This window comes from Vibrio cincinnatiensis DSM 19608 (assembly GCF_900167345.1).
In the GTDB taxonomy this organism is placed as follows: domain Bacteria; phylum Pseudomonadota; class Gammaproteobacteria; order Enterobacterales; family Vibrionaceae; genus Vibrio; species Vibrio cincinnatiensis.
The window spans coordinates 1-57671 of sequence record NZ_FUXB01000007.1; the positions used below are offsets into that span (position 1 = coordinate 1).

The window sequence follows — 57671 nt, forward strand, 5'->3', positions numbered from 1 at the left end:
CGATGGTAGTGTGGGGTTTCCCCATGTGAGAGTAGGACATCGCCAGGTTTATTTACCAAGCCCTTGCAGTTTATGCAGGGGCTTTTTACTTATATTCCTCAAGAAAATTAAGAAAATCTAGATTTTGATTACCCTATCTGTCTGTACCTTCCAAAAATATCCCATGCGTTGTACATAATTAAAATTTTATATGGATACATAAAAGGGCTACCTTTGGGTAGCCCTTATGATTCTTCATTTTAAAAAGCGGGGTATACTTGCTTCATAAGTGGCGATTTTACTTTCATGCTGCAGTGTTAAGCCAATATTATCTAGACCGTTTAGCAAGCAATGGCGACGAAATTCATCTATTTCAAATTGATAGGTTTTGCCGTTTGCATTAACGTTCAATGATTCAAGATCAACGGTAATTTGTGCTCCTTCATGTGTTTGTACAAACAGAAAAAGTTCATCAACTTCTTGGTCTGTTAAACGAACGGGAACCATCTGGTTGTTGATTGAGTTACCATAGAAGATGTCGGCAAAGCTTGGTGCGATCATGACCTTAATTCCATAGTCAGCGAGAGCCCATGGCGCATGTTCGCGTGAAGAGCCGCACCCAAAGTTTTCACGAGCAAGCAAAATACTTGCTCCTTGGTAACGAGGTTTATTCATCACAAAATCTGGGTTAGGTTGCTGACCTTCATCATCTAAAAATCGCCAATCATGGAAAAGGTGTTTACCAAATCCTATGCGATTTACTTTTTGTAAAAACTGTTTTGGTATGATGGCATCTGTATCGACATTCGCAGCATCAAGAGGTACGACTAAGCCTGTATGAGTTTGGAAACCTGACATATTTCTTTCCTCTTAAATTAGTTGAATTGACGAATATCGACAAAATGCCCAGCTATGGCGGCAGCAGCGGCCATGGCTGGACTCACCAAGTGAGTTCGACCCGCTCGACCTTGTCTTCCTTCAAAGTTTCGGTTTGATGTGGATGCGCAGCGTTCACCTGGGCCTAATCGGTCATTATTCATCGCTAAGCACATTGAGCAACCGGGTAAGCGCCATTCAAAACCGGCATCAATGAAAATTTGATCTAATCCTTCGGCTTCTGCTTGGGCTTTTACTTGTTCAGAACCCGGTACGATCAGAGCTTGCACGTGGGGCGCTACTTTTCTGCCTTTGGCTACTGCTGCAGCTGCGCGGATATCCTCGATTCGGGAGTTAGTACAAGAGCCAACAAAGACTTTGTCCACTTGATAATCAGACAAGGATTTTCCTGCTTCTAGGCCCATATAGGCCAGTGCCTTTTCTGCAGATGCTTTCTCAACGGGATCGCTAAAGCTATCAGGTGAAGGGATTTTTTCATCAACCGCAATAACTTGCCCAGGGTTAGTGCCCCAAGTTACTTGAGGCTTGATCTCTGTAGCATCAAGAGTGACAACTGCATCATATTCAGCGTTTGGATCGGTGACGAGAGTTTTCCAATAGGCCACAGCGGCTTCAAAATCATCGCCTTGAGGAGCAAATTTGCGTCCTTTAATATAATTAAAGGTGGTTTCATCTGGTGCGATCAGGCCGGCTTTCGCACCAAGTTCAATTGCCATATTACAGACGGTCATTCGACCTTCCATGGAGAGATCTTTGATCGCTTCACCACAAAATTCAACAACATAGCCTGTACCACCTGCTGCAGTCGTTTTACCTATGATGGCCAACACGATATCTTTAGCGGTAATACCAGGGGAAACTTTGCCTTTGACTTCAATTTTCATGGTTTTAGCGCGAGCTTGCTTCAGTGTTTGGGTTGCTAGCACATGTTCAACTTCTGAAGTACCAATACCAAACGCAAGTGAGCCAAATGCTCCGTGTGTTGCGGTATGAGAGTCACCACAAACAATCGTCATTCCTGGTAGAGTAATACCGAGCTCTGGTCCCATGACATGAACAATACCTTGATATTTATGGTTTAAATCATAAAGGGTGACTCCAAATTCTGCACAGTTTTTGGCGAGTGTTTCCATTTGGATTCGTGCCATTTCACCAGAGGCATTGATATCTTTGGTAGTGGTTGATACGTTGTGATCCATTGTGGCGAACGTTTTCTCCACTTGGCGAACTTTCCGTCCTTTTTCTCGTAAACCATCAAAGGCTTGAGGAGAGGTGACTTCATGGACTAGGTGACGATCAATATACAGAATCGGGTTTTCACCTGCTGCGGCAACGACCACATGAGCGTCATAAATTTTTTCGTATAAGGTTTTTGCTTTTGACATTGCTTCTTCCTTGAGCTCAATGAGCCAATTGGAGCCGATCATTGTCGGCTCTAAAAACTATGAGTTTAGAATATATTGTGCGATAACATCGCCCATTTCAGAGGTTGATAGTGCAGGCTTTCCACTAGTGAGATCGCCTGTCAATTGCCCAGCTTCAAGCGCTTGGCTAACGGCTTTTTCAATTGATTGTGCGGCTTGTTCTTCACCTAAACTATAACGTAGCATAAGCGCTGCCGAGAGAATTTGTGCGACAGGATTTGCGATGTTTTTTCCTGCTATGTCGGGGGCACTGCCACCTGCTGGTTCATATAATCCAAATTTGCTTTCGTTGATGCTAGCAGAAGGTAACATGCCCATTGAACCGGTGATCATCGCACACTCATCGGAGAGAATATCACCGAAGATATTGGAGCAAAGCATGACATCAAATTGAGCAGGATCTTTGATTAATTGCATCGTTGCATTATCGATATACATATGTGATAGCTCGATATCTGGATATTCGTTGCTTATTTCTGTTACGACTTCGCGCCATAAAATCGAACTTTGCAATACGTTAGCTTTATCGATAGAGCAGACTTTTTGGCGACGTAAGCGAGCCGATTCAAAGGCGATACGAGCGATTCGTTCGATTTCAAAGCGGTGATAGACTTCAGTATCAAAGGCTTTTTCATTCGCCCCTTCTCCTTCGCGCCCTTTGGGTTGGCCGAAATAAATTCCCCCCGTTAATTCGCGCACAACGACAATATCAAAACCTCGAGCAGAAATATCCGCACGTAGTGGTGAAAAAGCTTCTAATCCACGATGAATTTTTGCAGGGCGCAAATTACAAAATAGTTGGAAATGTTTACGTAATGGCAGTAGAGCGCCACGCTCAGGTTGATCATTCGGTGGTAAATGTTCCCACTTCGGTCCACCAACAGAGCCAAATAAAACCGCATCGGCTTGTTCGCAAGCCTGCAAAGTTGAATCTGGAAGTGGACAACCATGATTATCGATGGCGATGCCACCTACATCATGTTCTTCACGTGTAAAGGTTAATGCATATTTCTGTTCAATCGCATCCAGCACTTTATGAGCTTGCTGCATGACTTCTGGGCCAATGCCATCACCGGGTAAAACGGCGATCCGGTAATTTTTACTCGTCATAGTCGTCCTTCTCTTATTTCTTATTTCTTATTTCAATTGTGTTTGCTAACGCTAAATTTTATACGGTAGCGATTTTTTTATTCTGCTTTATCTCGGCAATTTGATCAGCTCGATGAATACTGTTAATGACATGAAGTAAAGCTTGCCCTGATGCTTCAACTATATCAGTCGAAACACCCGTACCATGATATTTTCGGCCTTTATAGTTAGCGATAATATCCGCTTGGCCTAATCCATCTTCACCTTCTCCTTTTGCGGTGAGGTCAAATTTATCCAAAACGATGTTATAACCCGTGACACGATAAATACATTGGTAAAGAGCGTCGACAGGACCATTTCCTACGGCGGCCTCGCATTTCTCTTCCTCACCACATTGCAGCTTAATGGTTGTGGTTGCCATGATGCTACCTGACTGTACGCTAAGGTAGTTTAACTTATAAAAATCATCTTCTTCACGTAGATTTGAGAAGTGCATTAATGCTTCTAGATCATAATCAAAGACTTGACCTTTACGATCAGCCAGCTTTAGAAAATCTTCATATAGCGCATCAAGATTATATTCATTTTCGTTATAACCCATTGAATCCATATGGCTCTTAACAGCAGCTCGGCCGCTGCGACTGGTTAAGTTGAGTGCCTGGTTTTTTAGGCCAATCGATTCTGGCGTGATGATTTCATAAGTGTTTTTATTCTTTAATACGCCGTCTTGATGAATCCCCGATGAGTGGCTAAAGGCATTTGATCCAACAATGGCTTTATTACTTTGAATGGGCATGTTGCACAGTTGGCTGACCAACTTACTGGTTCGGCTGATCTCTTGATGCCGGATGTTGGTTTGAACACCCAATAGGTCTTGGCGAGTTTTTAAGATCATGGCCACTTCTTCTAGAGCGCAGTTACCAGCACGTTCACCAATGCCATTAATGGTCCCTTCTACCTGGCGTGCCCCTGCTTGAATCGCTGCGATGGAGTTAGCGACCGACATCCCCAAATCATCATGACAGTGGACTGAAATGATGGCTTTATCAATATTAGGCACTCGGTTAAACAGGGTTTGGATGATGCCACCAAATTCACTTGGGACGGTATAACCAACGGTATCAGGAATATTAATGGTGGAGGCTCCGGCATTAATTGCGGCTTCAACCATCCGGCATAAGTTATCAATGGGTGTTCTTCCTGCATCTTCACAAGAGAACTCAACATCATCGGTATAGTTACGAGCATGCTTAACAGCGTGAATGGCCATCTCTACAACATCGTCATAGCTGCGGCGTAGCTTATCTTGAACGTGGATGGTAGAGGTTGAGATAAAGGTGTGAATCCGAAACGCCTCTGCCACTTTTAATGCTTCTGCTGCGGCATCGATGTCTTTCTCTACCGCTCGAGAAAGGGCACAAATTCGGCTGTTTTTAATATGTTTAGCAATCGTTTGAACGGATTCAAAATCCCCGGGAGAGGAAACGGGAAAACCGGCTTCAATCACATCGATTCCTAGTCGTTCAAGAGCATAGGCGATTTGTAGTTTTTCTCTCACCGTAAGGCTAGCAGACAATGCCTGTTCACCATCACGTAATGTTGTATCGAATATAATAACTTGATCGCTCATATTAGCTCCCTGATTTCGACAGTTAATCGTTTACTTCCTGAATATACTTATAAAAAAACCCGCATCTCGATGCGGGTTCTATGTAAACTTGTGTGTTATTTTTCTTCCACAATCTACCCGCGCGAATGGTTCACGATAAGGAGTAGGCCCAGCAGGAGAGAAAAACGTGATGTCATCAGTAACATTCCACACTATTAAGTTAACAAATTAGTACCGCACTCAACCTGACACGTCAACCATTAAGTTGATTTTTTATTCATATTGGATTTGTTTTTCTGGAAAGCAAGAAACTTATTTCTTATCTGATAGATACATAAAGGTTTATATAAAATGATAATGATTATCTATCTATTTGATTAATAATGGATTGCTTAAATTCATAGATTCACAAAGAAACAGTCACAGATCTGTCATCTCTCTTACTTATGTTGAAGGGGTTGAACCCAAGCAAGGAGAGGGGATGCATGCGTGCCATTGAACCGATTGCTAAGTTAGATTTAGCTTTTTCTGTTTTTTGTTTACACCATAAGTTTAATCAACCTATCGCCAGAGTCAGCAAAGCGATATCTCATACTGGCGATGGGCATCTATATCTACTGTTTGGGCTGCTTGCTTGGGTAGGTGATAGCCTAAATGGCGTAACTTTTTTAATCACAGGAGTGATTGCATTTGCAATCGAGTTACCTCTGTATTGGGGGCTTAAAAATAGTTTTCAGCGCCGTCGACCAGAAGAGTTCTCACCACTATTAACTGCATTTATCACCCCATCTGACCGATATAGTTTACCTTCAGGGCATACGGCTGCCGCTTTTTTGATGGCCTTCGTGATTGGCCATTTTTATCCCCCGTTGTCTTTTCTGGCTTTATTATGGGCCGGTTTTATTGGTACCGCTCGAATCTTACTTGGTGTGCATTTTCTCACGGATGTCATTATTGGTGCGTTACTAGGCACCAGTTGCGCCATGTTAGCGCTCTTTTTTATGGAGGGAGGGATATGAGAATTCTATATGGCGTTCAAGGGACAGGAAATGGTCATATTACTCGAGCCAGAGCAATGAGTCAGGCATTTTCACAACGTAATATTCCGGTCGATTTTTTGTTTTCTGGAAGAGAGAAAACCGATTATTTTTCTATGGAGTGTTTTGGTGATTTTCATGTTCGGCGCGGGTTAAGTTTTGTTACTGAGCGGGGGGAAGTGCATTATTTGAAAACCGTAATGCAAACTAATCTTTGGGCTTTTTTTCAGGAAGTGAGGGGATTAGACCTTACGGGGTACGATTTGGTTATTAATGATTTTGAACCTGTTAGTGCGTGGGCGGCGCGGCACCAAGGAGTACCTTGTATCAGTTTAAGTCATCAAAATGCATTTCGTTATTCAGTACCGCTTAAAGGGGCAACTTGGCTTGATAAAACGATTTTGCAGTACTTTGCCCCTGCTGATTATCATTTAGCTCTCCACTGGTATCATTTTAATCAATCGATTCTTCCTCCTATTGTTCAGACCCAATCCTCATCCGTGGGAAATGAACGTTTCATCTTAGTGTATCTTCCTTTTGAAGAAATAAGGCAAGTTTGTGATTTGCTAACTCGTTTTTCTCATCATCAATTTGTTTTCTATCACCCTCAGGTGGTAAAAGAACAAATGGTCGAAAATATTGAGTTGAAGCCTTTATGTCATCGTTCTTTCCAGCATCATTTACATCGTTGTAGTGGCGTGATTGCCAATGGAGGCTTTGAACTGCCTTCTGAAGCTTTATCGCTCGGTAAAAAGTTACTACTAAAGCCTCTTTTTGGTCAGTTTGAGCAGCAGAGTAATGTTGCCACACTAGAGCTATTAGGATTAGCCAGTAGTATGGATTTCTTAGATGCCTCTGCGATAAGTCGATGGCTTAATGAATACTATGCTGAACGAGTGAATTATCCGGATGTTGCTAGTGCTGTGGCAGACTGGGTGATCAAGGGCGAATGGAACGACCATTCTGAGCTATGTAACCTATTATGGCAGCAAGTTGACTTTCCTAGTTACGCTGTCATTAATTAGCTGAAAAATATATTATCCACCCACTCTTATCTTTGTTGTGAATATTAGGTTTTGCCTATACGCGCATTCATTTGTCTCGTCAATGTTTTGTAAAAACCGCTATAAAAATATTTTTTATCTTTTTTTATAAAAAGCCAATATTTTGAAATATATTGGTTTTTTTTATAATTGGGTAAAATTTACTGACTTTTTATCAATCGTGTTGATATTCAATGAATGAATGGTTGATAGTACAACTCAGCCAGAAACCATCTGGATAATAAATAATTCAGTTTTCTCTTCGTTACTCTGATTTGAACCTATCACCAGTGGCGAATTGAACAATAAAAAAAGAGGCGTACTTAATGCTTAACAATAAAAAAGATCCGATAAGCGCGATTGCAAGCTATCGTATGGAAAGCACTTTACGAAGTGTCGATTTGAACCTGCTCACCGTGTTTGATGCGGTAATGCAAGAGCAAAATATTACTCGAGCTGCTCATAATTTGGGTATGTCTCAACCCGCCGTTAGTAATGCGGTTGCTCGGCTAAAAGTCATGTTTAATGATGAGCTTTTTATGCGCCAAGGTCGTGGTATTCAGCCGACTCAGCGTGCTCGTCAATTGTTCGGCCCAATTCGCCAAGCTTTGCAATTAATTCGTAACGAGCTACCCAGTTCAGTGTTTTCTCCTGAAAGTTCAACACGTTTATTTAAATTGGCGATTTGTAGCCCTTGTGATATTCGGTTTGCACCAAAAATTATGGCAAGCATTCATGAACAGGCCCCTCATGTGCAATTGCATTTAGATGCAGAGTTTGATCGAAAATTAGCTGAACGTATGCGTTATCAGGAAATTGATTTCGTGATTGATTATGCTCGGTTTGATGAACAAGGTTTTTCTAGTACTGAAATTTTCCAAGATGAGCTGGTGGTCGTGGCTGCGAAGTCACACCCGAGAATTCAAGGTGAAATCACTCGTGAAGTTTTAGCCAATGAGCAACATGCTAAATTATCGAAAGTTCATGGGCAACGCAGCTTCTCTGAGCAAGCGTACCGCGATCTTGATTGTCATCCGAGCTATGAAGGTACCAGTTTAAGCAATGTACTTTATGTGGTCGGGCAGTCTGAATTAGTGACCATTGCTCCTCGTTGGATGGTTGAACATGCGGCGAATAAAGAGCAGTTACAAATTCTGGCCTTCCCATTTGAAAATGCCTGCATTAATGGCTACCTAAGCTGGCATGAATCTAGCGAGAAAGATAAGGGCCACATTTGGTTGCGAGATCAACTGATGGTGACTTGTGGCGAAGTCGTTGCTCTGAAGTAACACTTATTCGTACTTTACTTTGACCTTAGGTTAGGGAAAGTTCTGACCTAAGGTTTTTTTATTTTTGTCGCACTGAGATTTTGTAAAAGTTTGATACGGGTCAGTTGTCTTTTGACATCTTGAATGTACACTTGTGCGCTCAAAATACAGCTTACAAGTGTAAGCCACAGGTAAGAGAAATGGTCAATTTAGATTTTCATATTGTCAAATGCATTAAAGAGCAAGTCTCTCTTGGCGGAAATCGCATAGCGTTACGACATAAAGTAGATAACGAGTGGCAAGGGATCAGTTGGCATGAATTTGGCCAGCAAATTGATCTGGTCTCTTTAGCCCTATTATCGTTTGGACTGGGCATTCAAGATAAAATTGGCATTTTTTCCTCTAACATGCCGAAATGGACGATTGCTGATTTTGCGGCGTTACAAGCCAGATTAGTCACGGTGCCTATTTACCCCACCAATACACCAGATCAATCGGCTTATATTTTACAAAATGCTGATGTAAAAATTCTGTTTGTGGGGGATCAACCACAATATGATGCGGCATTGTCGATTTTTGAACAGTGTGAACAACTGCAATTGATTGTGGTTATGAATGATCAGGTTGATCTGAAAGGGTTTGTGCACGCCTTCTCTTGGGATGATTTTATTGCACAAGGCTCCGCTCTCCAAGAAGCAGAGTTAACTGCGCGTTTGGCGGCTGCAAATTATGATGATCTTTATACCTTGATTTACACCTCGGGTACGACAGGGCAACCTAAAGGGGTCATGATCGATTATCGAAATATTGGCGCTCAATTGGAAGGGCATGATCAACGACTAAACCTGTCTAGTCAGGATATCTCTTTGTGCTTTTTGCCACTTTCCCATGTTTTTGAACGGGCTTGGACCTGCTATGTTCTCTATAAAGGGGCCACCAATTGTTATTTGCAAGAGGTTGGGTTAGTTCGAGAAGCATTGTCAGAAATCCGCCCAACGGTGATGTGTGCGGTGCCGCGTTTTTATGAAAAAATCTTCTCTGCCATACATGAAAAAGTAGCGAAAGCCCCATTTCATCGTAAAGCTTTGTTTACTTGGGCGGTGAACATGGGAGCGAAGATGGCGTTATGCAAACAACAAAAACGTCAGCCATCGTTTTTGTTGCAGCACAGCTATGGTTTGGCAGATAAATTAGTTTTATCGAAACTGCGTGGATTACTTGGCGGCCGAATTCACTTTATGCCTTGTGGTGGTGCTAAATTAGATGAAACGATTGGACGCTTTTTCCATGCGATTGGCATTAACGTCAAGCTTGGGTATGGCATGACCGAAACGACCGCTACGATCTCTTGTTGGGATGATCATGTTTTTAACCCTGATTCCATTGGGTTATCCATGCCGGGTGTTCAAGTGAAAATCGGCGCGAATAACGAAATTTTAGTGCGTGGACCTATGGTCATGCGTGGTTACTATAAAATGCCAGAAGAAACAGAGCAAAGCTTTGATGAACATGGATTTTTAAAAACCGGGGATGCTGGGCACATTGATGAACAGGGTAACCTATTTATCACGGATCGCATTAAAGAGTTAATGAAGACATCAGGCGGAAAATACATAGCGCCGCAAGTGGTAGAAGGGGCGATCGGTAAAGATCATTTTATCGAACAGATCGCCGTGATTGCCGATACTCGTAAATTTGTTTCAGCGCTGATCGTTCCTTGTTTTGATACGCTTGAATCGTATGCCAAAGAGTTGAATATCAAATATCATGATCGGATAGAATTACTAAAACATAGTCAAATCATTGAGTTATTTGAAAAACGAGTCAATGAACTTCAGAAAGGGTTAGCGAAGTTTGAGCAAGTGAAGAGATTTAAACTCTTGCCAAAAGCGTTTTCTATGGATGAAGGGGAGCTCACACCAACACAAAAGCTGCGCCGCAAAGTGATTAATGATCGATATCAGCAAGAAATCGATGAAATGTATCACGATAAACCCAAAGATTAACAGTTTTTCTATTCCATCGTTCAATGGTTAATGATTTCTCATTGCCTTGTTCGATGGTTTACTCTCTGAAAACCGATGCATTCCCCCCTTATACTCTTTTTGTCATAAAATATTTCTCTTTTTTTTCATAACTTAATTGTTTTTATCACTGGTTCTAAGTGTTTGTCTGGTATTGAATCCTCTCTATCGGTTTTTTTCCTTATATTGTTAAAAAATGTGCGGTTTGAGTGGTTAGACCGATGAAAAATAAAGGGGTAAAGTTGTTGCGTTACCTTGCACTGGTTATGACTGGTGCAGGACATAGCCGAAAGCGGAGTGTTTTCGAATTAGGCTACGAATAAGCCCTAGACTATGTAAGACCTAGCTCATCCACTGACCTTGTGGTGAGAAAAGGTAAGGAGAAAAAATGACAATGTTACCCAGTACAGAAATGTTATCGGGTGCAGAGATGGTGGTTCAATCTCTGATCGAAGAAGGCGTAGAACAGATTTTTGGCTATCCTGGTGGATCGGTTCTTGATATCTATGACGCTTTGCACGAAAAAACCGATAAAATTAAACATGTCCTCGTTCGTCACGAACAAGCCGCAACCCATATGGCCGATGGTTATGCCCGAGCGACAGGGAAACCTGGCGTTGTGTTGGTTTGCTCAGGCCCAGGCGCTACCAATACCGTGACTGGTATTGCTACGGCCTATATGGATTCCATTCCCATGATTGTGATTTCTGGTAACGTTGCTACTAATTTAATTGGTAATGATGCTTTTCAGGAATGCGATATTGTTGGAGTGTCTCGACCTATCGTCAAACATAGCTTTTTAGTGAAAGATGCTCAGGATATTCCTGAAACCATTAAAAAAGCTTTTTATATTGCCTCAACGGGGCGTCCTGGCCCGGTCGTTATCGACCTTCCTAAAGATGTGATGAACCCGCTGATAAAGTTTCCTTATCAGTACCCAGAAACGATTAAAATGCGCTCCTATAATCCCACCACTTCTGGGCATAAAGGGCAAATTAAGAAAGGGTTAAAAGCACTATTAGCAGCAAAAAAACCAGTGTTGTACATTGGTGGTGGTGCGATCATTTCACACGCGGATAAGCACATTCGCCAACTTGCGGAGGCATTAAATCTGCCTGTTGTGAGTACACTGATGGGGCTGGGAGCTTTCCCGGGCACGCATAAAAATTTCCTTGGTATGCTAGGAATGCATGGCGTCTATGAAGCTAATATGGCGATGCATAATGCTGATTTGATCTTTGGTGTTGGGGTTCGTTTTGATGATCGTACCACCAATAACCTAGAAAAATACTGTCCGAATGCCAAAGTGATGCAGATTGATATTGATCCCTCTTCGATCTCTAAGAATGTCAAAGTGGATTTACCCATTGTGGGTTCTGCTGATCAGGTGTTAGAAACCATGCTTAAGTTGCTCGAAGAGCAAGCTGAAGGAAATGATAGCCAAGCTTTAGAACTGTGGTGGAATGACATCCAAGGCTGGCGTGAGCGTCAATGCTTGAGTTATGAGAAATCGGCTGAGCGAATTAAGCCTCAGCAAGTCATTGAAACCTTATTTAAGTTAACTAAAGGTCAAGCTTATGTTGCTTCAGATGTAGGCCAACATCAGATGTTTGCTGCGCTCTATTATCCTTTTGATAAGCCTCGTCAGTGGATCAATTCAGGTGGCCTAGGCACGATGGGTTTTGGTTTACCTGCTGGAATGGGAGTGAAGTTTGCTTTACCTGATGAAGAAGTTGTAGTCGTGACAGGAGATGGCAGTATTCAAATGAATATTCAAGAGCTTTCTACGGCACTGCAATATGATATTCCGGTGAAAATTATTAACTTAAACAACCGTTTCTTAGGAATGGTGAAACAGTGGCAGGATATTATTTATCAAGGGCGTCACTCTAACTCTTATATGAGTTCTGTCCCTGATTTTGCTGCGATTGCTGAAGCTTATGGGCATGTGGGGATCCGAATTACGAAGCCCAGTGAATTAGAAGCAGGATTACAACGAGCTTTGGATATGAAAGACCGTTTGGTGTTTGTTGATATCAATGTTGATGAAACAGAGCATGTCTATCCGATGCAGATCAAAGGCGAGGGAATGGACAAAATGTGGCTAAGCAAAACGGAGAGAACTTAATATGAGATACATTATTTCATTATTACTAGAAAACCAGCCAGGTGCATTATCGCGTGTGGTGGGCTTGTTCTCTCAACGTGGCTATAACATTGAAACACTCAATGTTTCTCCGACGGACGATGAAACCTTGTCACGGTTAACGATCACTACCACTTCAGATGAAATGCAACTAGAACAGATCCAAAAACAGCTGCATAAGCTCATTGATGTGTTAAAAGTGCAGGAAGTCTCGGAATTTGAACATATTGAGCGAGAACTGATGCTGGTCAAAGTCAAAGCCAGTGGTTTTGCTCGAGCGGAAGTGAAACGGACCGCAGATATTTTTCGTGGGCAAATTGTGGATGTCACTTCGGCTCAATATACTGTTCAGTTAACGGGGACCAGTGATAAATTGGATGCTTTTATTGATGCTATTTCTGAAATTACAGATGTGATTGAAGTCGCTCGAAGCGGTGTGGTTGGAATGACGCGAGGAGAGCGAGCCTTACGCGGCTAATCACGGTTATTTCCTCTTATCCATAAATAAAAAACCAGCCCATAATAGCGGCTGGTTTTTTGTTACACGCATTAAGCTTAGTGCAAAATACGGGCACGGATAGTACCATCAATGCTCTTCAACTTAGCGAGTGCTTCTTCCGAACGGGCCGTTTCAACTTCAATCACCACATATCCAATGCTTGCATTGGTTTGCAAGTATTGTGCAGCCACGTTAATGCCATCTTGAGCAAAAATCGTGTTGATTTGGGTCAGAATACCTGGGCGGTTCTCATGAATGTGCAGCAAACGCGAACAGTCACGATGTTGTGGTAGCGATACCTCAGGGAAGTTGACACTAGAGAGTGTTGATCCATTATCGGAGTATTTAGCCAGTTTTCCTGCCACTTCAATTCCAATATTTTCTTGCGCTTCTTGAGTTGAGCCACCAACATGAGGAGTCAGTAGTACATTATCAAACTCGATAAGCGGGGATTCAAAGGCTTCTTTGTTTGAACCCGGTTCGACAGGGAAAACATCGACAGCGGCACCGGCAATGTGTCCTGAGGCTAATGCATCACAGAGTGCGGGGATATCAACCACGGTTCCACGTGCAGCATTAATAAAGATAGAACCTGGCTTCATACGAGCAAACTCTTCTTTACCCATCATATTCTTAGTTTCAGGTGTTTCTGGGACATGTAAGGAGATGACATCACATTTGTTAAGCAACTCGCTCATGGTGTGGACTTGAGTCGCGTTGCCTAATGAAAGTTTATTTTCTATGTCATAAAAATAAACACGCATCCCTAAGTTTTCAGCAATGATGCCTAACTGTGTACCAATGTGCCCATAACCGATGATCCCTAAACATTTTCCCCGTGCTTCATAGGAGTTATCGGCACTTTTTTTCCAGATCCCACGATGAGCAAGAGCATTTTTTTCAGGAATACCACGAAGAAGGAGAAGAATTTCTCCTAATACCAGCTCTGCCACGCTTCGAGTATTGGAAAATGGAGCATTAAATACCGGAATGCCTCGCTTAGCGGCCGCATCAAGGTTTACTTGGTTGGTTCCAATACAGAAACAGCCGATCGCAACGAGTTTATTGGCTGCGTTGATGACTTTTTCGGTTAAATTGGTGCGTGAGCGAATACCGATAAAATGCACATCTTGGATGGCTTCGATAAGTTCAGCTTCTTCTAAAGAACCTTTGTGGTACTCAATATTGCTATAGCCAGCAGCTTGCAAAACTTCTACTGATGATGGATGGAGTCCTTCAAGGAGTAGGATCTTGATTTTGTCTTTTTCCAGTGAAACTTTGGCCATTATTCTCGTCCTTAAATATGGAATGGTGGGCTAATAAAGCAAACATCAAGTAAAACGTCGATTATTTGACTTGTTTTATTTAACGCAAACGTTTTCCTTTTGTTACTTCACCTCATTAAACTAACAAATATTTTGTCATTTGGGTAAGGAAATTACGTAATAAGAAATAATTTTCTTATAGAAAAAGAGCAAAAAACGGCACTTGGAGTACCGTTTGTCATCAACTAACAGAAAAATAGAGATTTTATCAATCTTATTCTTCGATTTTCGCACCTTGTGCCGTGCCCGTGATAACCACATCGGCTCCACGATGAGCAAATAAACCATTCGTCACAACACCTGTGATGGCGTTGATCTGGCTTTCTAATGCTTTAGGATCGTTAATGTGTAAGTTGTGGACATCAAGAATAATATTGCCGTTATCTGTCACTACACCTTCACGATAGATAGGGCTGCCACCTAATTTGGTCAGTTCTCGGGTCACATAAGCGCGAGCCATGGGAATGACTTCCACTGGGAGAGGAAACTGGCCTAAAACCTCAACGGCTTTGGTGTCATCGACGATACAGATAAATTTGTTGGCAATAGCTGCGACAATTTTTTCACGAGTCAGGGCGGCGCCACCACCTTTGATCATGGATCTCTCTGGATTGATTTCATCCGCCCCATCAACATAAATGTCTAACTGCTCAATCTCATTGCAGTCGTAGATTTTGATACCAAGCGCTTGGAGTTTTTCGGTAGAAGCGATAGAACTGGATACCGCACCTTTAAGGTCATCTTTGATAGAACCGAGTGCATCGATGAAGTGATTGACCGTTGAACCGGTTCCGACGCCAACAATACTGCCTTTCTCTACGTATTTTAGTGCAGCCCAACCGGCGGCTTTTTTCATCTCATCTTGAGTCATGCCTATCTCCTGATCATGGTTTAATGAGTTAATGCGTGTGCGGGCGCGATTATATACTCAAAAAACCGACAGATGTACTGGTGAAGGTGACTATTCACTTAGATAGAGAGAACGAACTTCACGCTTTCCACTGCCAAGAGCGAGTGGGTGTGACAATTTTGGGGAGTGGGATGTCCCAACTTTCGGTGGGTAATGTTTCAACATATTGGCAATCATGCGCTAACCCTATCGGTTTGGCTCCCTGTCCGGTAGTAAACCATGTAGAAAGTGTTCGATCATAGTAGCCTCCGCCCATGCCAAGCCGATGCCCTTGTGCATCAAAAGCCACCAGTGGTGTACAGATAAGGTCCAACTCTTTAACCGGTTTGACTAACTGTTTATTTAATTTAGGCTCAATAATCCCGTATTGGTTGTAAGTCATCGGAGTATCAAATTGGTAATGCAAAAAGAGTAGGTGCCCTTTAGAAAACGGGTGCAACACGGGAAGGTAGATGGATTTTCCTTGTGTCCATAACCATTCAATGAGAGGCATTGTATCGAGCTCGCCATCGGTTGAAAGGTATAAGGCAATGTGCTGGCTGTGCTTGAATTCCACTTGCTGTGCAGCATTGTGGATTAAATCTTGGCTTGCCTGGAATTGTATTTCACTGGGCAATTGATTGCGTCGTTGGCGGATATGTTGACGAAGATCTTGACGAGTCTGTGACATAGATTAGGGAACCCCAGAGTGCCGTTGAGGATTGAGGCCCTTGAACCAGCTGGTTCAAGGCGGATTAGCAATGGCTACCGTAGGCTTCTCGGTACGAGCCGAGCTTGCTCAATAGCGACCAAATACTAACCCTTTGGTGTTGCTTATCGGCTCAGGGACTGACATCCACTGACGAACACTCCAGGGTAAAACTTTAGCTACCTTGCTGTACTTTATTAAGTGCGGCTTGCAACGACGTCGTGAGTTCATCTACTCGTTGATTCAATTGCAACTGCTGTTCATTTTGTTTTTGCCGCTCAGTTTGTAATTCGTAGCAAATATTCAATGCTGCAATGGTAAGTAACTTAACCTCATTGGTTACCTTAGTACGTTCAGCCATATCTTTCAATCGTTGATCAAGATCTTGTGCGGCACGTATCAAAGAGCTTTCTTGTCCACTGGGACAATTTACTCGGGTTACTTTGCCTAATATTTCTACGTCAACCGCTTGATTACTCATGATAAGTGAACTCTATTCGCGTAACTAAAGAGGGAGGCAATGGCCAAACCATCGAAGGGCAAACTATAGGTAAAGCGCTACTAAGATTCAAGCTTTTCACACGGATAAGCATGAATTGGTGCATAAAAAACTACTTATTAGGCAATTTGCACAAAAGCTGGTCATATGGGCGTTTTCGGTTAATCGCTGAAGTGGTAGGATGGCGTTTATTTACCAAGATGAAGTGATTATGAGTGAAGCGACTTTTCCCAGTTATAACCAATTAGCCAGTGATCTACAGTCGGCCTCGTTGGGAATTAATCCAGCCGAGCTGCATGGGTTATTAGCGGGAATGTTAACGGGAGGATTAAGCGTTGATGATTCGAGTTGGCAACCGTTGATTTTTGATTATACCAATGATGGCATGGGATGGCCTACGCAAGCACTCGAACAAGCAAAGCAGTTGTTTTTAGCCACTCATCGTGAATTAGTGAGTCGTGATTTTAAACTAACGCTGTTAGTTCCGGTAAACCACGATGGTGAAGCCTTGTTCCAGTTTGCCGATGGTGTGGTTGATTGGGTTAATCACTTTATTTCTGGGCTGGGTTTGGCTGCTGTTCATCTAACGGGAGCGTCTGCGGAGGCGAAAGAAGCGTTACAAGACTTAGAAGAAATCGCCAAATTAGCCATTGATGAAGACGATGATCTACAACAGCAAGCTCTGTTGTTAGAACAAGTGATTGAGCACATCAAAGCGTGTGTTTTTACTTTGCATATTGAGTTCAGTAAGCCTGAACCTGTAACTAAGCCGATAATTCATTAAGTGAGGTGATGGTGAGGGACGAGCAATCTTTTGATGTCATTATTGCCGGCGGAGCAATGGCGGGGGCGACATTGGCTCTGGCATTAAATGCTTTGAGCCAAGGAACCTTATCTATTGCTGTGATTGAAGCCTTTCAGGTTGAACATCATGATCATCCCGGGTTTGATGCTCGCTCGATTGCCCTTTCTTATGGTACGGTTAGTCTATTAGAACAGTGGGGGTTATGGGATGATATGCGTTCTCTCGCTACCGCTATCACGGATATTCATGTTTCTGACCGTTCTCATGCGGGTATGACAGAAATTCACGCTCAATCACTTAAACTGGATGCGTTGGGCTATGTGGTTGAGTTGGCGCGAGTGGGTGGCTTATACGCTGAAAAAATGGCGCAATGTTCAAACATTACTCAGTATTGTCCAGTCAGTGTTACTCATATCTCTCGCACATTAGAGTCGGTTTCGGTGACGTTGTCGGATCAATCTATTATCGTCGGGAAACTGTTAGTTGCCGCCGATGGTACGATGTCGACGTGTTGTGAAAAATTGGGTTTTCCGTTGCAAGAGCAGGATTTTCATCAGGTAGCAATCATTGCCAATGTGCAAACGAATCAACGTCATCAAGGTCGGGCTTTTGAGCGTTTTACTTCTTCAGGTCCCTTAGCTTTACTTCCGATGAGTGAAAACCGGTTATCGCTGGTTTGGTGTCTTTCTGCTTCTGATGCGCAGCAAATCATGCAAATGGATGATTCCCGATTTCTGGCACAATTACAGCAAGATTTTGGTTGGCGTTTAGGGCGCTTTATTCAAGTGGGCGAACGCAGTCGCTACCCATTATTGCTTCGGTATCGAGAGAATATGATCTCCCACCGTTTTGCGATGGTGGGCAATGCTGCGCAAACCTTGCATCCGATTGCTGGGCAAGGGTTCAATTTGGGTATCCGAGATATTGCCAGCTTGGCAGAGGAGATCACTCGTGGTGATTCGGTTGGGGATTACCAAGCATTGAACCGTTTTCGGCTGCGTCGAGAAGCAGATCGCCGTTCGACGATCCAATTGACGTCTGCATTGGTCCATCTCTTTTCTAATGATTGGCCGACGCTTCGTATTGGCCGTAATCTCGGTTTAGCGGCAATGGACAGCGTTCCATTTTTAAACATGCCCTTACTTCAGCGCACCCTAGGTGTGGTGAATCGGTAAAAGGTACAAATTTATGATGAAAAGTGTGGATATTGCCATTGTTGGCGGCGGAATGGTTGGGCTTGCGCTTGCGGCAGCATTCAAAGATTCTGATTTGAGAATTGCGGCCATTGAAAGCCATATTCCGAAAGCGGGGCTTGACCCGCTTCCTGATGTCCGCGTTTCCGCATTGAGCCGTGCTAGCGAAACAATGTTGAAAAATTTGAACGCTTGGGACGGGATCATAAAGCGCCGTGCTTCGCCTTATCAAGCGATGGAAGTTTGGGAGCAAGACAGTTTTGCTCACATTGAGTTTACTGCTCAGCAGCTGACCCAGCCTAATCTGGGGCATATTGTTGAAAATAGAGTGATTCAATTAGCGTTACTGGATCAAGTTAAACAGCAAGCCAATGTAAGCTTGTTTATGCCCGCTCAATGCCAAAATCTTGCCATGGGCGAAAGTGAAGCTTGGCTCACGTTAAGCAATGGTCAGTCATTGACTGCGAAGCTGGTAGTTGGGGCTGATGGTGCCAATTCTTGGGTTCGCCGCCAAATCGATATCCCGCTTACTCACTGGGATTACGGACACAGTGCTCTAGTGGCGAATATTTGTACTCGTGAGCCTCATAACGGGGTAGCAAGGCAGATCTTTACTCCGCAAGGTCCATTAGCTTTTCTTCCTCTGTCTGATCCGCAGATGAGCTCTATTGTGTGGTCAACGGAACCTAGCCGAGCTGAGCGCTTAGTGGCTATGGAGGTGTCGATGTTTAATCAAACTCTTACCGCAGAGTTTGATGGGCGACTTGGTTTATGTGAACTTGTTGGGCAACGTTATTCGATTCCATTAAAAGCGCGTTATGCTCGTGATTTTATCAGTGAGCGTATTGCTTTAGTGGGCGATGCTGCTCACACCATCCATCCACTCGCTGGGCAAGGGGTTAACCTAGGTTTGTTAGATGCGGCGAGTTTAGCGCAAGAAGTGCTGGCGGCATGGCAGCAAGGTTTAGACATTGGCCATCCGAGACACTTACGTTATTACGAGCGTTGGCGAAAAGCAGAAGCCGCCAAAATGATTGCGGCAATGCAAGGATTTAAAGATTTATTTGCTGGAAGCAATCCTGCGAAAAAATTGATTCGCGGGATTGGAATGCGTCTTGCGGGGCAGTTTCCCGGCGTAAGAGAAGAAATAATGCTGCATGCCTTGGGATTAAAGGGTGAGTTACCCGAGTTAGCGAAAAAGCAAGCGACAGCTTATGAACACGGGTGATCTTCTGACTAAACAAAACAGGGTTGGCTAATGCCAACCCTGTTTTGTTTTCAATCTTGATCAAGCATAAGCACAGCGTAAACGTCGGATCTCTTGGTTGACTTCATTGACGGTTTGATAATGCCGCTGTTCTGCACGTTCTGGAAGAATGAGTTTTCCATTATCAAATTCAAATTTTCCCACACCATAGATATAGATTCTTCCTTTAAAAAGACGACTTACGTGTTTAGCAATCATACTGGGGGTATAGCGCTTAAACAATCTCATACTTCGATCCTTTTTGTTGTCCTTATTTCACTTAGTGTAAGGTAAATCGCTAGGTGATACTGTGATTTAACCAGATATATCCAAAGTGATAGTTAATTTTTTTAGTGATTTGTGCTGTCATCGGCAAACTTAGCGACTCTGAAATATGGAAGCTTTCTCGACATAATCACCGCTTCATCGTTCATTCACCAAGACAATGAGGTGAAGGGAGCAATTGAAGCGGCCCTTATTAAGCCAAATCAATGTGACAGTTTTAAGAATAGCGGAAGTAAAAGGAAATGGGTAATGATGATGTTAGTGTTTTGTAAAAAAAAGCCCACAGAAATTTGTGGGCAAAATTAGTCACAGATGCATTACACAAAAAGTGGATATCCTGAAATAATCAGCGATACACTTTTTATTGGTTAAAATAGGCAAGATTCAAGTCTTGCTTTATGTTAACCAACAACTGAAGAGTAAACTAAAACAAATGAATCGACTATTTATGTTTTTAATTTGATTAAAAATTCATTAAGAAAGTGAAGGAAATTTGCAGTTAATCACGATGTTTTGTTATCGATTACATTATTTTCAACCACGGTTCGCTGAATATGGGCAAACATAGGCTGACACAGCTGAACTAAATCTTGCACTGATAAAGCAATCCCAGCGAAGGGAGAGCCACTGCTGATGGTGACGGTTGAGTGCTGTAAAATGGCATGATCAAACAGGATAGGCATCGCTGTTTTCAGGCACAGTGGGGTGACTGTGCCAACCGAATATCCAGTAAAGTACTCAACTTGAGCGCGATCGACACAGGTCATACGTCGCCATTCTAGTACTTGACGCACTTTCTTAGGGTCGACGGAACAATCGCCAGGAGTGCAGGCCAACGCAAGGCGATCTCCCATATCACGCAGTAGTATGGTTTTGACCATTTGACAGGCAAGAATTCCACGCTGGTGTGCGGTTTCCTCTATGGTTGTCGTGGCCGTTTTATGCGGCAGTAGCTGGTAGGCAATATTGTGCTTTTCTAGATACTGCGTGATTGGGGTAGAGAACGGCTTATTCATCATCTAATGCATAAGGTAATGGGCGTATTGACCAGCGAGTTTCAGGTTGTTCGGTTAGCCTTAGTTTAGTTTCTGGTTCAAGGTTATTGGGGAGGATAATTAACCCCATTGCTGTTTGGTCTGCAAAATTGTAATGAGCCATGAGCGTTCCGGCATTGCGCCAGTTTTCACCAACGGCTCGTTCCAATGAATATGGTTTGCCTTGGCTGAGAGGCTGCTGAGTGTTGCCTTGTACGATATACATTGCCCGCTTGTTCATTCCACGGTATTTGGCTCGGGCGACGGTTTCTTGCCCGGTATAACAGCCTTTTGTAAAGCTGATCCCACCCAGTGCTTGTAAGTTCAATGCTTGTGGAATATGTGCATTCTGTTCGCTGTTTTCAACAATCGGCTGCGCTTGTTGAATATCAAAATAGGTCCACATAGCCGCATCCACTTTGCTTGCTGTACAGTTATTGAACCATTCCTCCGCCGCCGACTCTTCTAACAACAACAACCAGCGTTGGTCATCGATTTTGACCGCACTCCCTGAGGGTAACGGCCGAACGTTTTCTCGGCTAGAGGTGAATTGATTGATCAAGTCCTCAGCACCCGTTCCCATGATACCAAGAGCGACATCTGAACTTTCTTTAATTTCAACTTTGGAAAAAATGGCGTATTTTTTCAATTCACGTAGCTCTGCTTCAATCGCCGATTGAGGTTGAAACATGGCATAGCCATTACGATGATGAAACAGACGAAAAGCCGACCATACTTTTCCCTTTGCATCACAGTGTGCACCCCAACAGCTTTCTCCAACCGCTAAGCTCACCACATTACAAGTTACTTGCCCTTGTAGATAAGCTTTTTTGTCGGTTCCTGATAGTTCAATGGCTCCCCAATGGGGTAAATGACTGACCATCAATTCTGGCAGAGGATCATTGCTGTTTATATGTAGAGTTTTCAATGTGTTTTTCCCGTTCATATCCTTCACCTAAGTGAGATGCTTTCCATTATGTTAATCTGGATCAACTTTTTTGTCAGCTTGAACAGGGACTGTGACCAAGCTACTGGTTGAATTAGACATTGGTTGTTACACTTGGCGCAAATAAACATAAGGTGAGGAAAGCCAATGTACACTGCGGAAGAGAAAGCTCGCATCAAATGGGCATGCCGACGTGGAATGCTTGAACTTGATGTGGTTATCATGCCGTTTTTTGAAGAGTGTTTTGAGTCATTAAACGAGTCAGAGCAGAAAGATTTTGTCTCGTTACTTGAATGTGATGATCCCGACCTTTTTACTTGGATTATGGGACATGGTCGCTCCGAAAACCTAGGCCATGCCGCGATGGTAGACAAAATTGTCGCACATAATCTTAGCAAGGTCCGTTAAGCTTTATTTACAGCCTTCTTTTCTTGCCCATATCATCGCCTTCTCCCTGCTGGCGGTCTTGGTATGGGCGATATTGGTTTCCCCCATTCCGTTAGTTGTGAGCATCGTGATGTTCGCTCTTTTGTTCTCTTATCCATTATTGAGTTGGATTCCTGCATCTTTACAAGGTGAAGTCGACATTGATTGTTCAGGAAAATTACGTGTTGGTGAACAGGATTTTGTTTTCCAACAGGTCGACTTTCTCTATCAGCCTATTTTTTTGAGGATTCAAGGGCGGGGAAAATGCTGGTTATTGTGGCGAGATAGCTGTTCTGAGCATGATTACCGACAGTTATTGGTAAAATTAAAACGGGAGCAGTATTGCTCCCGTTGAGGTTATTTCTCTGGAGTAAGGATGGTGGGGCCACTATTTTCTAATAGATCGGGATAATCTAACGTGTAGTGCAGGCCCCGGCTCTCTTTACGCAGCATGGCACAACGAACCATCAATTCTGCTACTTGCAATAGGTTACGCAGTTCTAACAAGTTATTGGAAACGCGGAAGTTACTGTAGTACTCATGGGTTTCTTGTTGTAGCAGTTGAATGCGACGCAGTGCTCGCTCTAAACGTTTATCGGTTCGAACGATACCCATGTAATCCCACATAAATAGGCGAAGTTCGTGCCAGTTATGTTGAATGACCACTTCTTCATCTGAGCACGTTACCTTGCTTTCGTCCCAGGTTGGCAGTGAGCAAGGCATTTGTGCACTCGGGTAGCGGCGAAGAATATCTTGCGCAGCGGACCAAGCATAAACCACACACTCCAGTAATGAGTTAGAGGCCATACGGTTTGCTCCATGTAAACCGGTGTAACTGACTTCACCAATAGCATACAACTGCTCAAGATCCGTCTGCCCCTGTTGATTGATCATCACGCCACCGCAGGTGTAGTGAGCAGCAGGAACGATAGGAATCGGTTCTTTGGTCATATCAATACCAAGATCCATCAAACGGGTGTAAATGGTAGGAAAGTGCTTCTCAATAAAATCGGCAGGTTTATGGCTGATGTCTAAATACATGCAGTCTGCGCCTAAGCGTTTCATTTCATAGTCGATGGCACGAGCTACAATATCACGCGGCGCTAATTCAGCGCGTTCATCGAAGTCGGGCATAAATCGAGAACCATCCGGGCGACGAAGGAACGCCCCCTCGCCACGTAAGGCTTCGGTAAGTAAGAAGTTTCGAGCTTCTGGGTGATATAAACAGGTTGGATGAAACTGATTGAATTCAAGGTTAGCGACTCGGCAGCCTGCTCGCCAAGCCATTGCTATGCCATCTCCAGAAGAAACATCAGGGTTTGAGGTGTATTGATAGACTTTAGATGCACCGCCCGTCGCCAAAACCACAAATTTTGCACGAATGGTTTCCACATGTTCTACATTACGGTTCCAGACATAGGCTCCAACTACTTTGTTCGCATCCCCTCCGATTTTATCTTCGGTAATTAAATCAAGGGCATTGTAACGTTCGAACAACCGAATGTTTGGATGATGATGGACATTGTCTTGCAAGGATGTTTGCATGGCCATGCCTGTCGCATCAGCAGCATGTAGAATGCGTCGATGACTGTGTCCACCTTCTCGGGTTAAATGATAGCGGGGGTGTTCATCATCGTCATTTTCTTCCCGATCAAAGGGGACGCCACCATCAATTAACCACTGAACACATTCTTTGGCATGTTCGGCAATAAATTGAACCGTTTCTTGATTACAGATCCCGGCTCCCGCGATCAAGGTATCTTGAACATGGGATTCAATACTGTCGGATTCATCAAAGACGGCAGCAATACCGCCTTGTGCATAATAGGTTGCCCCTTCGCTACGAGGTCCTTTGCTCAATACGATCACGTTGCAGTGTGCAGCGACTTGTAGCGCTAAAGATAATCCTGCGGCACCACTGCCTACGACTAATACATCGCATTGATGTTCTCGATTTACGTTCATAAAATGGTTAACTTCCTGAACTTAAAGTAGAGTGTTCCTACTCTAGATTAAAATAAAACACGAGTTGTATTCTGATCGTTAGCAGTTTTGCTAGGCCAACGAGCGAGCGTGAATCAAGCTACGTGAATCCGTTTATCTCAGCCTTAGACTTCCTTCTCTCAAGTGAGAATGGTATGGGGTAATACCACTTTTGCTCTTGGGCATACCGCACGAACACACCCACTTTAGTGATAGTCGGGGGATTAGGGTATCTTGCTGCCAAAGGCAATACTTTGTAAATACTCTTGTCTTTTTTAAAGGCTATCCCCACTATTTGTGTCTATCTACCTTTAATCACAACTAACGCAATATAAATAATACGAGAAGAATAAGGCGAGTTTCGTTTTAATATCGAACTCATTACTGCACAATACCTCAGTGTTAAGAAAAATATTTTACCTTATATTTGAACTTTTCCTCGCTTATTGAGTCACAATAGAGCTCATGTAGGCAGTGTCAAGACAACATTCTGCACAATTAGAGTCCATATCTGAGAAGGTAGGGGAGATAACAATAGGAGTAACCGCTCGAATGAACGATCAACTGACCGATCAAGTGTTGATTGAGCGAGTTCAGAACGGAGATAAGCAAGCATTTAATCTGTTGGTATTACGATATCAAAACAAGGTTTGCAATCTTATTTCTAGGTATGTGAGCAATTCTGGAGATGTGGCGGATGTTGCACAAGAAGCCTTTATTAAAGCTTATCGTGCTATCCCGACATTTCGTGGCGAGAGTGCGTTTTATACTTGGCTATATCGCATTGCTGTTAATACCGCGAAAAATCACATCGTAGCGCAAAGCCGCCGGCCGCCAGCGAATGATGTTGATGCTGAAGAAGCTGAATTTTACGAAAGTGGTAATGCACTCAAAGAAATATCGAACCCTGAAAATATTACGTTGTCCAAGGAATTGAAGCAGGCGGTATTTAGTGCAATAGAAGCATTGCCTGAAGATTTAAAAACCGCGATGACGTTACGAGAGCTAGAAGGCTTAAGTTATGAAGACATCGCAGAAGTCATGGATTGCCCCGTTGGTACGGTGCGTTCTCGTATCTTCCGTGCTCGTGAAGCGGTCGAAAAGCGAATCAAACCGCTTTTATAGTGCCGAATAATGGGTAACAAAAATGGTGAAAATAATGGCTGACAAAGAAAAGCTTTCAGCTTTCATGGATGGCGAATTGGTTGATAACGTGCTTATACAAGAAGTCGAACACGATTCAATCAGTCTCGAAACGTGGAAAAACTATCATCTCATTGGTGATGTGATGCGTGGCGATGCTCCTGTACAACCAGAATGGAATATTGCTGAAAGTGTCGCTCTGGCATTAGAAAATGAACCGGCACATACTTCATTTACCCGTGCTGATAATGTGGCTGATCTCCGTTTAGCAAAATTAGAACAACAGCCAAAAGCTGAGCAAGCGCGTCGCCAATTACCCGCTTGGTTGACTCAATTTGGACAGGTTGCTGTTGCTGCGTGTGTCTCATTTGCCGTCATTCTCGGTGTTCAGCAGTACGGTGGTCATGACAGCTTAACCGCTCAAGAAACTCAGTTACCCGTTTTGCAAACGATTCCATTTTCCGGCAGTGCAGAACCCGTGAGTTTGACGCGTGATTCTGTCGCAAGACAGGGTAGTAGCGAAGCGAGTATGCAAGAACAGCGTCGCCGTATTAATGCATTGCTGCAAGATTATGAGCTACAGTTGCGACTCAATAGTGAGAATTTAATTCCTCACACAGACCCAGTTGAATCGGTAATCGAATGAAAAAAATTCTGATCAGTGTGCTGACACTGTTCAGTTTGAATGCCACACCTGCCTTTGCTGAAACACTTTCTGCAGAGGCTTTGTTGCATCAGATGAACGAAGCAAGTCAGCATCTTAACTATGAATTGTCTTATATTCTGATTAAGAAAAATAGCATTGAACCTTTGCTTTACCGTCATGCTCGACAAGAAAGTCAGCAGTTTGCCCATCTTGTCTATCTGAGTGGTCCTGTACGCGAGGTGATTCGTCGCGGCAATGAAGTCAGTTATGTTGAGCCTGGCGTCGAACCTTTTACGATTGAATCCGGTAACATGGTGGCTCCGACCATTCCCATGCTCAATAGTGATGTAGCACAACTGAGCCAATATTATGATTTCGTTAAAATGGGGCGGGCGCGTGAAGCGGGAAGCGCTTGTCAGGTTTTACGCGTCGTACCGAAAGATGGCTTGCGCTATTCTTATGTTTTATGGGTTGACGAGAAGAGTTCATTACCTCTTCGTGCAGATTTGGTTGATCGTGATGGAGAAGTGTTAGAACAATATCGAACCATTTCCTATACCATTAATGATCAATTAGCCACACTGATGTCAGGTCTTAACAATGTGCAATTACCAGAAGTGTTATCCCTTCCTAAAGGCAATATACAACAAACGTTCTGGACCGTTGGTTGGAAACCGGAAGGTTTTCAACCTTTAGAGTTGAATCGCTATCGCATGGTGATGACGGAGCGGTTGGTCGAAAGCCAAATGTTTTCTGATGGTTTATTTAATTTCTCTGTTTATGTGGCGAATCGTGATGATCATTCACTAAAAGGGCAGTTAGTGCGCCAAGGCCGCCGAACAGTACATAGCTTTGTTAATGGAGAGAATGAAATTTCTGTGGTTGGCGATATACCTCCTGCAACCGCACAGAGAATTGCTCAATCGGTGAGTTTTGAAAGCACGAGTACAAGAAAACCATGATGACCGCATTAGCCACAGTCAGTGCCGTTGAGCCGCATTCGACAGGGTATTGGATTGATGTGAGCTGTGAGCAACAGACCAGTTGTCGCGGTTGTCAGTCGGAAAAAAACTGTGGTACAGGTATTGTTTCTAAAGCAATAGGCAGTAAAGCGCTCACTTGGCGCTTAAATAGTGAAAAGCCCGTTTCTGCTGGGCAGGTGGTAGAAATTGGTTTTCCTGAGAAAAGTTTGCTGCAATCGGCCGCTTTAGTCTATCTCTTGCCACTCTTGATGATGATCGCGGGAGCGGCAATTGCGGATATTTGGCTCTCCCCTTTATTGAGTCTAGGGGAAGGTGTCGTCATTGGTTGTGCTTTACTGTCCATGGCATTTGGCGTGATGCTGGCGAAATACTATTCGATTCGATTATCAAAACGCTCCATTCAAGAAGTGATCTTACTGAGAGTGCTTGGTGACCCCATCCTGTAAATTATGGTGCGAAGCCTAGCGAAATTCGGTAGAATCGGCCAACTTAAAGGAAATGCCACTTCGGTGGCGTTTCTTATTCCCTAATCAGCAAAGAGTTTAGTCATTCCAAACCTATGAAGCACATTCGTAATTTTTCGATTATCGCCCACATTGACCATGGTAAATCGACCTTATCTGACCGTTTAATCCAAGTATGTGGTGGGTTGAGCGATCGTGAAATGGCAGAGCAAGTTCTGGATTCAATGGATCTTGAACGTGAACGTGGTATTACCATTAAAGCACAGAGTGTGACTCTCGACTATCAAGCTAAAGATGGCGAAACTTACCAGCTAAACTTTATCGATACGCCAGGGCACGTGGACTTCTCTTATGAAGTATCTCGCTCTTTAGCCGCTTGTGAAGGTGCGCTACTGGTGGTTGATGCTGGTCAGGGAGTGGAAGCTCAGACTTTGGCCAACTGTTACACTGCCATTGAAATGGATCTCGAAGTCGTTCCGATCCTGAATAAAATTGACTTACCCGCTGCGGAACCTGAGCGTGTTGCAGAAGAAATCGAAGACATTGTTGGTATTGATGCCATTGATGCCGTTCGTTGTTCTGCAAAAACTGGGCTGGGTGTTGACGATGTTTTAGAGAAAATCGTCTCTGCCATTCCAGCGCCAGAAGGCGATCCTGATGCCCCATTGCAAGCGCTTATTATTGACTCGTGGTTTGATAACTACTTAGGGGTTGTTTCTTTAGTGCGGATTAAAAACGGAAGCCTGAAGAAAAACGATAAGATTAAAGTAATGAGTACCGGGCAAATATGGGGAGTGGACCGTATTGGTATTTTTACGCCTAAGCAAGTCGATACTTCTGGTCTCAATACGGGGGAAGTTGGCTGGGTTGTTTGCGGTATTAAAGACATTCTAGGTGCACCGGTAGGTGATACGTTAACGTTGGCCAGAAATGGTTGTGAAAAGCCCCTACCAGGTTTTAAAAAGGTTAAGCCGCAGGTCTATGCGGGCTTATTCCCTGTTTCTTCTGATGATTATGAAAACTTCCGTGATGCGCTGGGTAAGCTTAGTCTAAACGATGCTTCGTTGTTCTATGAACCTGAAACCTCAGCAGCACTGGGCTTTGGTTTCCGTTGTGGCTTCTTAGGTATGCTACATATGGAGATCATTCAAGAGCGTTTAGAGCGAGAGTACGATCTTGATTTGATCACGACTGCGCCAACGGTGGTGTATGAAGTACTCAAAACCGATCAAGAAACACTCTATGTTGATAGCCCAGCCAAGTTACCCGCTATCAATGATATTGAAGAGATCCGTGAACCGATTGCTCGCTGTAATATTTTGGTTCCATCCGACTATCTTGGTAGTGTCATTACCTTGTGTGTTGAAAAACGCGGTATGCAAGTGGATATGGTTTACCATGGTAACCAAGTGGCATTAACCTACGATATCCCTATGGCTGAGGTGGTGCTTGATTTCTTTGACCGCTTGAAATCAACATCTCGTGGTTATGCTTCACTAGACTATGGTTTCCAACGTTTTGAAATGTCGAGTATGGTCAGAGTCGATGTGCTGCTTAATGGGGATAAAGTCGATGCTCTAGCCATCATTACTCATAAAGATCAAGCTCAAACTCGTGGCCGTCAATTGGTTGAGAAGATGAAAGAATTCATCCCTCGTCAAATGTTTGATATAGCGATTCAAGCGGCCATTGGCAACCATATTATTGCTCGTTCAACCGTTAAGCAGTTGCGTAAAAACGTACTGGCTAAATGCTATGGCGGTGATGTGAGCCGTAAGAAGAAACTCTTGAAGAAACAGAAAGAAGGTAAGAAACGCATGAAACAAATTGGTAACGTTGAGCTACCACAAGAAGCGTTCTTGGCTATTTTGCATGTAGGAAAAGACTAACGGTTTCGGTGTCATAGCGTGATTAGGCATCAACTTTCAAGTGAAAGAGTCTCTACTCTTTCACTTTCGTATTTTTAGATAAGGGAAGGTAATGGCCAATACATTTTCACTCATTCTGGTGATTGTTACACTCGTGACTGGGGTTGTTTGGGCTCTTGAAAAGTGGTTATGGAAGAAAAAACGCCAGCAAAAGTTTGCCGAATTAAAGGTTGATAATGAGAGCCGAGAGTTAAAACAAGCCCCTCAACCTTGGTGGATAGAAAACTCTGTCTCTATCTTCCCCGTAATTGCGTTTGTACTTGTGCTACGCTCTTTTTTGTATGAACCCTTTCAAATTCCTTCTGGTTCAATGATGCCAACCCTCTTGGTTGGAGATTTCATTCTGGTTGAAAAGTATGCCTATGGGCTGAAAGATCCTGTTTGGCGTACGCAGTTGGTTGAAACGGGTAAACCTGAACGTGGTGATATTGTGGTGTTTAAGTACCCACCTAATCCAAGCATTGATTACATTAAACGAGTTGTAGGTCTGCCGGGCGATATCGTGCGTTATAGTTCAGAAAAAGAAATTTGTATTCAATCTCCTAATACTTCGTCTTGTCAGGTAGTGAAGTTATCTAATGTGGTTGAGAGTGAATTTATCCAAAACAACATCCCCCTGATTCAGTTGGATGAAAATTTGGGTGAGAAGGCCCATAATATATTAATTCACCCCTTGAGAATTGATAACGTGCGAGATTATCACCCTCGTTCAGGGGTGAATGAATGGGTGGTTCCGCAAGGGCAGTATTTTGTGATGGGAGATAACCGTGACAACAGTGCTGACAGCCGTTTTTGGGGCTTTGTACCAGAAGAAAACTTAGTGGGTAAAGCCGTTGCGATTTGGATTAGCTTTGAATTTGAGCGCACTCCAGACAGCATTTTACCGACTTGGGTTCCAACCGGTGTGCGTTTTAACCGCATCGGTGGCATTAATTAGGCCAGTTATTCTGGCCCGTAACACATCGAGAGAGCATGAATTCTCCAATTAATAGACTAGAAGCAAAGCTTTGTTATCAATTTAATGATGCGATGCTGATTGAGTTGGCACTGACCCACCGCAGTGCCAACGGAAAACATAATGAACGTCTTGAGTTTCTGGGCGATTCAATTTTAAGTTTTGTCATTGCGGATGAGCTATACCATCGTTTTCCTAAGATTAATGAAGGCGATATGAGCCGTATGCGTGCGACGCTGGTACGAGGTAATACACTAGCGGAATTAGGCCGAGAGTTTGGCCTAGGAGATTACTTAAAATTAGGTCCAGGTGAATTAAAGAGCGGAGGTTTCCGCCGTGATTCCATTCTGGCCGACGCAGTAGAAGCGATTATAGGCGCCATTTATTTAGACAGTGATATCGAGAAGGTTCGTAGCATTGTATTGGGTTGGTATCAAACTCGACTTGATGCAATTAAACCTGGAGTGTCACAAAAAGATCCGAAAACACGTTTACAAGAGTTTTTACAAGGAAGAAGAAGCCCACTGCCACTGTATAATGTGACACAGATAAAAGGTGAGGCTCATAACCAAGAATTTAGCGTATCGTGTGAGGTTGCGGGGATTGCTGAACCCATTATCGGAAAAGGTACAAGTCGCCGAAAAGCAGAACAAGCGGCTGCAGAAATAGCGTTGGAGCAGTTAACTCATGGCGGATAAAGAATTCGATATCGATGCCTATTTTGCATCGAATGGTGAAGAAGTAACCCCATCATCACCGGAAGACCAACACTGCGGATTTATCGCTATTGTTGGTCGTCCTAATGTGGGTAAATCGACGTTACTTAATAATATTTTAGGACAGAAGATTTCCATCACCTCACGTAAACCACAAACGACTCGTCACCGAATCATGGGGGTTGATACCCGTGGTGATTATCAAGCCATTTATGTCGATACTCCTGGGCTACACATCGAGGAAAAACGGGCGATTAACCGTTTAATGAACCGAGCAGCAAGCAGCTCATTGAGTGATGTGAACTTAGTGCTGTTTGTGGTGGAAGGAACGCATTGGACGGCCGATGATGACATGGTGCTGCATAAACTGCAGCAGGCTAATTTCCCTGTGGTGCTTTGCGTCAACAAAGTCGATAACGTGAAAGATCGTAATGAAGTGATGCTGCACATGCAGTCACTGTCCAAGTTGATGGAATTTGTTGATGTGGTACCGATTTCGGCGAAGCATGGCAAAAATATTGACGTTTTGCATAAGCATGTTCGTGATCATCTACCTAAAGCGGTTCATCATTTTCCTGAAGAGTATGTCACGGATCGTTCTCAGCGCTTTATGGCATCCGAAATCATCCGTGAAAAATTGATGCGTTTTACAGGGGAAGAGTTGCCTTACTCGGTTACTGTGGAAATTGAGCGTTTTGATTACAATCCAGAAACGGATGGTTTTCATATCAATGCGTTAATTCTCGTTGAGCGTATTGGTCAAAAGAAAATGGTGATCGGTAAAAACGGTGAGAAAATTAAAACGATTGGCCGGGAAGCTCGGTTAGATATGGAAGAGTTATTTGGCCGAAAAGTTTATCTGGAAACCTGGGTTAAAGTGAAATCGGGTTGGGCCGATGATGAGCGTGCCTTACGCTCATTAGGTTATATTGATGATCTTTAACGATGAATCCATGATTCACGGATAAATCATTACCGATTTTAGGGGGGGCGCTATGCTTGATGGTTTTCAGCGTTGCTTTGTTTTACATCGCCGCCCCTATAGCGAATCTAGCTTAATTTTAGATATCTTTAGTGAAGAGTTTGGCCGTTTAACCTTAATGGCAAAAGGGGCGAGGGGAAAGCGTTCAAATTTGAAAGGCGCATTACAACCTTTTACGCCGCTACTTTTGAAATGGTCAGGAAAAAGTGCCATGAAAACCTTGCGCCAAGCTGAGCCTATTAGCTTGGGGCTTCCTCTTCATGGCATTAATCTTTATTCTGCATTGTATGTTAATGAACTGATTGGGCGTATCCTTGCACCTGAAGTACCTTCTCCTGGGCTGTTTCACGATTATCTGTTTGCGCTAACGGAACTGGCGCAAAACCACAATCCTGAACCCGCGCTACGTCGCTTTGAGTTAGCATTGCTGGCTTCAATGGGGTATGGGGTTGATTTTTTGCATTGTGCTGGAACAGGGGAACCCGTTGATCCCTCGATGACTTATCGTTATCGGGAGCAAAAAGGGTTTATTGCATCCGTTCGGCAAGATAATTTAACCTTTTATGGTGATGAATTGATCGCTATTAGCGAACGACGCTTTACCACGAAAGAACAACTACAAGCTGCCAAGCGCTTTACACGTATTGCGTTAAAGCCCTATCTTGGTGGAAAACCTTTAAAAAGTCGGGAGCTATTCCGGCAAACAACGCTATCTAGAGCACGGAGTATAGGAACATGAGCTCAATTCTTTTAGGTGTTAATATCGACCATGTTGCCACATTACGTAATGCACGTGGCACCCGTTATCCCGATCCGGTTCATGCGGCTGAAATTGCAGAACGAGCGGGCGCTGATGGAATAACGATTCACCTGCGAGAAGATCGCCGCCATATTCAAGATCGTGATGTGCGCATTTTGCGTGAAACGATCCAAACACGTATGAATTTAGAAATGGCTGTCACGGATGAAATGGTTGAAATTGCGTTGCAAACAAAACCAGAATTTGTTTGTTTAGTGCCTGAAAAACGTGAGGAATTGACGACAGAAGGTGGGTTAGACGTCGTTGGCCAACATGCGAAGATCAAAGCGGCGACTGAAAAATTGACGGCTGCGGGGATTAAAGTCTCCCTCTTTATTGATGCAGATAAAGAGCAGATTGATGCAGCTAAAGCGTGTGGTGCTCCTTTCATTGAGCTGCATACAGGGCATTATGCCGACGCAACGTGTGATGATGATCAGCAGAGTGAACTGAAAAAAATCGCGGCGGCGGCGGCTTATGCCGATGATCAAGGGATCACCGTTAATGCGGGTCATGGGCTGACTTATCATAATGTTTCTGCGATTGCCGCCATTCCAGAAATCTATGAATTGAATATTGGTCACTCCATTATTGGCCGAGCGGTGTTTGATGGCTTAGAGAAAGCGGTGGCAGAGATGAAAGCCATCATGCAGTCAGCTCGTCAATAGGTAACGAGATGGCGATCATCGGCCTAGGGACGGATATTACGGAAATTGTTCGAATAGAAAAGGCATTGTCACGCAGTGGTGATGCCTTTGCTGCGCGTATTTTAACGCCAGAAGAGTTAGTGATCTTTCAGGTGTTAAAGCAAAAAGCCCGTTACTTAGCCAAACGTTTTGCCGCCAAAGAAGCGGCTTCTAAGGCGTTGGGAACGGGTATCGCTCATGGCGTCAGTTTTCAAGATTTCCAAATCAATAATGATGTGAATGGAAAACCTTTGTTGATACTGAGCGGTAAAGCAGCTGAATTTGCCACTGCCGCTCAGGTTACCTCAATCCATCTTTCCCTGTCTGATGAGCGCCACTACGCTTTGGCGACGGTTATTCTTGAGTCCTGTGCTTAAGGCTATTTTTTAGGTGAAATATAGCTTTTCGCTTTGGCTAATACCTTCTCCATCTCATCTTGTAACTCAAACAGTTCAGGTTCTACATCACGAATAACACTGCCTGAACGCAGCATTTGTTCCAGTGATGTGCATACGGCTTTGAGTGACGGTACACCACTGTATGAGCAGCTACCATGCAGTTTATGAATGTGGTGCAGCAAATCTTCAATAGGGTAGGACGCTTCTTCTAAGGCTTGTTCGACCACTTGAGCGACCTCTGGAATATAGTCAACCAAAAGCGTCAGCATTTCTTGTGCGAGGTCAGCTTTCCCTGCTGCTTGCTTTAATGCGAGATCCCAGTCGATCACTGGTTTTATCTCTGTTGATGAAGCTTCTGTTTTGAGGGGATGCATGACCGTTGACAAGGGGAGCGTCTCTAATTTATCGGCCGTATTTTTGGGACTCCAATGGAGAAGTACTTGCTGTAAAACATGCTCTTCAATTGGTTTAGTCAGATAATCATCCATTCCCGCTTTTAGTAAGCGATCCCGCTCTCCAAGCATGGCATGAGCGGTTACTGCAATCACAGGGGTTCGGGTATTGAGCGGTAACTGCTTAATCGCTTTACAAGCTGTGACGCCATCCATGTGCGGCATTTGAATATCCATCAAAATAATATCAAATGGATGCAATTTGGCTTGCTCTACCGCAGAGATACCATCGGCACAAGCGATCACTTGCTCAACGCGTTCTTGAAGTAAAGCGGTGATCAATTTCAGGTTGGCCGGGTTATCATCTACCGCCATGACTGTCAGTGGAAGCTTGTCTTGGCTGGTCACCGATTCAATCATTTCAACGGGTTGAGGTTGATGAGCGATTAAAATTTGTAGCAGTTTTTTACGAGCCAAAGGTTTTGTCATGCACTGAACCGGGTAGCTTTTCATCAGTTGGTCAGCTAAAGCCAGTTCGGTACTCGGTATCCCAAGAATGACATGTGGAGCAAGCGTGATAGCTCGCTTGACCCACTGCTCAACTTGAGCGGTGTCCGTTTCTTTCGTTGGAGATAAGTTCAGCAGGACATAATCATAATGCTCGGATTCTTCAGGAATTGCGGAGTGGTATGTGACCACTAAGCCCGCTTGAACCAATTGTTGTTGGACAATTGAAGCGGCTTGCATATTCGGTTCGATCAAGAGTAACTGTTTTTGATCCAAGACTTTAGGATCAATACGGTCGCTAATAGGCAACTCAGTGGCATGTAAGCGTAATGTGAACCAGAAAGTTGAACCTTGGTGAAGTCGGCTGGTTAAACTGATTTCCCCCCCCATTTGACTGACCAGTTTTTGGGTGATGACTAAGCCTAACCCTGTACCACCATAGCGACGGGAAATACTGGCATCAGCTTGGCTAAAGGCTTGGAATAGCTGAGCTTGTTGACGTTCAGAAATACCGATCCCCGTATCTCGCACCATAAATTGCAGCTCAACGCTATCATCGCGTTGTACTCGCATCTCAACACTGATATCAATATTTCCCCGTTCAGTAAACTTGATGGAGTTACCAACGAGGTTGGTTAAAACTTGTTGAATACGAAGTGGATCGCCAACCAAACCAACAGGAATTTTCGGGTCAACTTTAAGGGTAATTTCTAACCCTTTTTCATGGGCGCTGGTGGCTTGTAGAGTGACGACTTCTTCAAGGGTTTCTTGGAATTCAAATGGAATATTTTCTAATGCTAGCTTGCCCGCTTCGAGTTTAGAGAAATCTAGAATATCATTAATGATGGTTAATAAATTATTTGCTGATTTTTCAATGGTTTGAAGATAGTCAGCTTGGCTGTTCGTTAACTGAGTTTTGAGCATTTGACGTGTGAATCCGATGACGCCATTGAGTGGTGTACGTAGCTCATGCGACATATTGGCTAAGAATTCAGACTTGATTCTGGCGGCTTCCTGAGCGCGTTTTTTGGCTATATCCAATTCAACGTTTTGAATTTCTAATTGCTCTAATGTTTCACGTAGATCGGAGGTGGCTTGATCAATACTGTGCTGCATCTCGACATGATATTCCGAGAGCGAGACCGCCATGGCATTGATGCCTTTTTTCAAGGCATCCAACTCACCGTGCATTTTCCCTTCAATCCGAACATCTAAATGGCCACGACGAATACGATCCACCATATTTTTCATATGAGAAATAGGACGAGTGACATCATGCATCAATCGAAAAGCAAAAATTCCGGACAGAGTTAGCCCCATGATTAACACCAAACAGGCTGAAAATATTTCTTGGTATTGTTGCAAACGTAAAGAAGAGAGATCCAACTCAATAGCGATATAACCTAGAGCTGGAGTCGAGCTGGCACTGACATTTTCTTCAATTAACCGTGTTTCTGCTAAAATTGGGGTGCGTAAAATCAGTGTATTGTCATAGAGTTGTGAGCTACCCAAAACCGGAATCGGTTGATCTTTAGGGTACATTAACGCTTCAAAATTGGGATGAAAGTTTGACGTGACAAACAGTTCATGGCGCGCATCAAAAACCGCAATACTACGAACAAATTTCGAGTGTTTCCGGTGAGCGTAGCTGATGATTCGACGAACGGACTCTCGGCTTTGATTTTTTAAGGCATCTTCACTGGCTATGGCAAGGGGTTCAATAATGCTTGCCCCTGAATTGATCACTTGAATTTCCAAATCATGATAACGGTTAAAGGAAAATAAGGCGCTAAGCAATAACCCGATAATTAAGGTTGGAGCTAAAGTTAGAGTAATAACACGCGCACGTAAGCCATATTTGGTCATTATTGTCTAAACATCGTGGTGTGGATATGGGAAAATAGCTCACATCGAGTATTGCTAAGCTATTCAATGAGCAGATAGCTTAATGCAATAACCCCATTCTCGACAATCTTCCCCGCGCAGAATAGTGATGCTCGGGCAAAAAACCTTTTATCAATCACAGTTAGGCACAGAGCATGGCACGTTTTTTTCAACCGAAGAAGAATCCTTCACTCTCATCGAAACATCAGTCGGTGAGTGTCATCAAGTTAGACCATCTCGGTGCTGGTATCGCTTATCAGCAGGGGAAACCCATTTTTATCGATGGTGCCTTACCGGGTGAAGAGGTTGTGATTCAATTAACGGAAAGTAAGAGTAAGTTTGCCAGAGCAAAAATGATTAAAGTCCTACAGGCGAGTTCTGAGCGTGTTACACCGTTTTGTGCGTATTATCAGCAGTGTGGTGGGTGTGATTTACAGCACCTCAACCATGCAGCGCAAGTCGCCCATAAACAGCAGACGCTTTCTCAGCTCATGAATAAGTTTGCCAACCAGCAGCTCGGCCTGTCGGAGCCGACTTGTGGGAAGGAAAAAGGCTATCGTCGCCGAGTGCGTTTAAGCCTGTTGTGGGATAAAAAAACGCAACAACTTCAATTTGGCTTTCGCCGTAAGCAGAGCAAGCAAATTGTTACCGTGACCGATTGCCCAGTGCTTGAACCCAGCCTTAATGCTTTATTGCCAGCGCTTAAAGGACGGCTCACTCATTTGAGCCAGCCGCATCAACTCGGCCATGTTGAACTGGTAAAAGGTGAAAACACCATAGTGTTAATGCTTCGCCATTTGGCCCCTCTGAGCCAAGCGGATCAACAGCAGTTGTTGACTTTCGCCTCAGAACATCAACTTTCGCTCTATTTACAGCTCACAGCAGGTCCGCTTGAGCATCGATACGGTGAACATCCAAACTACCAAGAGGTGGGGGCCTCTATTTCCTTTTTACCGAGCCACTTTATTCAGGTTAATCAATCCGTCAATCGACAGATGGTTGAGCAAGCTATCACCTGGTTGGATGTTCAAAGTGATGATCGAGTGCTAGATTTATTCTGTGGTTTGGGTAACTTTAGTCTACCTATCGCCAAATTAGCTCACTCGGTTGTCGGTGTTGAAGGGGTAGATGAGATGGTTGAATGGGCAAAACATAATGCTGAGTTGAACCAGATCAAGACGGCAACCTTTTATCAAGCAAATTTGGAACAAGATATGACCAGCCAGGCGTGGGCCGTCGAAAAGTTTGATAAAATCTTACTTGACCCTGCTCGAGCGGGGGCAGCAGGGGTGATCGATCACGTCGCAAGGTTTGGTGCTGAGTGTGTGGTGTATGTTTCATGTAACCCCGCGACACTGGCACGAGATAGCCACAGTTTACTGAGTCAGGGATACCAGTTGGCTAAATTGACCATGCTTGATATGTTTCCACATACCAGCCACTTGGAGTCTATGGCTCTGTTTGTAAAAAATCGGTCAGCGGCCGAACTTTCAAATGTGAAAGTCAGTCGAAACCATAAATTATAACAATTAGGACACCCCTATGGTTGCGGTACGTAGCGCACACTTAAACCCAGACGAACAGTTTGAGCTAGAAAAATGGATTGCTAGTTTACAGCAAGAAGCCAAAACGGCGGCAAGACTGACAGAAGTCTACCGCCAATGTGAGCAATTACTTGAAGGTCATTCTCAAGGCTCACTGCTGTTATGGCGAGGACGGGAGATGATCGAAATATTGATCACCTTGTCGATGGATAGGCCCACGTTAGTGGCTGCTCTTCTTTTCCCAATTGCAACCAGTGGCTTGCTTGATAATGAAGAACTGGAAGAGTGCTATGGAAAAGAGATTGTTAAATTAATCCATGGCGTTGAAGAGATGGCCGCCATCGGGCAGCTCAACGTGACCATGCGTGGTAGTGAAGCCTCGGCACAAGTGGATAATGTGCGGCGAATGTTATTAGCCATGGTTGATGATTTCCGCTGCGTGGTGATCAAGCTGGCTGAACGCATTTGTAATTTGCGGGAAGTGAAAGATCAGCCCGACGAAGTGCGCCGTATTGCCGCAAAAGAGTGTGCCAATATTTATGCCCCCTTAGCCAACCGCCTTGGAATTGGTCAGCTTAAATGGGAAATTGAAGATTACGCATTTCGTTACCAACAGCCGGATACTTACAAGCAGATCGCCAAGCAACTCTCTGAGCGAAGAATTGTTCGTGAGCAGTACATCCGAGACTTTGTCGATGATCTACGCCAAGAGATGAAAACATCCAGCATCAATGCAGAGGTGAGTGGGCGTCCCAAACACATCTACAGTATCTGGCGCAAAATGCAGAAGAAAAACCTAGCTTTTGATGAATTGTTTGATGTACGCGCGGTACGAATCATTGCGGATAAACTGCAAGACTGCTACGCCGCATTGGGGATAGTGCACACGAAATATAAGCATCTTCCCAGTGAATTTGATGATTATGTGGCGAACCCTAAACCCAATGGTTATCAATCTATTCACACGGTGATTTTAGGCCCAGAAGGGAAAACGATAGAAATCCAGATACGCACCAAGCAGATGCATGAAGAATCGGAGCTGGGGGTGGCTGCGCATTGGAAGTACAAAGAAGGCAGCAGTGCTGGACGAAGTGGGTACGACGAAAAAATCACCTGGCTACGTAAGCTCTTGGATTGGCAAGAAGAAATGTCCGACTCTGGTGAAATGTTGGATGAATTGCGCAGCCAAGTGTTTGATGATCGCGTTTATGCCTTTACACCGCGTGGTGATGTGGTGGATTTACCGATGGGCGCTACACCGCTTGATTTCGCCTACCATATTCACTCGGAAGTAGGGCATCGCTGCATTGGCGCTAAAGTGGGTGGGCGTATCGTGCCGTTTACTCATAAATTACATATGGGCGATCAGGTTGAAATTATTACTGCCAAAGAGCCAAACCCTTCGCGTGACTGGTTAAACCCATCACTGGGTTTTGTTCACTCTGGACGGGCCCGGGCAAAAATCAATGCTTGGTTCCGCAAACAAAGCCGAGAAAAGAACTTAGAAGCTGGGCGAGAAATCTTAGAAAACGAGTTGGCTAAAATTGGCGCCACCTTAAAAGATGCTGAGGTTTATGCGCTTAAACGTTTTAACGTGAATAGTGCTGATGAAATGTATGTTGGGGTAGGCAGCGGTGATTTACGGATTAACCAAATCGTCAACCACATCAATGCACTGGTCAACAAACCGACCGCTGAAGAAGAAGATAAACTGGCCCTTGAAAAACTGGTGGGAGAAACCAAACCAGCCGTAAGTAGCCCAACGCATAAAGATGCAGTGGTGGTTGAAGGGGTGGATAACCTGATGACGCATTTGGCGCGTTGTTGTCAGCCGATTCCCGGTGATGAAATTCGCGGCTACATTACCCAAGGGCGCGGAATTTCAGTTCATCGCAGCGATTGTGAGCAGCTCGAAGAGCTGAGTCACCATGCTCCTGAGCGAATCATTGATACTGTTTGGGGGCGGGGTTTTGTCGGAACTTACCGCTTAACGCTACGGGTAGAAGCCATGGAGCGAGGTGGGTTACTCAAAGACATCACGACATTACTGGCGAATGAAAAAATCAAAATAACCAGTATGAAAAGTCGCAGTGACTATAAGCGGCAGCTCTCCATTATGGACTTTGAACTGGAGCTCAACAATGTTGAGGTTCTACAACGTATTTGTAAACGGATTGAACAAATTAAAGATGTGATGCTGGTTAAGCGGTTAGGTTAATAGAGCATCGTTTATAACGAGGCAAGAACATGGGTTCTGCCTCGTTTTTTATTGAGAGGTAACATGGCGCACCCTATTTTACAGCTTGAACAGATCATGAATCAGTTACGTGACCCAGAGCATGGTTGCCCATGGGATCTTAAACAAACCTTTGCCAGCATAGTGCCACACACTATTGAAGAAACTTATGAAGTAGTGGAGGCTATTGCTCATCAAGATTGGTCAAACCTGCGAGAAGAGCTGGGCGATCTTCTTTTTCAAGTGATTTTTTATAGTCAACTGGCGAAAGAACAAGGTTTATTTGATTTTTCCGAGGTCGTTGAAACGGTGAATGAGAAGTTAATTCGTCGTCATCCTCATGTTTTTTCGGATGTTCAGGTATCAGATCAAGCGCAGCTTGAGGCTAATTGGGAAGCAGAAAAAGCCAAAGAAAAACACCAAGCAGGCAAAGATGAACAAAGTATTCTAGACTCAATACCACAAGCGCTTCCCGCTTTAATGCGAGCCAACAAAATCCAGAAAAAATGTGCGAAATATGGGTTTGATTGGGACACATTGGGCCCGGTCGCAGAGAAAGTTCAGGAAGAGTTAGCTGAAGTGATGGAAGAAGCGCTTCAGGTTGAAATTAATGAACAAAAAGTGGAAGAAGAGCTAGGCGATCTGTTGTTTGCCACGGTCAATTTAGTGCGTTACTTAGGGAAAGATCCGGAAGTGGCGTTAATGAAGGCCAATCAAAAGTTTGTGCGCCGTTTCCAAGGGGTGGAACAATTGGCGCAGACATATCATCAACCCTTAACGGATTTTTCATTAGCCGAACTTGATGCTATGTGGGAGCAAGTCAAACAGGAAGAAAAAGAGGCAATAGCGCCTTTTTTAAGTAAAAACAGCAATAAAAAGCACGATTGAATAGAGAAAAGAAGCCGAGTTCAATCTGTTTGATTTGAAGCAAAAAATAAAAAACTGAGTGTGATAGATTTCACGTTGTGGCGATAAATGGGTTCTGGTATAGTTTCATCCCGTCCAGAAGAAATCCATTTCCCTCATTCAACCAATTTCAGGTTAAACATGACGACAAATTATATTTTTGTTACTGGCGGGGTCGTATCCTCTCTAGGTAAAGGTATTGCAGCAGCATCGCTTGCGGCTATTTTAGAAGCTCGTGGTCTTAAAGTGACCATGATGAAGCTTGACCCTTACATCAACGTTGATCCCGGCACGATGAGCCCAACTCAACATGGTGAAGTGTTTGTCACGGAAGATGGCGCTGAAACTGACCTTGACCTTGGCCATTACGAACGTTTTATTCGTACCAAAATGACCAAGCGCAATAACTTTACTGCTGGTCGTGTTTATGCCGATGTAATCCGTAAAGAGCGTCGTGGTGACTATTTAGGTGCCACGATTCAGGTTATCCCTCATATTACTAATGCGATCAAAGATCGTGTTATCGCTGGCTCTGAAGGCCACGACATCGCTATTGTTGAAGTCGGTGGTACGGTTGGTGATATTGAGTCCCTTCCTTTTATGGAAGCGATCCGTCAGCTTGCCATTGAAGTGGGTCGTGAAAATGCGATGTTTATGCATTTAACCTTAGTGCCATATCTTGCGGCGGCTGGTGAAGTGAAAACCAAACCGACCCAACATTCAGTAAAAGAATTGCTTTCTATCGGTATTCAACCAGATATTTTGGTTTGCCGTAGTGATCGCGTGATCCCCGCCAATGAACGTAAAAAAATCGCCCTGTTCTGTAACGTGCCAGAAAAAGCCGTTATTTCAATGAAGGATGTTGATTCTATTTACAAAATCCCGCAACTGATCAAATCTCAAGGTTTGGATGATTTAGTTTGTGCGCGTTTTGGTATCACAGCGCCAGAAGCGGATCTTTCAGAATGGGAACGCGTTATTTATGAAGAAGCCAACCCCACGGGTGAAGTCACTATCGGGATGGTGGGGAAATATATTGAATTACCGGATGCGTATAAATCAGTCAATGAAGCGTTAAAACACGCAGGGCTGAAAAATCGTCTGAGCGTGACAATTAAGTATATTGATTCGCAAGATGTGGAAACCAAAGGGGTTGACATCTTACAAGGTGTGGATGCTATTTTAGTCCCAGGCGGTTTTGGTGACCGAGGTATTGAAGGTAAAATCCTTGCTGCCCAATACGCTCGTGAGAATGATGTTCCTTACCTTGGTATTTGCTTAGGTATGCAAGTTGCCCTTATCGAATATGCCCGAAATGTGGCGGGTATGACAGGTGCACATTCAACAGAATTTAACAAAGAAAGCCCATATCCTGTAGTAGGCTTAATTACAGAGTGGGTGGACAAGGAAGGTAAAGTTGAGGAACGTACTGAAACCTCTGATTTGGGTGGTACGATGCGCTTAGGTTCTCAGCTTTGTCACTTAACGAAAGGGACAAAAGCGTATGAATTGTACGGAAGTGCCACGATTCATGAACGCCATCGTCATCGTTATGAAGTGAACAATAACCTTCGTCCCCAAATTGAAAAAGCCGGCTTGAAAGTTTCTGGATTGTCAGCGGACAAGAAACTGGTTGAAGTGATTGAGAACCCAGCACATCCATGGTTTGTTGCTGCTCAGTTCCATCCAGAGTTCACATCGACTCCGCGTGATGGACATCCATTATTTGCTGGTTTTGTGAAAGCCGCAGGCCAATTCCAGCGCGGTGAATTGAAGTAAAAGGATATGGATAGTGGCGTAAGTTGTGTCACTATCCTTTTAGTTTTGACATTTAAATTCAATGAGAGGAAACATTAATGTCTAAGATCGTTAAAGTTCTAGGTCGTGAAATCATCGACTCACGTGGTAACCCAACTGTTGAAGCGGAAGTTCACCTAGAAGGCGGTTTCGTTGGTATGGCAGCGGCTCCATCTGGTGCATCAACGGGTTCTCGTGAAGCGCTTGAGTTACGCGATGGCGACAAAGCTCGTTTCCTAGGTAAAGGTGTTCTTAAAGCTGTTGGTGCGGTTAATGGCCCTATCGCTGAAGCATTGATTGGTAAAGATGCAAAAGACCAAGCAACTGTTGACCAAATCATGATCGACCTAGATGGTACTGAAAACAAATCTAACTTCGGTGCTAACGCTATCCTAGCGGTTTCTCTAGCAAACGCTAAAGCCGCTGCGGCAGCGAAAGGTATGCCTCTATATGAGCACATTGCTGAGCTAAACGGTACTGCTGGTCAGTTCTCTATGCCTCTACCAATGATGAACATCATCAACGGTGGTGAGCACGCTGACAACAACGTAGATATCCAAGAGTTCATGATCCAACCTGTTGGCGCAAAAACGCTTAAAGAAGCGCTACGCATTGGTGCAGAAGTGTTCCACAACCTAGCTAAAGTTCTTAAGTCTAAAGGCTATAACACCGCTGTTGGTGACGAAGGTGGTTTCGCTCCTAACCTTAAATCTAATGCTGAAGCACTAGAAGTTATCGCAGAAGCGGTTGCTGCTGCAGGCTACGAGCTAGGCAAAGACGTCACTCTAGCAATGGACTGTGCAGCCTCTGAGTTCTTTGACAAAGACGCTGGCATCTACAACATGAAAGGTGAAGGTAAAACCTTCACTTCTGAAGAGTTCAACCATTACCTAGCTGAGCTAGTTGAGAAGTTCCCAATCGTATCTATCGAAGACGGTCTAGACGAGTCTGACTGGGATGGTTTTGCACACCAAACTCAACTACTAGGCAATAAGATCCAATTGGTTGGTGACGATCTATTCGTTACAAACACTAAGATCCTTGCTGAAGGTATTGAGAAAGGCATCGCTAACTCAATCCTAATCAAGTTCAACCAAATCGGTTCTCTCACTGAGACTCTAGCGGCAATCAAGATGGCTAAAGATGCAGGTTACACTGCTGTCATCTCTCACCGTAGTGGCGAAACTGAAGATGCAACTATCGCAGACCTTGCGGTAGGTACTGCTGCAGGTCAAATCAAAACAGGTTCTATGAGCCGTTCTGACCGTGTTGCTAAGTACAACCAATTGATCCGTATCGAAGAAGCGCTAGGTGCTCGTGCTCCTTTCAACGGTCTTAAAGAAGTGAAAGGCCAAGCTTAATTTCTATTGAAATAGCTTAGTTTTGTTATCGCTAAACGCCCTGCCGCAATGCAGGGCGTTTTTTATAGGGCTGACAATCTTTTTATGATATGGGCTGATTTGATAAAAACCATCAGTGTGTCTCTAAAGCGGCAATCGCTTGAATTCGGCGCTGAGTTAACGCTTCTTTGATGGCCTTCCCTTGAAACCCCTCGGTAATAATCTGCTGAACATTGACGGTTAATGCCGCCTGATAAGCTTGCTTAAAGAGTTCACTTTGTGGATAAGGTGCCTCTTCACATCCTAATCGGCCTGCATGATCCGCTTGGCAGCAAAGTAATACCTCATTTAAACGCTCTGGTTTACGCCATACGTCTAATTTGTCGAGTATTTTGAGTTTGGTGCTGGCTTTTAATTCCGCTGCTCTATGAATGTTTGAGTGCTGCTCACAGACTAATAACGCTAACTCTTTAAACTCATTAGGGATCCGTACACGCTCACACAACTGCTTGATAATGCCAATGCCAGTCTGGCAGTGCATTTTATGACTCGGCCATTGCGCTTTGGGGGTTACACCTTTACCTAAGTCATGAACTTGGGCCGCAAAGCGCACGGTTAAAGAGGGGGAGCGTTGAGCGGCTTGCTGGGCAACCAGTAAAGTATGTATGCCCGTATCGATTTCTGGGTGCCATTTTTCGGGCTGTGGTACCCCAAATAGACGATCAAGCTCGGGCAGCACCACGGCGAGTGCGCCACATTCATGGAGTACAGAAAGAAAAACGTCAGGATGTTGAGTCGCCAATGACTTATGCCACTCTTGCCAAACCCGTTCAGGCGTTAGGTGGCTGAGTTCACCCGATTGAGTGATTTGCTGCATCAATTGTTGCGTTTCTTTGGCAATGGTAAAACCGAGGTGGGTGAGTTTAGCCGCAAAACGTGCAACACGTAGGACTCGTAGGGGATCTTCGACAAAGGCTGGTGAAACATGACGTAAGACACGCTGCTCAATATCTTTTTGCCCGCCATAAGGGTCGATCAGTTTGCCTTGTGCGTCTTGTGCCATGGCATTAATGGTTAAATCACGTCGAGCTAAATCTTCCTCAAGTGACACCTCTTGATCGTAATAGCAGGCAAACCCCGTATAGCCAGCACCAGTTTTTCGTTCAGTGCGTGCTAAGGCGTATTCTTGTTTTGTTTTTGGGTGCAAGAATACCGGGAAGTCTTTCCCAACGGCTTGATAGCCAGCTTGGAGCATCTGTTCTGGGCTGCTACCCACCACTACCCAATCTTTATCATAGACAGGAAGGTTGAGTAATTGATCGCGGATGGCTCCGCCAACTAAGTAAACTTGCACATCTCTTCCTTCATCGAGCGAGACAAAAACGGCCACCTGAGGTGACCGTAATAAGAAAAATAAAGATTATGCCCACCCAGCTGGGTTACGCTTACGGCGTGGGACAATATGGGGTAAGACTAAGCCAAACAGTAAGCCGCCACCAGCAACACCGCCCCCATACATAAAGTATTTTAGAAGTAAGTCTTCTTTTTGGGTATCGAGTTTTGCTCGAAGCTCACGAATTTCTGTTTGTGAAGCGGTTAATTGTTGGCTGATATCACCGTAACTTTTTTCTAAATCGGCAATTTGCTTATTGCGAATTTCGAGTGAATCCACTAATCCCGCTTTTTCACTATCGGCATTTTGGCGAGCATTAGCCAATTGGCTTTTTACTTCTTTTAACTCTTTTTCCAGCAGAGGAAGGCGTACTGCCATGCTGATATCTCGAGTGACAAAGCGGCTTTCCACCCAGCCATTACGGCCTCGACTATCAACAATTTGGCTGTAACCATTTTCTTTATTGGTCGAGAGCAGTTTGACTTTTTCTCCCGCATCAATCGAACCAATGATGCGAAATTGATTACTTGGACCTGAATGCATATAAGTAAAGAGTTTATCTGCGATATAGCGGTCTTGAGCGAGCGTTGGTGCAGCCAACAAAGAAAATAGCACCATGCAGACGAGTTTTTTCACGGTTTATCCCTTAGTGATGGTCAATATAGCGATATGAACAAATCATCTCATTGAGAGAGTTGAGACACAATCCAGTGTCTTTCATGAGAATTTGATCTTCGCTTTAAGGTTTGTTTGGCAGATAGTAAAAACTTTCCGAACTTGGTGCAACCAAGAAGGGAGGCAAAGCCTCCCTTTCTGTGCGTTTGAGTCAATAATGACAAACGACTGACAGTTTTTTTACGTGATGGATTAACCAAACACGGCTTGAATAACATAAAAGAAAATGACGGCCAGTAAGGCTCCTGCTGGCAAAGTCACAATCCATGATGCAACGATATTACGTACCACGCCTAAATTCAGTGCAGCAATACCACGAGCAAAACCTACCCCTAATACTGCGCCGACTAAGGTTTGGGTAGTTGAAATAGGTAAGCCAGTGCCTGAGGCTAACACAACGGTTGATGCCGTTGCCAACTGAGCAGCAAAGCCTCGGCTTGGGGTCAATTCAGTAATGCCAGTACCTACGGTAGCCATTACTTTGTGGCCTAACGTAGCAAGGCCGACTACGATACCGATGCCACCGAGTGGCAGAATCCACCAAGCGATTGCACTTTTCCCTGCCACTTGTCCAAGATGTTCAACAGTAGAAACAACAGCCGCTAAAGGACCAATCGCATTCGCCACATCGTTTGAACCGTGGGCAAACGCCATCGCACAGGCGGTGATCACCATTAATACCGAGAAAATACGCTCAACGCTGGAAAAACCGTGATTTTCTTCTGTATTGGAAAAGCGCTTATAGATATACAGATAGCCAACCAACATAACAATAGCGGATACGGCAATAGAGCAGAGCCAAGCCTCCGTACTATTTAGATGCAATCCAACATGTTTTAAGCCTTTTTTGATGGTCACTAAGGCGATCACCATCGTGGTGATAAACATATAGACAGGTACAAATCGTTTGGCATTGATGAGGGGAGTTTCAGTATCGAAGATAAGCCTTTGCGCACTAACAAAAATGGCGTAGGCCATTAAGCCGGAAATGAATGGCGTAATAATCCAACTGCCCACAATACCTTGCACCGAACTCCAATCTACGGCTTCAGTTCCCACTGACACAGAAGCAAATCCGATAATCGCACCGATAATGGAATGCGTTGTGGAAACGGGCCAGCCCATATAAGAGGCAAGCAGTAGCCAGGTTCCCGCTGCGAGCAGAGAAGACATCATGCCGTACACGAGCAATTCTGGTTGGTCAGTAAAGAGCGCGGGTTCGATAACGCCTCGACGGATGGTATCCGTCACTTCGCCACCGGCTAAATAGGCACCAGCAAATTCGAAAATCATCGCAATGATGATAGCTTGTTTGACGGTGAGGGCTTTTGAGCCTACGGATGTGCCCATCGCATTGGCGACATCATTTGCCCCAATACCAATGGCCATTAATAAACCGAAGATCGCTGCAACAATGATCAGGACTGTGCCGTAGTTCGCAAGGATATCCATCGTAATACCTAGTTGTTGATAACAAGCGGAGCAAAATCGCAGTACTTTTTCGGCACGAAAAATCCCATCAGCGAGAAATATAATCAACGCCTAAACTGTGATGGTACGATTAATACTCTTAGTTATTTGGTTAACTTTATGATTTAAGAGCGAGAAAGCATCACTTCAAGCCGAGCACCAACGCGCTGAGCCTGATCGGCGATACCACCAACCCATTCAAATATTTTGTATAAGAACATGACATCAATAGGATTCATTTTTGACTCCATGGCCATTAACTGTTGGCGAAGTCGAATTTGCATCGTATCGGTATCATCCTCGATCACATCCAGTTGATTGATCATTTCTGCCACCAAGGTGACTTCACGACCTTTAAATCCGGTTTCCAATAACTCGTCGAGTTCATTGATGACTTTCTGCGCCTGTTTCGCGGCATCAAGACAGCGATTCACATAAGCGATGAAGTTTTCTTGGAGAGGTTCAGGAATAGTAAGCTGACGACCATAAACACGGCCTGCGATATCTTTAGCAAGATTAGCAAGTTTGTCTTGTTGAGTGAGAAGCTCAAGCATGTCAGTTCGATCGACCGGCATAAACAAACCACGAGGGAGTTTTAGACGGATTTCACGTTTTAACACGTCGGCTTCTTTCTCTAAATGAGAAATTTGTGCGCGTATCTCTTCTGCTTTGTCCCAGTCACCTTGAGCGCAAACCTCAAAGAAATTCACTAAGTGAGAGCAGCATTCATTGACACACACAACGTGTCGTTGCAAAGGTTTAATCGGGGACTTTGCAAATAACCCCATGATGGTATTTACTGGCATGGTCATTCAACCTAATAGCTATAACCGAAAAAGAACATATACCATATTATGGCGAAATGTTGAGCGTTGGCTATAAAGGCGCGCATGTTAACCCATTAATTGGCGCATTAAAACTGTTTTAGATCATCAATCGGTCTATATTTCTTTCTTGCCCCACTGCCTTTTAGGCAATATCCTGTCGCTATCTGCTGCGAAAGGTATAAATATGGAAACCGAAATAGAACTGAAGTTTTTTGTTTCTCCAGATTTTTCAGAGATTTTACGCAATAAAATTTCTGAAACCAAAGTACTTCAGCACAGTTGTCGAGAATTAGGAAATACCTACTTTGATACTGCTGATAATTGGTTACGTCAACACGATATTGGATTGCGAATTCGTCGTTTTGATGAGGTATATGTACAAACCGTCAAAACGGCGGGGCGAGTCGTCGCTGGTTTACATCAGCGTCCTGAATATAATGCAGAGCATTGTAGTAATGAACCCGAACTCTCCCTTCATCCCACCGATATCTGGCCTGAAGGACGAGAGGTGGCAGAGCTACAAGCGCAACTCTTGCCTTTATTTGCCACGAATTTTACCCGTGAACAGTGGTTGGTGGGGATGGCGGACGGTAGTCAGATAGAAGTCGCATTTGACCAAGGTGTGGTTGAAGCGGAAGAAAATCAAGCCCCGATTTGTGAAGTGGAACTTGAGTTGAAATCAGGTCAAACCGACGCTCTGTTTGTTCTGGCTCGTCATTTAAGTGACCAAGGTGGAATGCGTTTAGGTAACTTGAGTAAAGCTGCGCGAGGCTATCGCTTAGCCGCGAATTATTCGGGAGATGACGTTCAACCGTTGGAGCTAGTCAATACGCAAAGTGATGATAGCGTTGAGTCCTGTTTTATTCGTTCTTTAGAGCACGCCTTGTCTCATTGGCATTATCATGAGCAAATTTATATCGAACGTGACTCCATTGCGGCCTTACATGAAATTAGCCATGCGATTAGCTTCATTCGTCAATTATTGACCGTTTATGGTGGCATTGTTCCACGCCGAGCGAGTGCAATTTTACGGCAAGAGCTGAAATGGCTTGACGGTGAGCTAGCTTGGCTGAAACATTACGATTATCTGGATGATTTGCTCAAAGATAAAGGTTATGTGCTGCGTAAGTTAGAAGCCCGAAAATTTTTGGTTGCAGAGTTAAAGCAACGACAAGAGTCGCTACCTCAACGAGAAGAATCTCTCAAGCTACTTCATTCAGCGCGCTATACAGGACTATTGCTGGATCTCAGCCGCTGGATTTTAACCCGAGGGTGGCAGCCATTTTTGGATGAAAAAGCACGCGAACGAATGGCCAGAAATATTCGAGGCTTTTCTGTTAAGCAGCTTGAACGAGCTTGGGCTGAGCTGATGGATGTCTTTCCTCCCGAGCAGAGATTATCTAGCCAAGAATATATTGATCAGCAGTATCGTTTGACGCGTAGCCTGTATACTGGCATTGGTTTTGCCCGTTTATACGATGCGGAAAAGCGGTTAGCTTTTCGAATGCCGTGGGCTGATTTACTGCATGGTATTGATGACCTTCTCACACTCAAAACATTAGAGAAATTGCTTGATACATTGCAAGAAGAAGATCAAGACGCCGTTAATCGCTGGTTAATTCGGCAAGAGAATTCTCTTCTCCATGCGATGGAGCAAACTCGAGCGATTGGTGTTGAAAACCCACCTTATTGGCGTGAGTAATTGACCAAAATGAAAATGGAGGATGAGAAAGCCTCTCCTCCACTTTTTCGTTCCCCTCTACGATTGATATGACGCTTATTCTCCGGTTACCTGCCTCTTAGTTTTTGCTACCCACTTTTCTAAAAACCCACGTTATTGACATAAAATCTCGACCTAGATCACACTTGGTGTCATCTCTTCGGCAAAGGGCTTGAGAGTTTCCATACTCAGTCGATAGAGAAAGAGATCGAGGAATGATTTTGTCTCTCGCCTTTTCTTTGAATTTCGAGCCAGAGTAGACAATCCGCTTGAGATCACAAATCACACCATCAATGATCAAATAAGCGAGATTCCGCTCATCGATGGTGGCTTGTTTTTGATATTATTATTTTCATACGAGGCTCGAAATAATTCATGGTACTTATCATCTTTTCGGTGAAAGGCATGAAAATAGACATTTAAACGGAGTGGAGAACAGACAATGGCGAGGATAGCATTTAAACCGTGGGAACGGGTTATCACAGATATACGTCTGATACCAAAGATGGTTATGCTGATGATATTCAGTACCTTATTGGTGATAGCTAAACAGTTATGGGATGCCAGCCTGTTCTATGACTCTTTATTAGCCGCAACTCAAAATATTGAGGTGGCTCAGCATCATTATGATACTTATCTTGTACAAGTGGTTTGGCAAACGGGCCTATTGATCGTGGTCTTTGTTGCCTTGCTTATGTTTGCAGCTCGAGTCATGCTTCGCCAAACTCAATTTTTGAGTGAATCAATAAAGCAGATGGCTCAGAGAGATTTGTCTGAGCCGATTGTGATGGAATGTAAAGATGAGTACGGAGATGTGGCTCGGGAGCTTGAAATCACTCGCCATCAACTACAAGAATTGATCAAAGTGCAGATCAACACCTCACAAGAGCTGACCGCTTTGACGGAGGTGATGACCATTAGCATGTCGGAAACCAAAGATTCTGCTCAAGAAGAGTTTAATGAAATTGATCAGTTGGCGACCGCGATGAGTGAGATGTCGTCTACGGTACAAACCGTTGCTGAACATGCACAAAATGCTTCGTCATTGACAGAAAGTGCTTCACAGCAAGCGAAGACAGGGCAACAGTTTGTTCAAAAGACCATCAGTAAAATTGGGCAGCTTTCCAAAGATATTACAGCCTCTGCTTCAGCCGTTAACCAAGTCGAAGAGCGTGTTGTCGCTATTGGTAGTGTGGTTGGAACCATTCAAGGCATTTCAGAGCAAACCAATTTGCTTGCTCTGAATGCTGCCATTGAAGCGGCTCGAGCGGGAGAGGCTGGTCGTGGCTTTGCTGTTGTCGCCGATGAAGTACGAAATCTGGCACAACGCACTCAATCAGCGACAGTCGAAATCCAAGAAATGATTTCTCAATTGCAAAGCAGTGCCAATTCTGCGGTCGATTTGATGGAAAAGAGTGTGGTAGAAGCCGCAGATGGTGTTGAACTCGTAACGAATGCGGGCGGTGAACTTGACGGTATTGTTAGACAAGTTCAGCATATCAATGACATGAACTTCCAAATTGCGACCGCTGCAGAGCAGCAAAGTAGTGTTGCAGAAGAGATGAACCAAAACTTAACTAACGTACGAGAACTGGTTGAAGCTTCAGTTACGGTGGTGAGTGAACTGCTTGAAACCTCTGAAATCATGCAACGTAATGCAGAAGAACTGGACAGTAAAATCACCGTGTTTAAGGTGTGATCTTTCCCTTCTGTTCGTTAATTAACACGCTCACTTTCTTCAGTGGGCGTTTTTATTTTTATCGGACTGGGATAAAGTGATCGCCTTGGGTTTTCCCAGTAAGCAGACAAGGATGAACCATGCCATTACCCCAACCGCTAGCCGATCAGGCTGAACGATACTATCAGCAGCTTCTTACTCAGCATTCCGTTATCGAAACCTGGCCTCTGCCGTTGCTCAATACACTACGCACTTTGCTTGGCTTGAGTCCTTTTATTGCAGAGACGCTGCTACGCGATGAAGTGTTATGCCAAGAGTTGCCTCTTCGGCTTCAGGAAAAGCAACGGCGCTCGGCTTACCGGCAGCAATTAAATCAATTACTTGCGTTGTGTGGGGATGATGTTTGTGGCCAGCGTATTTTGCGCTTGTTCCGTAATCGAGAAATGGTCTACATCGCTTGGCGTGATTTTTTATCAGATTGGTCATTAGAAGAGAGCCTCGCTCACCTGTCAGAGCTGGCCGAAGCGCTTATTTTTGAAACCTATCAATGGCAATACGCACAATGTTGTCAAGAGTGGGGAACGCCTTGTAATGCTCAGGGGCAAGCTCAACCCATGCTGATTATTGGCATGGGAAAATTAGGGGGGGGAGAGTTAAATTTTTCCTCCGATATTGATTTAATCTTTACCTATCCGGAGAACGGCCAAACTCAAGGGGCGCGACGTTCAATTGATAACGCTCAGTTTTTTACCCGCCTAGGCCAACGTATTATCAAAATGCTCGATCAGCAGACATTAGATGGTTTTTGTTACCGCGTCGATATGCGTTTACGTCCCTTTGGAGAGAGTGGCCCCTTGGTGATGAGTTATGCCGCACTTGAGGATTATTACCAAGAGCAAGGGCGTGATTGGGAACGCTATGCCATGGTCAAAGCTCGGGTTATGGGAAGTGAAATGTACGAACAGTATCAAGAGCTGCGTCAAATGTTACGCCCTTTTGTGTTTCGTCGTTATATCGATTTTAGTGCTATTCAGTCACTACGCCGGATGAAGTCGATGATACGCAGTGAAGTCCGTCGGCGAGGGTTAAGTAACAATATCAAGTTAGGAGCGGGAGGCATTCGAGAAGTCGAATTTATCGCACAAGTTTTTCAATTGATCCGTGGAGGAAGAGAACCCAGTTTGCGCTATCGTGGCCTGCTGGAAACCTTACAAGCGATTGGTGAGTTGGAATTACTGACCCCAGAGCAAATCGAGCAATTGACGAGTGCTTATCGCTTTTTGCGTCGACTAGAAAATTTACTGCAAGCGATAGAAGATAAACAAACTCAAACGTTACCGGATAAAACCGATGATCAACTGCGGCTGGCCTATGCAATGGGGTATTGTTCTTGGGATGCCTTAACCGAGCAAATTCAGCAGGAAATGGCAGGTGTTCATCAGATCTTTATTGCACTTATTGGTGAAGAGGAGGAGGAAGACGATCTGCTGATTGCTCCGCATTTTCATGAGCTTTGGGACATGGCCCACAAACCCGAGGTGGTGGTACATATCGTTGAGCACGATTTAGCGCTTCCTGATGTTGAGACGGTGGCGAACACCTGTATTCATTTTAAGCAGGATTTGGCTAAAAAAACCATTGGCCCAAGAGGGCGAGAAGTGCTGAACCGTTTGATGCCCAAAGTTTATCAGGTGATTTTTTCTCATCCAGACGCTCAGTTTGGCTTAGCCAGAGTGCTCTCTTTACTCAATCGCATTGCGACGCGTACTACCTATTTGGAACTATTGGATGAATATCCAGCGGCACTGAATCAACTGGTTCGTCTGTGTACTGCCAGCCCGATGATTTCAGAGCAGTTATCGCGTTATCCTATTTTGTTAGATGAGCTGATTGATCCGCAACAGCTATATCACCCGATTGCGCTAGACAGTTATAAAACCGAGTTGCGTGATTTTCTGGCTCGGATTCCTGAAGAAGACATGGAGCAGCAAATGGAAGCGCTGCGCCAGTTTAAGCAAATTTGTATTTTAAAAATTGCCGCGGCAGACATTGCAGGTGTATTGCCAGTCATGAAGGTCAGTGATCACCTGACTTATTTAGCCGAAGCAATTGTCGAAGCCGTGATTCATCAGGCGTGGTTACAAGTCAGTGTTAAATATGGCGAACCCGATCATCTTACGGAGCGAGATGGCAAAGGATTTGCGGTGATAGGTTACGGTAAAGTAGGTGGCTGGGAATTAGGCTACAACTCCGATTTGGATATTGTTTTTGTGCATGATTGCCCCGTTTCTTCTATGACTGATGGGGAAAAATCGATTGATGGTCGCCAATTTTATCTACGTCTCGCACAGCGTGTGATTCACCTGTTCTCAACGCGTACCACTTCTGGCATTTTATATGAAGTGGACACTCGGTTACGCCCTTCGGGTGTTTCAGGGTTACTGGTTTCCCCCATCGATGCGTTTGCCACTTACCAGAAAGAAGAAGCGTGGACATGGGAGCACCAAGCCTTAGTACGAGCCCGTATGATTTATGGTGATGCAGTTTTATTGAACAATTTTGAGCAACTGAGACAGACCATTTTATCGTTACCGAGAGATCAAGAAACACTGAAACAACAAGTGATTGAAATGCGTCAAAAGATGCGTCAGCACTTAGGCAGTAAAAAAGCGGGCCGCTTTATGCTCAAACAAGATGAAGGGGGTATCGCAGATATTGAGTTTTTAGCACAATACTGGGTGTTACTCTATAGCCACCAGTTACCGAAGTTAACTCGCTGGTCTGACAATGTCCGAATTTTTGAATCATTGATTAAACTGGGCGTATTGGATGAATCTTCTGCAATGGCACTCACTCATGCATATACCCGTATGCGTGACCAGATCCATCATCGTAATTTGCTTAACTTAGAGGCGGATGTTGATGAAGGAAAGTTTATTGATGAACGGAAAATTGTGACACAAATTTGGCATAAGTGGTTGGGGTGAAATCTTTAGCGACTCAAAGCCCTGTGCTACACTGCGCGACGAAATTAATAGTGGAGATTCCATAATGAAACCGATCCTACCTGACTATAACAAAGCGGGCGTGTTGATCATCGGTGATGTCATGCTTGATCGTTATTGGCATGGCCCAACGGGGCGTATTTCACCAGAAGCTCCGGTTCCCGTCGTCAAAGTTGAGCATAATGAAGAACGTCCAGGTGGGGCCGCTAACGTTGCTATGAATATTGCCTCTTTGGGGGGGAAGGCTACCATCATTGGTTTAACTGGTATGGATGAACCTGCTCAAGTCTTGGAAGAAAAACTCACCTCATTAAATGTAGCGTGTGATTTTGTCGCATTGGCAGATTATCCGACGATCACAAAATTACGCGTATTGAGCCGAGGCCAGCAGTTAATTCGCTTGGATTTTGAAGAAAAATTTGAACAAAACGACGCCAAACAAATGTTATCTCGGATGGAAGATGCTTTACCTCGTGTGAACGCGGTCATTTTATCTGACTACGCAAAAGGGGCTTTAGAGCATGTACAGGTGCTGATTCAACGAGCACGTGCTGCTCATTTACCTGTTTTTATCGATCCTAAAGGGGCGGATTTTGAACGCTACCGAGGTGCAACACTGCTCACTCCTAATATGGCAGAATTTGAGCAAGTGGTTGGTAAAGTCAAATCAGAACAAGATTTGGTTGAGAAAGGGTTAGCCTTGATCGAACAGTTTGATTTCGAGGCCTTGTTGATCACTCGAAGTGAACATGGCATGACCTTGCTGCGTCGAGGTATGGAACCGTTCAATCTACCGACCCAAGCCAAAGAAGTGTTCGATGTGACTGGGGCTGGCGATACGGTCATTTCCGTATTAGCTGCCTCGGTTGCTGCTGGAAAATCCTTAGATGATGCCTGTGCATTAGCCAATGCAGCGGCTGGTGTTGTGGTGGGGAAACTTGGCACTTCAACGGTTTCTACGATTGAGCTGGTCGAAGCGATTCATGGCAGTAAAGATTCTGAATTTGGCATTATCAGTGAGCAAGCCTTGATCGAAGCTGTCAAAAAAGCCAAAGCTCGTGGTGAAAAAGTGGTGATGACCAATGGCTGTTTCGACATTTTACATGCTGGCCATGTTTCTTATTTAAATCATGCCGCTGAGCTTGGTGACCGACTGATTGTTGCTGTGAATACGGATGATTCTGTAAAACGTTTAAAAGGACCGGGACGTCCGGTTAACCCAACGGATCGTCGTATGGCGGTTCTTGCTGGGTTAGGAGCGGTGGATTGGGTGGTTCCGTTCGCAGAAGATACGCCACAACGCCTTATTGGTGAAGTATTGCCGAGCTTATTAGTCAAAGGGGGGGATTATCAACCTGAAGATATTGCTGGTGGTGCGGAAGTGATTGCGGCTGGGGGCGAAGTGAAAGTATTGAACTTTGAAGATGGCTGCTCAACCACAGAAATTATTCAAGCTATTCGAGGCGGAAAAGGCTAACCAACGGATCCATTTTCATCAATCAACCACTCGGTTTCCCTAAACGGTGCGATGTTCGAAAACATATGCAGTAGGGGGCCCTCAGTAGATGAATAAAGGGCTCAAATGAGCCCTTTATGATTTTATACTGGTTTTATAGGCTATTTTTTTGCCGCTTTTAACCCAGAATTAATATCCAGAACATCTTGCTCATTTAATGCACCAATGGCTTGGCGTAATTGCAATACATTAAGAATGTAGTCGTAACGTGCAGAAGAGAGATTACGGTTTGCGTCGTAGAGACGGCGAGTGGCATCCAATACATCCACAATCGTACGAGTACCCACTTCAAAGCCGGCTTCTGTAGCTTCTAAGGCCGAGCGAGCAGAAATGACAGTTTGCTCATAAGCGCGTAGAGCTCCAATGGAGGCATTGATATTATTATTGTAAGCGCGAACATTTTTCACAACGGTTCGAAACGACGCTTCCAAATCCTGACTAGCCGCAACGTAAGTATATTCTGCTTGTTTAGTTAGCGAGGTCACATTACCACCCGTATAGAGTGGAACACTTAAGTTTAGCCCAATGGCAAAATCATTGTAATCGTGGCCACTGTAGCTATATACCCCACTACTGCTGTTAGATTCTCGACCATAATTATATCCCCCATCTAAAGTTAACGAAGGTAAATGGCCTGAACTGGCTAAAGCAATATTATCTTTAGCAATGTCTTGTGCAATACGGGAAGAGAGCAAGGATAAGTTTTGCTGTTGTGCTCGCTCGATT

General features: G+C 44.2%; 49 protein-coding genes and 1 other RNA gene (1 of these 50 running past the window's edge). 31 read left to right on the forward strand and 19 right to left on the reverse strand.

Annotated elements, in window-relative coordinates; genetic code table 11:
* Positions 1 to 234 precede the first annotated feature (234 nt).
* Genes leuD through leuA form a run of 4 tightly spaced genes read right to left on the reverse strand, consistent with a single transcriptional unit; the run spans position 235 to position 5019 of the window.
* Positions 235 to 837: a 3-isopropylmalate dehydratase small subunit gene (leuD, locus tag B5D54_RS07740; protein ID WP_078925967.1), complete on the reverse strand. Its 603-nt coding sequence runs from the start codon at positions 835 to 837 to the stop codon at positions 235 to 237.
* Between the two features lie 17 nt (positions 838 to 854).
* Positions 855 to 2261: a 3-isopropylmalate dehydratase large subunit gene (gene leuC / locus B5D54_RS07745; protein WP_078926146.1), complete on the reverse strand. Its 1407-nt coding sequence runs from the start codon at positions 2259 to 2261 to the stop codon at positions 855 to 857.
* A 57-nt stretch (positions 2262 to 2318) separates the two neighbouring features.
* Complete coding sequence (leuB, locus tag B5D54_RS07750; RefSeq protein ID WP_078925968.1) at positions 2319 to 3410, reverse strand: 3-isopropylmalate dehydrogenase; 1092 nt, start codon at positions 3408 to 3410, stop codon at positions 2319 to 2321.
* Between the two features lie 58 nt (positions 3411 to 3468).
* Entirely contained in the window at positions 3469 to 5019 is a 1551-nt protein-coding gene (gene leuA / locus B5D54_RS07755; protein ID WP_078925969.1) for a 2-isopropylmalate synthase, read from the reverse strand.
* Positions 5020 to 5483: 464 nt separating this feature from the next.
* Here leuA and B5D54_RS07760 point away from each other — a divergent pair, with 464 nt between their 5' ends.
* The 6 genes from B5D54_RS07760 to ilvN all read left to right on the forward strand — a co-directional run bounded on the left by B5D54_RS07760 (position 5484) and on the right by ilvN (position 12994).
* Complete coding sequence (locus B5D54_RS07760) at positions 5484 to 6017, forward strand: phosphatase PAP2 family protein (RefSeq protein ID WP_078925970.1); 534 nt, start codon at positions 5484 to 5486, stop codon at positions 6015 to 6017.
* Positions 6014 to 7060, forward strand: coding sequence for an MJ1255/VC2487 family glycosyltransferase (locus B5D54_RS07765; RefSeq protein WP_078925971.1), 1047 nt, complete (start codon positions 6014 to 6016; stop codon positions 7058 to 7060). Before B5D54_RS07760 ends, B5D54_RS07765 begins: the two co-directional genes overlap by 4 nt.
* Before the next feature lie 344 nt (positions 7061 to 7404).
* A complete protein-coding gene (leuO, locus tag B5D54_RS07770) occupies positions 7405 to 8367 on the forward strand; it encodes a transcriptional regulator LeuO (protein WP_078925972.1) in 963 nt (320 codons plus the stop codon).
* Positions 8368 to 8546: 179 nt separating this feature from the next.
* A complete protein-coding gene (locus tag B5D54_RS07775) occupies positions 8547 to 10352 on the forward strand; it encodes an AMP-dependent synthetase/ligase (protein WP_078925973.1) in 1806 nt (601 codons plus the stop codon).
* Between the two features lie 412 nt (positions 10353 to 10764).
* The gene (locus B5D54_RS07780; RefSeq protein ID WP_139364776.1) at positions 10765 to 12498 is read left to right on the forward strand and encodes an acetolactate synthase 3 large subunit; all 1734 of its coding nucleotides are present in this window, start codon (positions 10765 to 10767) and stop codon (positions 12496 to 12498) included.
* 1 nt (position 12499) lies between these two features.
* On the forward strand, positions 12500 to 12994 hold the full coding sequence (gene ilvN / locus B5D54_RS07785) for an acetolactate synthase small subunit (protein WP_078925975.1): 495 nt from the start codon (positions 12500 to 12502) through the stop codon (positions 12992 to 12994).
* Positions 12995 to 13071: 77 nt separating this feature from the next.
* Here ilvN and serA read toward each other — a convergent pair whose 3' ends face one another.
* The 5 genes from serA to zapA form a co-directional block, all read right to left on the reverse strand.
* Positions 13072 to 14301 carry a phosphoglycerate dehydrogenase gene (gene serA, locus B5D54_RS07790; RefSeq protein ID WP_078925976.1) on the reverse strand — a complete coding sequence of 410 codons (1230 nt, stop codon included), beginning with the start codon at positions 14299 to 14301 and terminating at the stop codon, positions 13072 to 13074.
* Positions 14302 to 14554: 253 nt separating this feature from the next.
* Complete coding sequence (rpiA, locus tag B5D54_RS07795) at positions 14555 to 15211, reverse strand: ribose-5-phosphate isomerase RpiA (protein ID WP_078925977.1); 657 nt, start codon at positions 15209 to 15211, stop codon at positions 14555 to 14557.
* 118 nt (positions 15212 to 15329) lie between these two features.
* Positions 15330 to 15920, reverse strand: a complete 591-nt coding sequence (locus B5D54_RS07800) for a 5-formyltetrahydrofolate cyclo-ligase (protein ID WP_078925978.1) — start codon at positions 15918 to 15920, stop codon at positions 15330 to 15332.
* A 6-nt stretch (positions 15921 to 15926) separates the two neighbouring features.
* A non-coding RNA gene (gene ssrS / locus B5D54_RS07805) (6S RNA) lies at positions 15927 to 16110 on the reverse strand.
* Between the two features lie 3 nt (positions 16111 to 16113).
* Positions 16114 to 16419, reverse strand: coding sequence for a cell division protein ZapA (gene zapA / locus B5D54_RS07810; protein ID WP_078925979.1), 306 nt, complete (start codon positions 16417 to 16419; stop codon positions 16114 to 16116).
* A gap of 229 nt (positions 16420 to 16648) precedes the next feature.
* Between zapA and B5D54_RS07815 the strand changes: the two genes are divergently transcribed.
* Genes B5D54_RS07815 through B5D54_RS07825 form a run of 3 tightly spaced genes read left to right on the forward strand, consistent with a single transcriptional unit; the run spans position 16649 to position 19663 of the window.
* The gene (locus B5D54_RS07815; protein ID WP_078926147.1) at positions 16649 to 17221 is read left to right on the forward strand and encodes a YecA/YgfB family protein; all 573 of its coding nucleotides are present in this window, start codon (positions 16649 to 16651) and stop codon (positions 17219 to 17221) included.
* 8 nt (positions 17222 to 17229) lie between these two features.
* A complete protein-coding gene (gene ubiH / locus B5D54_RS07820) occupies positions 17230 to 18417 on the forward strand; it encodes a 2-octaprenyl-6-methoxyphenyl hydroxylase (protein ID WP_078925980.1) in 1188 nt (395 codons plus the stop codon).
* Between the two features lie 13 nt (positions 18418 to 18430).
* Complete coding sequence (locus B5D54_RS07825) at positions 18431 to 19663, forward strand: FAD-dependent 2-octaprenylphenol hydroxylase (protein WP_078925981.1); 1233 nt, start codon at positions 18431 to 18433, stop codon at positions 19661 to 19663.
* Between the two features lie 60 nt (positions 19664 to 19723).
* Here the strand turns inward: B5D54_RS07825 and B5D54_RS07830 are convergent, their stop codons facing one another.
* From B5D54_RS07830 to ygfZ, 3 genes are all read right to left on the reverse strand, one after another.
* Positions 19724 to 19930, reverse strand: a complete 207-nt coding sequence (locus B5D54_RS07830; RefSeq protein WP_078925982.1) for a DUF1107 domain-containing protein — start codon at positions 19928 to 19930, stop codon at positions 19724 to 19726.
* 539 nt (positions 19931 to 20469) lie between these two features.
* The gene (locus tag B5D54_RS07840; protein WP_078925984.1) at positions 20470 to 20982 is read right to left on the reverse strand and encodes an aminoacyl-tRNA deacylase; all 513 of its coding nucleotides are present in this window, start codon (positions 20980 to 20982) and stop codon (positions 20470 to 20472) included.
* Entirely contained in the window at positions 20975 to 21946 is a 972-nt protein-coding gene (gene ygfZ, locus B5D54_RS07845; RefSeq protein WP_078925985.1) for a tRNA-modifying protein YgfZ, read from the reverse strand. The genes B5D54_RS07840 and ygfZ overlap by 8 nt, the downstream gene beginning before the upstream one ends.
* Positions 21947 to 22093: 147 nt before the next feature.
* Here ygfZ and B5D54_RS07850 point away from each other — a divergent pair, with 147 nt between their 5' ends.
* On the forward strand, positions 22094 to 22354 hold the full coding sequence (locus tag B5D54_RS07850; protein WP_078925986.1) for an FAD assembly factor SdhE: 261 nt from the start codon (positions 22094 to 22096) through the stop codon (positions 22352 to 22354).
* The gene (locus B5D54_RS07855; RefSeq protein ID WP_139364775.1) at positions 22323 to 22727 is read left to right on the forward strand and encodes a protein YgfX; all 405 of its coding nucleotides are present in this window, start codon (positions 22323 to 22325) and stop codon (positions 22725 to 22727) included. The genes B5D54_RS07850 and B5D54_RS07855 overlap by 32 nt, the downstream gene beginning before the upstream one ends.
* A 2-nt stretch (positions 22728 to 22729) precedes the next feature.
* Here the strand turns inward: B5D54_RS07855 and nadB are convergent, their stop codons facing one another.
* Positions 22730 to 24337 carry an L-aspartate oxidase gene (gene nadB, locus B5D54_RS07860; protein WP_078925989.1) on the reverse strand — a complete coding sequence of 536 codons (1608 nt, stop codon included), beginning with the start codon at positions 24335 to 24337 and terminating at the stop codon, positions 22730 to 22732.
* A gap of 570 nt (positions 24338 to 24907) precedes the next feature.
* Between nadB and rpoE the strand changes: the two genes are divergently transcribed.
* The 11 genes from rpoE to acpS all read left to right on the forward strand — a co-directional run bounded on the left by rpoE (position 24908) and on the right by acpS (position 34034).
* Positions 24908 to 25480 (forward strand): RNA polymerase sigma factor RpoE, encoded by a 573-nt coding sequence (rpoE, locus tag B5D54_RS07865; protein WP_078925990.1) that lies wholly within the window; start codon positions 24908 to 24910, stop codon positions 25478 to 25480.
* 34 nt (positions 25481 to 25514) lie between these two features.
* Entirely contained in the window at positions 25515 to 26144 is a 630-nt protein-coding gene (locus B5D54_RS07870) for a sigma-E factor negative regulatory protein (protein WP_078925991.1), read from the forward strand.
* Positions 26141 to 27106: a sigma-E factor regulatory protein RseB gene (gene rseB, locus B5D54_RS07875; protein WP_078925993.1), complete on the forward strand. Its 966-nt coding sequence runs from the start codon at positions 26141 to 26143 to the stop codon at positions 27104 to 27106. The genes B5D54_RS07870 and rseB overlap by 4 nt, the downstream gene beginning before the upstream one ends.
* The gene (locus tag B5D54_RS07880; protein ID WP_078925995.1) at positions 27103 to 27573 is read left to right on the forward strand and encodes a SoxR reducing system RseC family protein; all 471 of its coding nucleotides are present in this window, start codon (positions 27103 to 27105) and stop codon (positions 27571 to 27573) included. The genes rseB and B5D54_RS07880 overlap by 4 nt, the downstream gene beginning before the upstream one ends.
* A 113-nt stretch (positions 27574 to 27686) precedes the next feature.
* On the forward strand, positions 27687 to 29480 hold the full coding sequence (gene lepA / locus B5D54_RS07885; RefSeq protein WP_078925996.1) for a translation elongation factor 4: 1794 nt from the start codon (positions 27687 to 27689) through the stop codon (positions 29478 to 29480).
* A 91-nt stretch (positions 29481 to 29571) separates the two neighbouring features.
* Positions 29572 to 30456, forward strand: a complete 885-nt coding sequence (gene lepB / locus B5D54_RS07890; RefSeq protein ID WP_078925998.1) for a signal peptidase I — start codon at positions 29572 to 29574, stop codon at positions 30454 to 30456.
* A 35-nt stretch (positions 30457 to 30491) separates the two neighbouring features.
* Entirely contained in the window at positions 30492 to 31172 is a 681-nt protein-coding gene (gene rnc / locus B5D54_RS07895; RefSeq protein ID WP_078926000.1) for a ribonuclease III, read from the forward strand.
* Positions 31162 to 32133, forward strand: a complete 972-nt coding sequence (gene era, locus B5D54_RS07900) for a GTPase Era (RefSeq protein WP_078926002.1) — start codon at positions 31162 to 31164, stop codon at positions 32131 to 32133. The genes rnc and era overlap by 11 nt, the downstream gene beginning before the upstream one ends.
* 52 nt (positions 32134 to 32185) lie before the next feature.
* The gene (gene recO, locus B5D54_RS07905; RefSeq protein ID WP_078926003.1) at positions 32186 to 32911 is read left to right on the forward strand and encodes a DNA repair protein RecO; all 726 of its coding nucleotides are present in this window, start codon (positions 32186 to 32188) and stop codon (positions 32909 to 32911) included.
* The gene (gene pdxJ / locus B5D54_RS07910; protein WP_078926004.1) at positions 32908 to 33639 is read left to right on the forward strand and encodes a pyridoxine 5'-phosphate synthase; all 732 of its coding nucleotides are present in this window, start codon (positions 32908 to 32910) and stop codon (positions 33637 to 33639) included. The genes recO and pdxJ overlap by 4 nt, the downstream gene beginning before the upstream one ends.
* An 8-nt stretch (positions 33640 to 33647) precedes the next feature.
* Entirely contained in the window at positions 33648 to 34034 is a 387-nt protein-coding gene (gene acpS / locus B5D54_RS07915) for a holo-ACP synthase (protein WP_078926005.1), read from the forward strand.
* Positions 34035 to 34036: 2 nt separating this feature from the next.
* On the opposite strand, the gene barA is transcribed toward acpS, so the two are convergent.
* On the reverse strand, positions 34037 to 36820 hold the full coding sequence (barA, locus tag B5D54_RS07920; protein ID WP_078926006.1) for a two-component sensor histidine kinase BarA: 2784 nt from the start codon (positions 36818 to 36820) through the stop codon (positions 34037 to 34039).
* 173 nt (positions 36821 to 36993) lie between these two features.
* Here barA and rlmD point away from each other — a divergent pair, with 173 nt between their 5' ends.
* The 5 genes from rlmD to eno all read left to right on the forward strand — a co-directional run bounded on the left by rlmD (position 36994) and on the right by eno (position 44682).
* Positions 36994 to 38364, forward strand: a complete 1371-nt coding sequence (gene rlmD, locus B5D54_RS07925) for a 23S rRNA (uracil(1939)-C(5))-methyltransferase RlmD (RefSeq protein ID WP_078926007.1) — start codon at positions 36994 to 36996, stop codon at positions 38362 to 38364.
* 16 nt (positions 38365 to 38380) lie between these two features.
* Positions 38381 to 40600 carry a GTP diphosphokinase gene (gene relA, locus B5D54_RS07930; protein ID WP_078926008.1) on the forward strand — a complete coding sequence of 740 codons (2220 nt, stop codon included), beginning with the start codon at positions 38381 to 38383 and terminating at the stop codon, positions 40598 to 40600.
* A gap of 63 nt (positions 40601 to 40663) precedes the next feature.
* Positions 40664 to 41506 (forward strand): nucleoside triphosphate pyrophosphohydrolase, encoded by an 843-nt coding sequence (mazG, locus tag B5D54_RS07935; RefSeq protein ID WP_078926009.1) that lies wholly within the window; start codon positions 40664 to 40666, stop codon positions 41504 to 41506.
* Between the two features lie 159 nt (positions 41507 to 41665).
* Positions 41666 to 43303 carry a CTP synthase gene (gene pyrG / locus B5D54_RS07940; RefSeq protein ID WP_078926010.1) on the forward strand — a complete coding sequence of 546 codons (1638 nt, stop codon included), beginning with the start codon at positions 41666 to 41668 and terminating at the stop codon, positions 43301 to 43303.
* Between the two features lie 77 nt (positions 43304 to 43380).
* Positions 43381 to 44682: a phosphopyruvate hydratase gene (eno, locus tag B5D54_RS07945; RefSeq protein ID WP_078926011.1), complete on the forward strand. Its 1302-nt coding sequence runs from the start codon at positions 43381 to 43383 to the stop codon at positions 44680 to 44682.
* 112 nt (positions 44683 to 44794) lie between these two features.
* Here the strand turns inward: eno and B5D54_RS07950 are convergent, their stop codons facing one another.
* The 4 genes from B5D54_RS07950 to B5D54_RS07965 all read right to left on the reverse strand — a co-directional run bounded on the left by B5D54_RS07950 (position 44795) and on the right by B5D54_RS07965 (position 49005).
* Complete coding sequence (locus tag B5D54_RS07950) at positions 44795 to 46015, reverse strand: multifunctional CCA addition/repair protein (RefSeq protein ID WP_078926012.1); 1221 nt, start codon at positions 46013 to 46015, stop codon at positions 44795 to 44797.
* A 66-nt stretch (positions 46016 to 46081) separates the two neighbouring features.
* Positions 46082 to 46690, reverse strand: a complete 609-nt coding sequence (locus tag B5D54_RS07955; protein ID WP_078926013.1) for a TIGR04211 family SH3 domain-containing protein — start codon at positions 46688 to 46690, stop codon at positions 46082 to 46084.
* A 231-nt stretch (positions 46691 to 46921) separates the two neighbouring features.
* Positions 46922 to 48181 carry an inorganic phosphate transporter gene (locus B5D54_RS07960; protein ID WP_078926148.1) on the reverse strand — a complete coding sequence of 420 codons (1260 nt, stop codon included), beginning with the start codon at positions 48179 to 48181 and terminating at the stop codon, positions 46922 to 46924.
* 143 nt (positions 48182 to 48324) lie between these two features.
* Positions 48325 to 49005, reverse strand: coding sequence for a TIGR00153 family protein (locus B5D54_RS07965; RefSeq protein WP_078926014.1), 681 nt, complete (start codon positions 49003 to 49005; stop codon positions 48325 to 48327).
* Between the two features lie 205 nt (positions 49006 to 49210).
* Between B5D54_RS07965 and B5D54_RS07970 the strand changes: the two genes are divergently transcribed.
* From B5D54_RS07970 to hldE, 4 genes are all read left to right on the forward strand, one after another.
* A complete protein-coding gene (locus B5D54_RS07970) occupies positions 49211 to 50728 on the forward strand; it encodes a CYTH and CHAD domain-containing protein (RefSeq protein ID WP_078926015.1) in 1518 nt (505 codons plus the stop codon).
* Between the two features lie 460 nt (positions 50729 to 51188).
* On the forward strand, positions 51189 to 52445 hold the full coding sequence (locus tag B5D54_RS07975; RefSeq protein WP_078926016.1) for a methyl-accepting chemotaxis protein: 1257 nt from the start codon (positions 51189 to 51191) through the stop codon (positions 52443 to 52445).
* 119 nt (positions 52446 to 52564) lie between these two features.
* Positions 52565 to 55411: a bifunctional [glutamate--ammonia ligase]-adenylyl-L-tyrosine phosphorylase/[glutamate--ammonia-ligase] adenylyltransferase gene (gene glnE, locus B5D54_RS07980; protein ID WP_078926017.1), complete on the forward strand. Its 2847-nt coding sequence runs from the start codon at positions 52565 to 52567 to the stop codon at positions 55409 to 55411.
* Between the two features lie 64 nt (positions 55412 to 55475).
* Positions 55476 to 56906, forward strand: a complete 1431-nt coding sequence (gene hldE / locus B5D54_RS07985) for a bifunctional D-glycero-beta-D-manno-heptose-7-phosphate kinase/D-glycero-beta-D-manno-heptose 1-phosphate adenylyltransferase HldE (protein ID WP_078926018.1) — start codon at positions 55476 to 55478, stop codon at positions 56904 to 56906.
* Between the two features lie 140 nt (positions 56907 to 57046).
* Here the strand turns inward: hldE and tolC are convergent, their stop codons facing one another.
* Positions 57047 to 57671 carry the end of an outer membrane channel protein TolC gene (tolC, locus tag B5D54_RS07990; RefSeq protein WP_078926019.1) on the reverse strand. Its footprint extends 692 nt past the window's final position, so only the last 625 of its 1317 coding nucleotides appear in the window; its start codon lies beyond the right edge, outside the window; the stop codon is at positions 57047 to 57049.

Coding starts and splice junctions, on each gene's coding strand:
- rlmD (WP_078926007.1), top strand. CDS start 36,994: ATGGCACGTTTTTTTCAACCGAAGAAGAATCCTTCACTCTCATCGAAA.
- B5D54_RS07840 (WP_078925984.1), bottom strand. CDS start 20,982: ATGAATAAGCCGTTCTCTACCCCAATCACGCAGTATCTAGAAAAGCAC.
- B5D54_RS07765 (WP_078925971.1), top strand. CDS start 6,014: ATGAGAATTCTATATGGCGTTCAAGGGACAGGAAATGGTCATATTACT.
- ygfZ (WP_078925985.1), bottom strand. CDS start 21,946: ATGAACGGGAAAAACACATTGAAAACTCTACATATAAACAGCAATGAT.
- B5D54_RS07965 (WP_078926014.1), bottom strand. CDS start 49,005: ATGCCAGTAAATACCATCATGGGGTTATTTGCAAAGTCCCCGATTAAA.
- B5D54_RS07780 (WP_139364776.1), top strand. CDS start 10,765: ATGTTACCCAGTACAGAAATGTTATCGGGTGCAGAGATGGTGGTTCAA.
- B5D54_RS07870 (WP_078925991.1), top strand. CDS start 25,515: ATGGCTGACAAAGAAAAGCTTTCAGCTTTCATGGATGGCGAATTGGTT.
- barA (WP_078926006.1), bottom strand. CDS start 36,820: ATGACCAAATATGGCTTACGTGCGCGTGTTATTACTCTAACTTTAGCT.
- B5D54_RS07830 (WP_078925982.1), bottom strand. CDS start 19,930: ATGAGATTGTTTAAGCGCTATACCCCCAGTATGATTGCTAAACACGTA.
- era (WP_078926002.1), top strand. CDS start 31,162: ATGGCGGATAAAGAATTCGATATCGATGCCTATTTTGCATCGAATGGT.
- B5D54_RS07850 (WP_078925986.1), top strand. CDS start 22,094: ATGTACACTGCGGAAGAGAAAGCTCGCATCAAATGGGCATGCCGACGT.
- lepA (WP_078925996.1), top strand. CDS start 27,687: ATGAAGCACATTCGTAATTTTTCGATTATCGCCCACATTGACCATGGT.
- B5D54_RS07960 (WP_078926148.1), bottom strand. CDS start 48,181: ATGGATATCCTTGCGAACTACGGCACAGTCCTGATCATTGTTGCAGCG.
- hldE (WP_078926018.1), top strand. CDS start 55,476: ATGAAACCGATCCTACCTGACTATAACAAAGCGGGCGTGTTGATCATC.
- nadB (WP_078925989.1), bottom strand. CDS start 24,337: ATGAACGTAAATCGAGAACATCAATGCGATGTATTAGTCGTAGGCAGT.
- mazG (WP_078926009.1), top strand. CDS start 40,664: ATGGCGCACCCTATTTTACAGCTTGAACAGATCATGAATCAGTTACGT.
- ilvN (WP_078925975.1), top strand. CDS start 12,500: ATGAGATACATTATTTCATTATTACTAGAAAACCAGCCAGGTGCATTA.
- B5D54_RS07760 (WP_078925970.1), top strand. CDS start 5,484: ATGCGTGCCATTGAACCGATTGCTAAGTTAGATTTAGCTTTTTCTGTT.
- B5D54_RS07775 (WP_078925973.1), top strand. CDS start 8,547: ATGGTCAATTTAGATTTTCATATTGTCAAATGCATTAAAGAGCAAGTC.
- B5D54_RS07815 (WP_078926147.1), top strand. CDS start 16,649: ATGAGTGAAGCGACTTTTCCCAGTTATAACCAATTAGCCAGTGATCTA.
- B5D54_RS07880 (WP_078925995.1), top strand. CDS start 27,103: ATGATGACCGCATTAGCCACAGTCAGTGCCGTTGAGCCGCATTCGACA.
- recO (WP_078926003.1), top strand. CDS start 32,186: ATGCTTGATGGTTTTCAGCGTTGCTTTGTTTTACATCGCCGCCCCTAT.
- rpiA (WP_078925977.1), bottom strand. CDS start 15,211: ATGACTCAAGATGAGATGAAAAAAGCCGCCGGTTGGGCTGCACTAAAA.
- leuC (WP_078926146.1), bottom strand. CDS start 2,261: ATGTCAAAAGCAAAAACCTTATACGAAAAAATTTATGACGCTCATGTG.
- ubiH (WP_078925980.1), top strand. CDS start 17,230: ATGGTGAGGGACGAGCAATCTTTTGATGTCATTATTGCCGGCGGAGCA.
- pyrG (WP_078926010.1), top strand. CDS start 41,666: ATGACGACAAATTATATTTTTGTTACTGGCGGGGTCGTATCCTCTCTA.
- B5D54_RS07825 (WP_078925981.1), top strand. CDS start 18,431: ATGATGAAAAGTGTGGATATTGCCATTGTTGGCGGCGGAATGGTTGGG.
- B5D54_RS07975 (WP_078926016.1), top strand. CDS start 51,189: ATGGCGAGGATAGCATTTAAACCGTGGGAACGGGTTATCACAGATATA.
- leuA (WP_078925969.1), bottom strand. CDS start 5,019: ATGAGCGATCAAGTTATTATATTCGATACAACATTACGTGATGGTGAA.
- B5D54_RS07970 (WP_078926015.1), top strand. CDS start 49,211: ATGGAAACCGAAATAGAACTGAAGTTTTTTGTTTCTCCAGATTTTTCA.
- relA (WP_078926008.1), top strand. CDS start 38,381: ATGGTTGCGGTACGTAGCGCACACTTAAACCCAGACGAACAGTTTGAG.
- leuB (WP_078925968.1), bottom strand. CDS start 3,410: ATGACGAGTAAAAATTACCGGATCGCCGTTTTACCCGGTGATGGCATT.
- rnc (WP_078926000.1), top strand. CDS start 30,492: ATGAATTCTCCAATTAATAGACTAGAAGCAAAGCTTTGTTATCAATTT.
- pdxJ (WP_078926004.1), top strand. CDS start 32,908: ATGAGCTCAATTCTTTTAGGTGTTAATATCGACCATGTTGCCACATTA.
- lepB (WP_078925998.1), top strand. CDS start 29,572: ATGGCCAATACATTTTCACTCATTCTGGTGATTGTTACACTCGTGACT.
- serA (WP_078925976.1), bottom strand. CDS start 14,301: ATGGCCAAAGTTTCACTGGAAAAAGACAAAATCAAGATCCTACTCCTT.
- glnE (WP_078926017.1), top strand. CDS start 52,565: ATGCCATTACCCCAACCGCTAGCCGATCAGGCTGAACGATACTATCAG.
- rseB (WP_078925993.1), top strand. CDS start 26,141: ATGAAAAAAATTCTGATCAGTGTGCTGACACTGTTCAGTTTGAATGCC.
- B5D54_RS07800 (WP_078925978.1), bottom strand. CDS start 15,920: ATGTCACAGACTCGTCAAGATCTTCGTCAACATATCCGCCAACGACGC.
- acpS (WP_078926005.1), top strand. CDS start 33,648: ATGGCGATCATCGGCCTAGGGACGGATATTACGGAAATTGTTCGAATA.
- leuD (WP_078925967.1), bottom strand. CDS start 837: ATGTCAGGTTTCCAAACTCATACAGGCTTAGTCGTACCTCTTGATGCT.
- eno (WP_078926011.1), top strand. CDS start 43,381: ATGTCTAAGATCGTTAAAGTTCTAGGTCGTGAAATCATCGACTCACGT.
- rpoE (WP_078925990.1), top strand. CDS start 24,908: ATGAACGATCAACTGACCGATCAAGTGTTGATTGAGCGAGTTCAGAAC.
- leuO (WP_078925972.1), top strand. CDS start 7,405: ATGCTTAACAATAAAAAAGATCCGATAAGCGCGATTGCAAGCTATCGT.
- zapA (WP_078925979.1), bottom strand. CDS start 16,419: ATGAGTAATCAAGCGGTTGACGTAGAAATATTAGGCAAAGTAACCCGA.